This is a genomic window from Burkholderiales bacterium (assembly GCA_036262035.1).
GTDB lineage: Bacteria > Pseudomonadota > Gammaproteobacteria > Burkholderiales > SG8-41 > JAQGMV01.
On the sequence record DATAJS010000010.1, the window covers coordinates 228,360 to 284,452 of the forward strand.

The 56,093-nt window shown below is 67.8% G+C and carries 56 protein-coding genes and 1 tRNA gene (2 of these 57 cut by a window edge); 39 read left to right on the forward strand and 18 right to left on the reverse strand.

The genetic code is table 11. The features are described from left to right. The 11 genes from VHP37_09045 to VHP37_09095 form a co-directional block, all read right to left on the reverse strand. Positions 1-705: the 5' portion of a class I SAM-dependent methyltransferase gene (locus VHP37_09045; protein ID HEX2826477.1), read on the reverse strand. It extends 141 nt beyond the left edge of the window; only the first 705 of its 846 coding nucleotides appear in the window; it begins with the start codon at positions 703-705; its stop codon lies off the left edge, out of view. 92 nt (positions 706-797) lie between these two features. Further along, on the reverse strand, positions 798-1,766 hold the full coding sequence (locus VHP37_09050; GenBank protein HEX2826478.1) for a tripartite tricarboxylate transporter substrate binding protein: 969 nt from the start codon (positions 1,764-1,766) through the stop codon (positions 798-800). A gap of 10 nt (positions 1,767-1,776) precedes the next feature. Continuing rightward, entirely contained in the window at positions 1,777-2,988 is a 1,212-nt protein-coding gene (locus VHP37_09055; protein ID HEX2826479.1) for a CoA transferase, read from the reverse strand. 58 nt (positions 2,989-3,046) lie between these two features. Next, positions 3,047-3,898: a MaoC family dehydratase N-terminal domain-containing protein gene (locus tag VHP37_09060; protein HEX2826480.1), complete on the reverse strand. Its 852-nt coding sequence runs from the start codon at positions 3,896-3,898 to the stop codon at positions 3,047-3,049. Positions 3,899-4,086: 188 nt separating this feature from the next. Beyond that, a complete protein-coding gene (locus VHP37_09065; protein ID HEX2826481.1) occupies positions 4,087-5,055 on the reverse strand; it encodes a tripartite tricarboxylate transporter substrate binding protein in 969 nt (322 codons plus the stop codon). A gap of 268 nt (positions 5,056-5,323) precedes the next feature. Further along, on the reverse strand, positions 5,324-6,253 hold the full coding sequence (locus VHP37_09070) for a tripartite tricarboxylate transporter substrate binding protein (protein HEX2826482.1): 930 nt from the start codon (positions 6,251-6,253) through the stop codon (positions 5,324-5,326). Between the two features lie 109 nt (positions 6,254-6,362). Continuing rightward, positions 6,363-7,664, reverse strand: coding sequence for a hypothetical protein (locus VHP37_09075; GenBank protein ID HEX2826483.1), 1,302 nt, complete (start codon positions 7,662-7,664; stop codon positions 6,363-6,365). 47 nt (positions 7,665-7,711) lie between these two features. Next, positions 7,712-9,064, reverse strand: coding sequence for an MmgE/PrpD family protein (locus VHP37_09080; protein HEX2826484.1), 1,353 nt, complete (start codon positions 9,062-9,064; stop codon positions 7,712-7,714). A gap of 219 nt (positions 9,065-9,283) precedes the next feature. Continuing rightward, complete coding sequence (locus VHP37_09085; GenBank protein ID HEX2826485.1) at positions 9,284-10,195, reverse strand: CoA ester lyase; 912 nt, start codon at positions 10,193-10,195, stop codon at positions 9,284-9,286. 60 nt (positions 10,196-10,255) lie between these two features. Beyond that, positions 10,256-11,215, reverse strand: coding sequence for a tripartite tricarboxylate transporter substrate binding protein (locus VHP37_09090; GenBank protein HEX2826486.1), 960 nt, complete (start codon positions 11,213-11,215; stop codon positions 10,256-10,258). Beyond that, entirely contained in the window at positions 11,202-11,999 is a 798-nt protein-coding gene (locus tag VHP37_09095) for an IclR family transcriptional regulator (protein HEX2826487.1), read from the reverse strand. Before VHP37_09095 ends, VHP37_09090 begins: the two co-directional genes overlap by 14 nt. Before the next feature lie 140 nt (positions 12,000-12,139). Here VHP37_09095 and prpB point away from each other — a divergent pair, with 140 nt between their 5' ends. The 6 genes from prpB to grxD all read left to right on the forward strand — a co-directional run bounded on the left by prpB (position 12,140) and on the right by grxD (position 17,800). Then, entirely contained in the window at positions 12,140-13,048 is a 909-nt protein-coding gene (gene prpB, locus VHP37_09100; protein ID HEX2826488.1) for a methylisocitrate lyase, read from the forward strand. 135 nt (positions 13,049-13,183) lie between these two features. After that, complete coding sequence (locus tag VHP37_09105; GenBank protein ID HEX2826489.1) at positions 13,184-14,179, forward strand: D-2-hydroxyacid dehydrogenase; 996 nt, start codon at positions 13,184-13,186, stop codon at positions 14,177-14,179. Between the two features lie 93 nt (positions 14,180-14,272). Beyond that, a complete protein-coding gene (hemA, locus tag VHP37_09110; protein HEX2826490.1) occupies positions 14,273-15,523 on the forward strand; it encodes a glutamyl-tRNA reductase in 1,251 nt (416 codons plus the stop codon). Continuing rightward, entirely contained in the window at positions 15,520-16,611 is a 1,092-nt protein-coding gene (gene prfA, locus VHP37_09115; GenBank protein HEX2826491.1) for a peptide chain release factor 1, read from the forward strand. Before hemA ends, prfA begins: the two co-directional genes overlap by 4 nt. Continuing rightward, the gene (gene prmC / locus VHP37_09120; protein HEX2826492.1) at positions 16,608-17,435 is read left to right on the forward strand and encodes a peptide chain release factor N(5)-glutamine methyltransferase; all 828 of its coding nucleotides are present in this window, start codon (positions 16,608-16,610) and stop codon (positions 17,433-17,435) included. The genes prfA and prmC overlap by 4 nt, the downstream gene beginning before the upstream one ends. Positions 17,436-17,491: 56 nt before the next feature. Then, the gene (gene grxD / locus VHP37_09125; protein ID HEX2826493.1) at positions 17,492-17,800 is read left to right on the forward strand and encodes a Grx4 family monothiol glutaredoxin; all 309 of its coding nucleotides are present in this window, start codon (positions 17,492-17,494) and stop codon (positions 17,798-17,800) included. 87 nt (positions 17,801-17,887) lie between these two features. On the opposite strand, the gene VHP37_09130 is transcribed toward grxD, so the two are convergent. Continuing rightward, positions 17,888-18,652, reverse strand: a complete 765-nt coding sequence (locus VHP37_09130; protein ID HEX2826494.1) for a sulfite exporter TauE/SafE family protein — start codon at positions 18,650-18,652, stop codon at positions 17,888-17,890. 85 nt (positions 18,653-18,737) lie between these two features. Between VHP37_09130 and VHP37_09135 the strand changes: the two genes are divergently transcribed. The 8 genes from VHP37_09135 to xsc all read left to right on the forward strand — a co-directional run bounded on the left by VHP37_09135 (position 18,738) and on the right by xsc (position 28,039). After that, the gene (locus tag VHP37_09135; protein HEX2826495.1) at positions 18,738-19,523 is read left to right on the forward strand and encodes a BPSS1780 family membrane protein; all 786 of its coding nucleotides are present in this window, start codon (positions 18,738-18,740) and stop codon (positions 19,521-19,523) included. Between the two features lie 27 nt (positions 19,524-19,550). After that, entirely contained in the window at positions 19,551-20,243 is a 693-nt protein-coding gene (locus VHP37_09140; GenBank protein HEX2826496.1) for an RDD family protein, read from the forward strand. Next, positions 20,240-21,214 (forward strand): stage II sporulation protein M, encoded by a 975-nt coding sequence (locus tag VHP37_09145; GenBank protein ID HEX2826497.1) that lies wholly within the window; start codon positions 20,240-20,242, stop codon positions 21,212-21,214. The genes VHP37_09140 and VHP37_09145 overlap by 4 nt, the downstream gene beginning before the upstream one ends. Beyond that, positions 21,204-22,658: a DUF4129 domain-containing protein gene (locus VHP37_09150; protein HEX2826498.1), complete on the forward strand. Its 1,455-nt coding sequence runs from the start codon at positions 21,204-21,206 to the stop codon at positions 22,656-22,658. The genes VHP37_09145 and VHP37_09150 overlap by 11 nt, the downstream gene beginning before the upstream one ends. Next, positions 22,655-23,782, forward strand: a complete 1,128-nt coding sequence (locus tag VHP37_09155; protein HEX2826499.1) for a DUF4350 domain-containing protein — start codon at positions 22,655-22,657, stop codon at positions 23,780-23,782. The genes VHP37_09150 and VHP37_09155 overlap by 4 nt, the downstream gene beginning before the upstream one ends. 11 nt (positions 23,783-23,793) lie before the next feature. Beyond that, complete coding sequence (locus VHP37_09160) at positions 23,794-24,795, forward strand: MoxR family ATPase (GenBank protein ID HEX2826500.1); 1,002 nt, start codon at positions 23,794-23,796, stop codon at positions 24,793-24,795. Continuing rightward, positions 24,792-26,111 carry a DUF58 domain-containing protein gene (locus VHP37_09165; protein HEX2826501.1) on the forward strand — a complete coding sequence of 440 codons (1,320 nt, stop codon included), beginning with the start codon at positions 24,792-24,794 and terminating at the stop codon, positions 26,109-26,111. Before VHP37_09160 ends, VHP37_09165 begins: the two co-directional genes overlap by 4 nt. A gap of 164 nt (positions 26,112-26,275) precedes the next feature. Continuing rightward, complete coding sequence (gene xsc, locus VHP37_09170; protein HEX2826502.1) at positions 26,276-28,039, forward strand: sulfoacetaldehyde acetyltransferase; 1,764 nt, start codon at positions 26,276-26,278, stop codon at positions 28,037-28,039. Positions 28,040-28,435: 396 nt separating this feature from the next. Here the strand turns inward: xsc and argH are convergent, their stop codons facing one another. Then, on the reverse strand, positions 28,436-29,833 hold the full coding sequence (argH, locus tag VHP37_09175) for an argininosuccinate lyase (protein HEX2826503.1): 1,398 nt from the start codon (positions 29,831-29,833) through the stop codon (positions 28,436-28,438). Between the two features lie 131 nt (positions 29,834-29,964). Here argH and VHP37_09180 point away from each other — a divergent pair, with 131 nt between their 5' ends. The 6 genes from VHP37_09180 (at position 29,965) to VHP37_09205 (ending at position 36,121) form a co-directional block, all read left to right on the forward strand. Beyond that, entirely contained in the window at positions 29,965-30,945 is a 981-nt protein-coding gene (locus tag VHP37_09180) for a histidine kinase (GenBank protein HEX2826504.1), read from the forward strand. Next, entirely contained in the window at positions 30,942-31,700 is a 759-nt protein-coding gene (locus VHP37_09185) for a LytTR family DNA-binding domain-containing protein (protein HEX2826505.1), read from the forward strand. Before VHP37_09180 ends, VHP37_09185 begins: the two co-directional genes overlap by 4 nt. A gap of 265 nt (positions 31,701-31,965) precedes the next feature. Next, positions 31,966-32,913, forward strand: a complete 948-nt coding sequence (hemC, locus tag VHP37_09190; GenBank protein ID HEX2826506.1) for a hydroxymethylbilane synthase — start codon at positions 31,966-31,968, stop codon at positions 32,911-32,913. Positions 32,914-32,918: 5 nt separating this feature from the next. Beyond that, complete coding sequence (locus VHP37_09195) at positions 32,919-33,701, forward strand: uroporphyrinogen-III synthase (GenBank protein HEX2826507.1); 783 nt, start codon at positions 32,919-32,921, stop codon at positions 33,699-33,701. Positions 33,702-33,745: 44 nt separating this feature from the next. Continuing rightward, positions 33,746-34,846, forward strand: coding sequence for a uroporphyrinogen-III C-methyltransferase (locus VHP37_09200; protein ID HEX2826508.1), 1,101 nt, complete (start codon positions 33,746-33,748; stop codon positions 34,844-34,846). A gap of 96 nt (positions 34,847-34,942) precedes the next feature. Beyond that, entirely contained in the window at positions 34,943-36,121 is a 1,179-nt protein-coding gene (locus VHP37_09205) for a heme biosynthesis HemY N-terminal domain-containing protein (protein ID HEX2826509.1), read from the forward strand. A gap of 236 nt (positions 36,122-36,357) precedes the next feature. Here the strand turns inward: VHP37_09205 and VHP37_09210 are convergent, their stop codons facing one another. Then, positions 36,358-37,377: a CDP-6-deoxy-delta-3,4-glucoseen reductase gene (locus VHP37_09210; GenBank protein HEX2826510.1), complete on the reverse strand. Its 1,020-nt coding sequence runs from the start codon at positions 37,375-37,377 to the stop codon at positions 36,358-36,360. A 71-nt stretch (positions 37,378-37,448) separates the two neighbouring features. On the opposite strand from VHP37_09210, the gene VHP37_09215 reads away from it, so the two are divergent. From VHP37_09215 to VHP37_09290, 16 genes are all read left to right on the forward strand, one after another. Further along, positions 37,449-38,324 carry an SDR family oxidoreductase gene (locus tag VHP37_09215; GenBank protein HEX2826511.1) on the forward strand — a complete coding sequence of 292 codons (876 nt, stop codon included), beginning with the start codon at positions 37,449-37,451 and terminating at the stop codon, positions 38,322-38,324. Next, positions 38,325-38,663, forward strand: a complete 339-nt coding sequence (gene cutA / locus VHP37_09220; protein HEX2826512.1) for a divalent-cation tolerance protein CutA — start codon at positions 38,325-38,327, stop codon at positions 38,661-38,663. An 8-nt stretch (positions 38,664-38,671) separates the two neighbouring features. Further along, positions 38,672-40,504, forward strand: a complete 1,833-nt coding sequence (gene dsbD / locus VHP37_09225; GenBank protein ID HEX2826513.1) for a protein-disulfide reductase DsbD — start codon at positions 38,672-38,674, stop codon at positions 40,502-40,504. Then, positions 40,501-41,031 carry a TlpA disulfide reductase family protein gene (locus VHP37_09230; protein HEX2826514.1) on the forward strand — a complete coding sequence of 177 codons (531 nt, stop codon included), beginning with the start codon at positions 40,501-40,503 and terminating at the stop codon, positions 41,029-41,031. Before dsbD ends, VHP37_09230 begins: the two co-directional genes overlap by 4 nt. 86 nt (positions 41,032-41,117) lie before the next feature. Further along, positions 41,118-41,564, forward strand: a complete 447-nt coding sequence (gene aroQ, locus VHP37_09235) for a type II 3-dehydroquinate dehydratase (GenBank protein ID HEX2826515.1) — start codon at positions 41,118-41,120, stop codon at positions 41,562-41,564. Between the two features lies 1 nt (position 41,565). Further along, entirely contained in the window at positions 41,566-42,036 is a 471-nt protein-coding gene (gene accB, locus VHP37_09240) for an acetyl-CoA carboxylase biotin carboxyl carrier protein (GenBank protein ID HEX2826516.1), read from the forward strand. Positions 42,037-42,043: 7 nt separating this feature from the next. After that, the gene (gene accC, locus VHP37_09245; GenBank protein ID HEX2826517.1) at positions 42,044-43,399 is read left to right on the forward strand and encodes an acetyl-CoA carboxylase biotin carboxylase subunit; all 1,356 of its coding nucleotides are present in this window, start codon (positions 42,044-42,046) and stop codon (positions 43,397-43,399) included. A 92-nt stretch (positions 43,400-43,491) separates the two neighbouring features. Next, positions 43,492-44,379 carry a 50S ribosomal protein L11 methyltransferase gene (gene prmA / locus VHP37_09250; GenBank protein ID HEX2826518.1) on the forward strand — a complete coding sequence of 296 codons (888 nt, stop codon included), beginning with the start codon at positions 43,492-43,494 and terminating at the stop codon, positions 44,377-44,379. Between the two features lie 49 nt (positions 44,380-44,428). Further along, positions 44,429-45,397: a zinc-ribbon and DUF3426 domain-containing protein gene (locus tag VHP37_09255; protein HEX2826519.1), complete on the forward strand. Its 969-nt coding sequence runs from the start codon at positions 44,429-44,431 to the stop codon at positions 45,395-45,397. A 4-nt stretch (positions 45,398-45,401) separates the two neighbouring features. Beyond that, entirely contained in the window at positions 45,402-45,791 is a 390-nt protein-coding gene (gene gcvH / locus VHP37_09260; GenBank protein HEX2826520.1) for a glycine cleavage system protein GcvH, read from the forward strand. Positions 45,792-45,821: 30 nt separating this feature from the next. After that, entirely contained in the window at positions 45,822-46,325 is a 504-nt protein-coding gene (gene tpx, locus VHP37_09265) for a thiol peroxidase (GenBank protein HEX2826521.1), read from the forward strand. Positions 46,326-46,455: 130 nt separating this feature from the next. Then, a complete protein-coding gene (locus tag VHP37_09270; GenBank protein ID HEX2826522.1) occupies positions 46,456-46,824 on the forward strand; it encodes a diacylglycerol kinase in 369 nt (122 codons plus the stop codon). Position 46,825: 1 nt separating this feature from the next. Continuing rightward, positions 46,826-47,371 carry a phosphonate metabolism protein/1,5-bisphosphokinase (PRPP-forming) PhnN gene (gene phnN, locus VHP37_09275; GenBank protein HEX2826523.1) on the forward strand — a complete coding sequence of 182 codons (546 nt, stop codon included), beginning with the start codon at positions 46,826-46,828 and terminating at the stop codon, positions 47,369-47,371. Positions 47,372-47,504: 133 nt separating this feature from the next. Then, complete coding sequence (locus tag VHP37_09280) at positions 47,505-48,440, forward strand: carbohydrate kinase family protein (protein HEX2826524.1); 936 nt, start codon at positions 47,505-47,507, stop codon at positions 48,438-48,440. Between the two features lie 15 nt (positions 48,441-48,455). Continuing rightward, on the forward strand, positions 48,456-48,911 hold the full coding sequence (locus VHP37_09285; GenBank protein ID HEX2826525.1) for a hypothetical protein: 456 nt from the start codon (positions 48,456-48,458) through the stop codon (positions 48,909-48,911). A 98-nt stretch (positions 48,912-49,009) separates the two neighbouring features. After that, entirely contained in the window at positions 49,010-49,744 is a 735-nt protein-coding gene (locus VHP37_09290) for a lysophospholipid acyltransferase family protein (protein HEX2826526.1), read from the forward strand. A gap of 239 nt (positions 49,745-49,983) precedes the next feature. Here the strand turns inward: VHP37_09290 and VHP37_09295 are convergent, their stop codons facing one another. Beyond that, positions 49,984-50,799: a symmetrical bis(5'-nucleosyl)-tetraphosphatase gene (locus VHP37_09295; protein HEX2826527.1), complete on the reverse strand. Its 816-nt coding sequence runs from the start codon at positions 50,797-50,799 to the stop codon at positions 49,984-49,986. 94 nt (positions 50,800-50,893) lie between these two features. Beyond that, positions 50,894-51,742, reverse strand: coding sequence for a c-type cytochrome (locus VHP37_09300; GenBank protein HEX2826528.1), 849 nt, complete (start codon positions 51,740-51,742; stop codon positions 50,894-50,896). Between the two features lie 101 nt (positions 51,743-51,843). Here VHP37_09300 and VHP37_09305 point away from each other — a divergent pair. Beyond that, positions 51,844-51,920: transfer RNA gene (locus VHP37_09305), tRNA-Arg, on the forward strand. Positions 51,921-52,086: 166 nt separating this feature from the next. On the opposite strand, the gene VHP37_09310 is transcribed toward VHP37_09305, so the two are convergent. Next, positions 52,087-52,710 (reverse strand): response regulator, encoded by a 624-nt coding sequence (locus tag VHP37_09310; protein ID HEX2826529.1) that lies wholly within the window; start codon positions 52,708-52,710, stop codon positions 52,087-52,089. 94 nt (positions 52,711-52,804) lie between these two features. Next, complete coding sequence (locus VHP37_09315; protein ID HEX2826530.1) at positions 52,805-53,833, reverse strand: chemotaxis protein CheB; 1,029 nt, start codon at positions 53,831-53,833, stop codon at positions 52,805-52,807. Positions 53,834-54,026: 193 nt separating this feature from the next. Between VHP37_09315 and VHP37_09320 the strand changes: the two genes are divergently transcribed. Further along, entirely contained in the window at positions 54,027-55,040 is a 1,014-nt protein-coding gene (locus VHP37_09320) for a chemotaxis protein CheB (protein HEX2826531.1), read from the forward strand. Between the two features lie 87 nt (positions 55,041-55,127). Beyond that, positions 55,128-56,093 carry the 5' end (the start) of a CheR family methyltransferase gene (locus VHP37_09325; GenBank protein ID HEX2826532.1) on the forward strand. The gene runs 3,087 nt beyond the window's last position, so 966 of the gene's 4,053 nt are visible here — the first part of the coding sequence; it begins with the start codon at positions 55,128-55,130; its stop codon lies beyond the right edge, outside the window.

Sequence of the window (56,093 nt, forward strand, 5' to 3'; positions counted from 1 at the left end):
GACCTTGCCGTCGACTTTCGCGCCGCCGCCGACTTTCTGGTACTGCTGGGTCAGGGTGATCTCGCCTTTCGCGGCGCCGTCGAGCTTCCATGTTCCCGCGACTTTCGCCGGGACGATCCACAGGTAGGCGGTGCGGCCTTCCGACGAATCGACCTGATCGGGTTCCCAGTCGTCCATCGTGAACGCGTGCGACACGACGCGCGTGCCGGGCTTCATGTTGAGGAGGGTCGGGCGCAGCTTCACGTTCAGCGACGGCAGGAGGTACATCGTGATGACCGTCGCCTTGCTGAAGTCGGTCGCGAAGATGTCGGCCTTCATGAAGTGCGCCTTGCCGCTCACGCCTTCCTTGTCGGCGTTGCGCTTGGCGAGCTCGACCATGTCGGGGTTGTACTCGATGCCGAGCGCGTTGGCGCCGAACTTCTTCGCCGCGGTGATGACCGTGCGGCCGTCGCCCGAGCCCAGGTCGATGACGTAATCGGTCGACTTCACCTGCGCCATCGTCAGCATGCGGTCGACGAGGCTCTGCGGCGTCGGCACCCAGATGACGTCCTTGCCTTCCTGGCCGACCTGGGGCGTGAACTCCTGCTTGGCGGCTTCCCCCTTGGCGGCGGGCTTCGCGGTCTGCGCGAGCGCGACGTTCGTCGCTACGCCTAAGGACAGCAACGTGATTGCGACGACCGAGGCCGCGCGCGAGAGCGTTTGCATACCCCTTCTCCTGTACGTTTTTAGGTGCGCCGCGAGCGCGGCGTGCGAGGCGATTATGCCTCAACGCCGCGCGCGGCGACCCGGTGTACAGGTCAGTCCGGCTTCGCCCCCGACTGCTTCACCACCGGCGCCCAGCGAGCGATCTCGCTGCGGATGAACCTGCCGAACTCGTCCGGCGAGTTGCCGACGGGCTCGGCGGCTTCGCTGGAGAGCTGTTGCTTCGCCTCGGGGCTGTGCAGCGCCTTGACGACCGCGGCGTTGAGCCGGGTGACGTAGGCCTTGGGCACCGCGGCGGGCGCGAGGATGCCGTACCACTGCGTCGCCTCGTAGCCTTTGACCGTCTCGCCGATGGTCGGCAGATCGGGGAACATCGGCAGGCGCTTCGCTGTGGCGACCGCGATCGGGCGCAGCCGTCCGGCCTTCACCTGTCCCAGCTGCGGCGGCACGCCGGTGATCATCATCGAGATGTTGCCGGCGATGAGGTCGGTGACCGCGGGGGCGGTGCCCTTGTACGGGATGTGCACGATGTCGGTCTTGCTCATCAGCTTGAAGTACTCGGTCGCGAGGTGCGCGGCCGAGCCGTTGCCGCCCGAGCCGTAGTTGAGCGCGCCCGGCTTCGCCTGCGCCAGCGCGATGACTTCCTTGACGGTCTTCGCCGGCACCTTGGGGTTCACGGTCATCATGTTCGGGATCATCGCGACCAGCGTGATCGGCTGGAAATCCTTCAGCGGGTCGTACGGGAGCCTGGAATACAGCGCCGGGTTCACCGCGAGGGTGCCGATGTGCCCCATCACCAGCGTGTAGCCGTCCGGCGCCGAGCGCGCGGCGATCTCCATGCCGATCGTCCCGCCCGCACCCGGACGGTTGTCGATGATGCACTGCTGCCCGAACACGTCGGTGATCTGCTTCGCCACCAGCCGCGCGAGGATGTCGGTGCTGCCGCCCGGCGTGAAGGGCACGACGAGACGGATCGGCTTGCTGGGATAGTTGTCCTGCGTTGCCGCGTGCGCGGCGCCGGCCGCCGCGAGCGCGACGGCGAGAGAGACTGCTTTGACCTTCATACCTCGACCTCTACTTCATGATGCGGCCGTCCTTCGTGACACCGTCGGCGACCATGGATTGAATGGCCTCCTCCGTCAGACCCGCTTCGCGCAGGATCTCGACGCTGTGCTGCCCGATCTTCGGTGCCGGGCTGAAATCGCTGCGCGCGCCGCGCGACAGCTTGTTGGGCAGGGCCATGTTGACGATGGTCCCTTCGGTGGGATGCTCCACCTTCTGATAGAAGCCGACCTCCGCGAGGTGCGGATCCTCGAGCAGCGTATCGAGCGTGTGATACGGCATCGCCGGCACGTCGCACTCGTCGAAGATCGCGAGCCATTCGGCCGTCGTCTTCGTCCTGAGCGCTTCGCCGCGGATGCGGAAATACTCGCCGACGTTCGAAAAGCGCGACGCGATGCTGTCGAAGCGCGGATCGGTCTTGAGCTCCGGGCGCCCGATCGCGTCGAAGAACGCGAACGCCTGCGCGTTGGTGTTGGCGGAGATGCAGATGAACCCGTCGCTGGTCTGCATCGGCTTCGCCTGCGGATCGAGCAGGCGCGGATCGCCGGTGTTGCCGGCCGGCGGATCGAAGGTCTTCATGTACATGTGCTCGGACATGACGAACGCCGCCATGTTCTCGAACATCGGGATCTCGATCGACTGGCCTTCGCCGGTGCGCTCGCGGTGGAACAGCGCCATCAGCATCATCTGCACCGCGATGAGACCCACGGTCTTGTCGGCCATCACCATCGGCAGGTAACGCGGCTCGCCCGCCGCGCGGTGATACAGCGCCGCCACGCCCGCGGAACCCTGGATGATCGAATCGTACGCGGGCTTTTTGCGATAGCGCCCGCCCTGCCCGAAGCCGAACATGCCGCAGTAGATGATCTTCGGGTTCACCGCTTTCACGTCGTCGTACGAGAGCTTCATGCGCGCCATCGAATCGGGGCGCACGTTCCAGACCAGCACGTCGGCGAGTCTGACGAGCTTCATCAGCGCGTCGTAACCCGCGGGCTTCTTCAGATCGAGCACCACCGAGCGCTTGTTGCGGTTGAGGTGCAGGAACTTCGGGCCCATGCCGGGCGTCTTGCCGAGGCCGCCGATGGTGCGGCCGAGATCGCCCGACGGGCTCTCGACCTTGATCACGTCGGCGCCGTGATCGGCGAGGATTTGCGTGGCGAGCGGACCGACGACCACCGAGGTGAGATCGACGATGCGCACGCCTGCTAAAGGACCACCAGCCATCTAAAACCTCAAAGTCAAAATGGATCCCGGCTGCTCCGGGATGACGCGCCGCTGCGCGTCACGCGAACTCCGCTTCCGCGGTCAGCGCGACCGCGTCGGCGTCGTCGACCACCCACAGCTTCGCGGTCTTACCGTCCGCGCTCGGCTCGCCGCACACGGTGAACTGGCGATTGACGAACAGCGGACGCACGTTGCGCGAGGCGATGTGCTTGAGCGGGCTCTTCGCGTTCGCGCGTATGAGCTCGTAGACGAGGAGCGTGGTGAGGCCGCCGTTCATCACCAGATCGGGATAGCCCTCGGTCTTGGTGACGTACGGGTGGTCGTAGTGAATGCGGTGGCCGTTGAACGTCAGCGCCGAGTAGCGGAACAGCAGCACCGGATCGGGCGTGACCTTCTGCTGCCACACCGCCTTGCCTTCGGCGCGCTGCGGCGCGGGCCTGGGCGCGTTGGGATCGGGCTCTTCGCGATAGACGATGTCCTGCTCTTCGGTGATCGCGAGGCCGCGCGAGGTGATCATGTCGGTCTTCACCGTCACGAACACCATCCGGCCGCTGCGCCCGGTCTTGGGCGTGACGCTCGCGATCGTCGACTCGCGTTTCACTTCGTCGCCGATGAGCAGCGGCGCGTGCATCGTCGTGCGCTTGCCGGCGAACATGCGGCGCGGCAGCGGCACCGGCGGCAGGAAATCGCCGCGCTCGGGATGCCCGTCGGCGCCGATCTGCGACTGGCGCACGACGCGCGGGAACAGGATCGACTGCCAGCCGTTCGGCAGCGGGTCGCCGGCCTTCGGCATCGGGTAATCGAGGTCGAGCGTCGCGGCGAGGCGGTGCACCGTCGGAATCGTCACGTAGTCGACGTCGGTCTCTTTCTGGCCGACCCAGGTCTTGAGCTTTTCCAAATCAGCGGTCATGGCGGTATGGGGAGCGGTGGGGTTTCGAACGTGCGCGCCGCGGGTAGAGCAGCGTGCGGCGCGCAGGGAGAGGGCGAATTCTAGCAAAAGCGCGCTTTGCGTCGTCCTGGCGAACGCCAGGACCCATTTTGACGTTGAGGCTGATGAGGTCCCGGATAGCTCCCGCTATCGCGGTTCCGGGACGACGATCAGTCGGCCTTGGCGCCCGACTCGCGCACCGCCTTGCCCCACTTGGCGATCTCGGATTTGATGAACGCGCCGAACTCCGCGCGCGTGCCGGGCACCGGCGTGAAGGCGAGCGCGTTCAGGCGCTCGGTGACGTCGGGCTGCTTCACCACGCGCACGATCTCGGCGTTGAGCTTGTCGAGGATTCCCGGCGGCGTTTTGGCGGGCGCGACGATCCCGATCCAGCCGACGGCCTCGAAGCCGGGATAGCCCGCTTCGGCGATCGTCGGCACCTCGGGCATGAGCGGCGAGCGCTTGAGCGTCGCGATGCCGAGGCCGCGCAGGCGGTTCGACTTCACCAGCGGCAGCGTCGCCGGAATCGCGTCGAACATGATGCCGACCTGCCCGGTCATCACGTCGCCGTGCGCGGCGGGGCTGCCTTTGTAGGGAATGTGGTTCAACTGGATGCCCGCGGCCGAGCGGAACATCTCCATCGTGAGATGGCTGGTCGAGCCGCTGCCGAGCGACGCGAAGGCGACCGCGCCCGGTTTCGCTTTCGCGGCGGCGACGAGCTCCCGGGTGGTCTTCCAGGGAGTGTTCGGCCCGGTGACCAGCGTCTGCGGCGTCAGCGCGATGTTGGTGATCGGCGCGAAGTCGCGCAGCGCGTCGTACGGAAGTTTGGAATACAGCGTCGGATTGATGCCGAAAGCGCTGGAGACGCCCATCGTCAGGGTGTAGCCGTCGGGCGGGGCTTTGGCGCCGATCTCGGTGCCGACGATCGCGCCCGCGCCGGGGCGATTGTCGACGACGACCTGCTGGCCCCAGCTCTCGGTGAGCTTCTGCGCCACCACGCGCGCGAGGATGTCGGTCGAGGTGCCGGGCTGGAACTGCGCGATGATGCGGATGGGACGGGAGGGATAGCTTTGCGCTGCAGCCGCCGAGGTGACGAGCGCTGCGGTCAGTGCGACGAGTCGTGCTGCGTGACGTGCCATCGGTCGCCTCCTTTAAAGGCGTGTTTTACCGCAGAGGACGCAGAGGCGCGCGGAGGAAAAGCAATGAGGCAGTCGGGTAGTCCGTCATTCCCGCGAAGGCGGGAATCCATTTTGATTTTCCAGAGGCGTTTGCAAAATGGATTTCCGATCACATCCGCTGCCGCGGATCGGGAATGACGACGCTTACGCCTTTCCTCTGCGCGCCTCCGTGCGCCTCCGTGCGCGTCTGCGCGCCTCTGCGTCTAAAAGCGCCCTCGGTCCTTTGTCGCTATTCCACCTTCGCGCCCGACTCTTTCACCGCCTTCGCCCACTTCTGCATCTCGCCCCTGATGAAGGTGCCGAACTCGGCGGGCGTGTTGCCGACGACGTCGACGCCTTCGCGCGCGAGGCGGTCGCGTAACGTGGCGCCGCGCAGCACCTTCACCGTCTCGGCGTTGAGGCGCGACACGACCGTGGCGGGCGTATGCGCGGGCGCGAGGATGCCGAACCACGGCGCGACGTCGAATCCGGTCACGCCCGACTCGGCGATCGTCGGCACGTCGGGCAGCGTGCTGCTGCGCTTCGCGGTGGTGACGCCGACCGCGCGCAGCGTGCCCGACTTGATGTCTCCGATGACGGGCGGGATGCCCGTGAAGAACATCTGCACGCGGCCCGCGACGAGATCGATCTTCGCCGGAGAGCTGCCTTTGTAAGGCACGTGCAGCACCCTGATGCCGGCGCGGGTCCTGAACATCTCGCCGATGAGGTGGGGCGCGCTGCCGCTGCCGCCGGACGCATAGGTGAGCTTGCCGGGCTGCGATTTCGCGAGCGCGATGAGCTCGCGCGTGTTCGCGGCCGGCACTGACGGATGAATCACGAGCACGTACGGCGTGGTCGCGAGCAGCGTGATCGGCGCGAAGTCCTTGAGCGGGTCGTAGCCGAGCTTGCGGTCGAGGCCGGGGCTGATCGCGAGCGTGCCGGTGCCGCCCATCACCATCGTGTAGCCGTCCGCAGGCGATCTCGCCGCGGTCTCGGTGCCGATCGTCCCGCCGGCGCCGGTGCGGTTGTCGACGACCACCTGCTGCCCGAACGCGTCGCCGAGCTCCTTCGCCACGAGCCGCCCCGACATGTCGATCGTGCCGCCGACGGGGTAGGGCATGATGAAGCGGATGGGGCGTTGGGGATACGCGGCGTCCGCGGCATGTGTCGAAGGTGTCATTGCGAGGAGCGCCAGCGACGAAGCAATCGCGTGACGCACGCTAACGCGGTCGCCGGACGCTCCGGGATTGCTTCGGCGCACTGCGCCGCGCAATGACGGTGTCGGTCGATCAACGACTTTCGTAACCACTCAGCATCACCCCTTCGCAAATCGATTTGAACTCTTCGAACGTCAGGTAGTGCCGTCCGTAATTCGTCGCCACCGCCGCACGCGCCCGGAAGAGCACGGTCTGGAACTGCTCTTCGGTCGGGCTGAAATTCCAGTCGCGCATGAGGTTGCGCAGGAGCACCGGATCGTCGGTGTGCGCGCTGCTGCGCTCGCGGCCGAAGAGGATCTTGCCGCCGATCACCGTCTCCAGCTCGCGGCCGACGACGCGCGGCGCGATGCCGATCGTCGCTTCGGCGTTGTCGCTGCCTTCGAGGTGGCCCGCGCCTTCTTCCTTGTTCCAATTCGAGCCGACGATCGGTTTCCACGGCGGAAGCTGGATGCCGTACGCGTCGCGCACGTAGCAGCAGAGGTCGTACAGCTTGTCGAGCTTCATCCCGGTGTCGACGCCGTACATCTCGAACAGCGCCGCCGCTTCCTCGAGCGCGACGCAGCCGCCGCGGTCGCCGATGCCGATCACCGATGCGTCGATCCAGTTCGCGCCCGCTTCGGCCGCCGCGATCGCGTTCGCCGTGGCGATGCCCATGTCGTTGTGGTGCTGCACGTAGACGTCGCACTTCGGCCCTACCGCTTCGCGGATGCGCTTGATGTAGACCCGCGTCGCCAGCGGCGTCGAGTTGCCGCGGCTGTCGACGGTGTAGACGCCGTCGGCGCCCGCGTCGGCCATCGCCTTGTAGAACAGGCATGCGGTCGCGGTGTTCGCTCGCATGCTGTCTTCCATCCACGGCACGACGCGCACGTTCTGGCGCTTCATGTACCGGATGCTCTCGGCGATCGCATCGACGATGCGCTCCTTGGAGAGCTCGCCGGTGAAATCGCCGATCGTGTCTTCGTACGACCACTTGAAGATGGGGCTGATCACTTCGGTGCCGAGGTCGATGTGGCGGTCGATCACGCCTTTCCAGTCGCCCTTCAGCGGCGGGCGCACCCCGGGGCCTTTCGCGACCAGCCGGCTCTTGATCCCGATGCGGCGGCACGCGCGGATGAGATCGCGCTCTTCGGCGAAGGTGACGTGGCTCGGCATGGTGATCTCGCCGACGCCGACCGCGTCGAGGCGCTCGAGCATGCCGAGCCGCGTGTTCCAGTTGAGCTGGTGGCCGACGCAGTCGTCGCCTTCGCTCAAGGTGCAGTCGATGAAGTGAATCCGCGCAGGCATGCCCGCCCTCGCGGCTTTCGCTTCGTCGTCCCAATAGGCCGGATTGACCAGCCACTTGCCCGGTTTATGCCAGGGTCGTTGATTGTCCATAGCTGTATGCCCTCCCCCTCAGGGGAGGGTCAGGGTGGGGGTGGGTTCTACGTGCGTACGATCTCCATGATCTCGCGCACGTCCGCGAGCTCGTCCAGCTTTTCGACCAGCTCGACCACGCGATCCGCCGCTTTGGGCTCGATCACCCGGCGCACGCACGAGTAGTACTTCTTCAACCGCTGCTCGCGCGTGAGCGGCGCGCCGATCCAGCCCGAAAGGCGATCGACGCGCTTGCTGTGACGCGCGCCGTCCTTGAGCGTGACGCTCACGATGACGTGCATGCGGTCGAAATCGTTGGGGATCGCGTCGTCCACTTTCAGCGCGACGCGCGGCAGCAGCGCCTGCACGTCGGCCGCGAAGCGGCGCTCGTTGGTGAACGAGTCGACCGTGACCTCGCCGTCGAGCAGCGCGACCGCGGTCGTGTACTGCACGCTGAACTTGCCGTCGAGGCCGGTCTCGGGGGCGGGCCGGTTGACGTAGTCGAAGCGCGGGAAGATCACCTCGACGCTGTCGATCGCTCGCGGGTCGATGCCGTCTTCCTCGCGCAGCGCGAGCGCGGCGTCGATTCCACGGTGCGTGAAGTAGTTGCTCGGGTGCTTCTTGAAGCCGACGCCGGGATCGACCATGCGCAGCGGGCTCGCGAAGCCCTCGACCAGAAGCGGCGGCTCGGCGCGGCCGCCGAGGAAGGTGTCGAAGAACCCTTTGGGCCCGAACACGTCGGCGCTGGCGGTCCAGCCCATCTTCGCGAGGACGGCGCACTCGACGCCCATGCGCGCCGCGTGGCCCGAGTGCGACGACTTGGTCATCGTGCCGGTGTTGATCGAGATCGAGCCGGCTCGCGAGCCGGCGAGGCCGAGCGCCATCAGCGTCCGGCGCTTGTCGAGATCGAGCGCGCGCGCGACACCCGCGGTCGCCCCGAAGGTGCCGGTCATTCCGGGCTTGTGGAATCCAGAGCCGGTCTCCATGCCCGTCGCCGCGAGCCGTAGCCGTCCCTGCATCTCGAAGGCGACGGCGATCGCCTCGATCACCTTGCGCCCGGACAGCCCTTCGTTCTCGGCCACCGCGAGGATCGCCGGCAGCGTCGGCGACGTCGGATGGTTGAGCGGATACCAAGTGTTGTCGTAATCGAGCGCATGCGCCATCGTGCCGTTCGCGTACGCCGCTTCCTGCATGGACGTCTTGAAACCGCCCGCGATCACGCTCGCCTGCGGCGCGCCGCCCATCGCCTTCACGTACTCGATCGAGATGCGTCCCACGCCCAGCGGCTCGGTCGAGCCCGCGAGCGTGACCGCGAGCCCGTCGAGCGTGACGGCCTTCGCCATGTCGATCGCTTCCTTGGGCAGCGTCTCGTAACGCACGCCCAGGATGGCGTCGACAAGTTGTTCAGTGAGGGTTGTCATGAGTTGCTTAAAAAAATTACCGCAGAGGACGCAGAGGACGCAGAGTAAAACCACGGGTGGTCGGTCCGTCATTCCCGCGCAGGCGGGAATCCATTTTCATCGTTGACGTCAAAATGGATTCCCGATCACTCCCGCTATCGCGGGTCGGGAATGACGTTCTTGCTTTTCCTCCGCGTCCTCTGCGTCCTCTGCGGTTAAATACGCCCTTCTCTAGCCCTTCTAGCCTTTCATGGCCGCCAGCGTCTTCGCCTCGCGCTTCTTGATGGCCTCGTGACGAGCGAGCAGCTTCTGCGCACGCACGATGATCGGGATGTCGATCATCTTGCCGTCGAGCGCGAACGAGCCGCGGCCGCTCGCCGCGGCTTCCTTGTCCAGGTCGATGATCTTCTTCGCGTAGGCGACTTCCTCGGCGTTCGGCGAGTATTCGTCGTTGACGATCGTCACCTGGCCCGGGTGGATGCAGCCGGCGCCGTCGAAGCCGAAGCGTCGCGACTTGCGCACCATCTGACGGAACTTGTCCCAGTCGCCGAAGCCGGCGATCGTCGCGATGAAGCCGAGCGGCATCACGCCGGCGGCGCGCGCGCTGATGACCATGCGCTGCTTGGAATGCAGCAGCACGTCGTCGTCGGGCTGCATCTCGCATTCGAGCGCGAAGTCCTCGCCGCCGATGTTCATGGCGACCACGCGGTTCGACGCGCGCGGGATCTCGTCCATGCGCCCGAACGCGTCGGGCGTCTCGATCATCGTGATGAACCTGGTGTGGCCGACGGTCATGCCGCGCTTCTCTTCGAGCTCCGAGACGAGCTCGTCGAGCAGCTTCACGTGCGACGCGCTGTCGACCTTGGTCACCGCGATGCCGTTGACGTCGGGGCAGATCGAATGCTCGAGGTCGCGCACCGTCATCGAAAGCGGGCGGTTGATGCGCACGATGACGTCGGCGCCGCCGCGCTTGACGCGCGCCGCCGCTTTCTCGACGAGCGTGCGCGCGCGCTCCTTCTCGCCCGCGGGCACGCTGTCCTCGAGGTCGAGCTGGATCGCGTCGGCGCCGCGCGTGTGGGCCTTGTCGACGTATTTCTCGACGTTGACCGGCACGTACATGAGCGAGCGCCAGACGGGAAGATCGGGTTTCATCCTGGGTACTCCTGAAAACATCCCCTACCCTCAGGGGGAGGGTTGGGGTGGGGGTGGTTCCTACTCCAGCTGCAGCCCGGCGTCCTTGACCACCTGCCTCCAGCGATTCACTTCTGCAAAGACGTATTTCTGGAATTCCTGCGGCGTCATCGGCATCGGCTCGCCGCCTTCGGTCGCGTATTGCTGCTTCAGCTGCGGCGTCTGCATCGCCTTGCGCAGCGCGTCGGAGAGCTTGTTCACGATCTCGGGCGAGGTCTTGCCGGGCGCGGCGAGGCCCCACCACAGCTCGGCGACGTACGGCACGCCGCTTTCGACGACCGTCGGTACGGCCGGCGCGAACGCCGAGCGCTTGTCCGCCGCGACGGCAAGCGCCTTCAGCCTGCCCGCTTTCACCTGCACCAGCGCCGAAGGCAGGCTCGTGATGACGAGCTGCGTGTTACCGCCGAGGAGATCGGTGATCGCGAGACCGATGCTCTTGTAGGGCACGTGCACGATCCTGATGCCCGCCGCCCTGGCGAAGAGCTCGGTCGCGAGGTGGTTGCTGCCGCCGGTGCCCGAGGAGCCGTAGTTGAGCTCGCCGGGACGCTTCTTCGCGAGCGCGACGAGCTCCTTCACGTTCTTCACCGGCAGCGACGGATGCACCACGACGATCATCGGGCTCTTGGTCATCATCCCGATGTACGCGAAGTCCTTGAACACGTCGTACGGCATCTTCGCGCGGATCGCCGCGTTGGTCGCGAACGACGCCTGCACGTTGAGGATCGAGTAGCCGTCGGGCTCGGAGCGCGCCACGTTCTCCGCGCCGATCATCCCGCCCGCGCCCGGACGGTTGTCGATGACGATCTGCTGTCCGAGGATCGGCGACATTGCCGCCGCGGTCGCACGCGACAGCGTGTCGTTGCTCGCGCCGGGGGTGTAGGGAACGACCAGCCGGATCGGTTTCGAGGGATAAGGCGCTTGCGCGAAGACACCTGCGCTTGCGAGTACGAGTGCGGCTGCGAGCGCCTTATCGTGGACCATTAGCCAACTGCTTTTCGACCATTCGCGCTTCCTGCTTCAACAGCGTCGCGAGCTCGCTCACGCGCTTCTCGTTCATGCGGCTCGAGATCGCCGACACCGACAGCGCGGCGAACGCGACGCCGCTCTGGTTGTGCAGCGCCTGGCCGACCGATTTGACCCCGGCGAGCGAGGGCATCTCGCGCACCGCGAAGCCGAGCCTCTGCGCGCGCTTCACCTGCGCGAGCAGGCTCGTCGGCGACAGGCCGTACTCGGCCAGCCGCGGGCTGATGCTCGACAGCACGTGCCTGATCTCTTCCTCGGACAGCGCCGACAGGATCGCGAGGCTGCCGGTGCCGACGCCCAGAGGTCGGCGCATGCCGATCTCGAGCGTGAAGGTCTTGATCGGGAAAGTGCCTTCCTGGCGGTCGACGCACACCGAGTCGAGCCCGCTGCGCTGGGTGAGGAACACCGTATCGCCGGTCGCTTCCGCGATGCGCGTCATCGCCGGATGGCAGATCTCGCGCAGGTTGAAGCGCGGCGCCGCGGTGAGCCCGAGCTCGAACACCATGGGCCCGAGGAAGTAGCGGTGCGTCTCAGGGTCCTGCTGCACCATGTCCTCGAGCGTGAGGCACTTGAGCATCCGGTGCACCGTAGGTCGCTGCAATCCGGTGCGGCTCGCGAGGTCGAGCAGGCGCGAGCCGGTGCGGTTGTGCGCGGCGATCTCGCGGATGAGCGTCAACGCGCGTTCTATACTCTGGGTGCCCGAAAGGCGGCCGTTTTCGTCGCTGCTGGTTTTCTTCGCCATCGTCCTTGGTATGAAGTCCGGATAGTGAGACCTGCGTGCGGGATTATGCCACTCTCCCGCGCGATGGCGTGACGGGTGTTCAGCGTGCTACCCTCCGCGGCGCTTTTTTCAACCCCTCTACACGAGCACCAGTCCATACTATGACCGATCTTTCCTCGACCGCCGGCGCGACGCTGGCTTCGCCGGGCGCGCGCTTCCGTGAGGCGCTCGCCCAGGAAAAACCCCTGCAGATCGCGGGGACGATCAACGCGTACGCCGCGCGGCTGGCCGAGCGCACCGGCTTCAAGGCGATCTACCTCTCCGGCGGCGGGGTCGCCGCGGGCTCGCTGGGCATCCCCGACCTCGGCATCAGCTCGCTCGACGACGTCCTGGTGGACATCCGCCGCATCACCGACACCTGCAGCCTGCCGCTGCTGGTCGACGTCGACACCGGCTGGGGCGGCGCTTTCAACATCGCGCGCACGGTCAAGTCGCTGATCAAGTTCGGCGCGGCCGCGATGCACATCGAGGATCAGGTGCAGCAGAAGCGCTGCGGCCACCGACCCAACAAGGAGATCGTCAGCAAGGACGAGATGGTCGACCGCATCAAGGCCGCGGCCGACGCCAAGACCGATTCCAGCTTCGTCATCATGGCGCGCACCGACGCGCTGGCGGTGGAAGGCCTGGACGCCGCCGTCGAGCGCGCGATCGCGTGCGTCGAAGCGGGCGCCGACATGATCTTCCCCGAGGCGATCACCGATCTGCCGATGTACAAGAAGTTCGCCGACGCGGTGAAGGTGCCCATCCTCGCCAACATCACCGAGTTCGGCAAGACGCCGCTCTTCTCGACGCAGGAGCTGGCGAGCGCGAACGTCGCGATGGCGCTCTATCCGCTCTCGGCGTGGCGCGCGGGCAACGCGGCGATGCTCAAGGTGTACGAGGCGCTGCGCAAGGACGGTCATCAGAAGAACGTCGTCGACCTCATGCAGAGCCGCGACGACCTGTACGACTATCTCGACTACCACAGCTACGAGCAGAAGCTCGACGCGCTGTTCAAGAGCAAAAAATAAGAGCGTGAACGAGTGAACGGGTAAAGCCCGCCCCCCACCCCGTCCCGATTTTCGTAGGGTGCGCGCGAGCGCACCGCGCCTTTAGCGGTGCGTTACCACGCACCCTACGATTCGTTCACCCTTCAGTATCACCGCATGACCGGCTTCCTCGTTTCGAAGCGCTTCATCGAGAACTTCGGCGACCGCTTCGCCGCGGCCGCCCAATCCGCCGGCATCGAGCCGCGTCTCATCCACATCCCGCCGGGCGCCGACTCGCGGCTGACGCAGCCCGAGCTCGAAGCGATCGGGGTCGCGTATCTCTCGCGCGACTTGCGTTTCTCCGATCACTTCCCCGCGTTCGGCGATTCGGTGAGCGCCGCGCCCAACCTGAAATGGGTGCACTTCGCGAGCACCGGCATCAGTCAATATGCGTGGCTGCAGGGTTTGATCGACCGCGGCGTCAAAGTGACGACCTCGGTCGGCGCGAACGGCGAGCCGGTCGGCGAGATCGCGATCTGCGCCATGCTCATGCTCGCGCGGCGCTTTCCGCGCTGGCTCGATTCGCAGCGGCGGCACGCGTGGGAGCCGATGCGCGGCGCCGAGGTGCCGCGCGATCTCAAAGGCCAGACGATCGTCATCGTCGGCGTCGGCACCATCGGCGCGACGCTCGCGCGGTTTTGCCGCGCGATCGGGATGCACGTGATCGGGGTGCGCAGGTCGCCTAAGCGCGACGACGACCCGGTCGACGAGATGCACCCGCTCTCCGAATTCCCGAAGCTCCTGCCGCGCGCTCACTGGGTCGTGCTCGCGTGCCCGCATACCAGCGAAACGCAGCATCTTCTCAACGCGCGAACGCTGGCGATGCTGCCCGACGGCGCGTACGTCATGAACGTGGCGCGCGGCGAGATCGCCGATGAGCCCGCGCTGATCGGCGCGCTGCAAAGCGGGCGGCTGGGCGGCGCTTACCTCGACGTCTTCGATCGGGAGCCGCTGCCGCCGGACTCCCCGCTGTGGGGAATTCCCAACGTCATCGTCACCCCGCACAACGCGCAGGCTTCGGCGGGCAACGAGACGCGTGCTTTCGACATCTTCGCGGAGAACCTGGAAAGGCTCGAGCGGGGTGACGAGCTACGCGGCGAGCGGCACGCCTGACGAACCGTAAGTCCTTAAAGTAACGGGATTTCCCGATTCCGCCCCGCACCGCCGCGCTATAATGTGAGGCCTTCGCCTTGCCGGCACGCCCGCATGCAGCTTTTCACCTTCGGCCTGAACCACCAGACCGCGCCGCTCGACGTGCGCGAGCGGGTGGTATTCAACGCCGAGACGGTCGAGTCGGCGCTGCGCGACCTCGTCGACCGCCAGCGGGCGAAGGAAGCCGCGATCATCTCCACGTGCAACCGCACCGAGGTGTATTGCAGCACCGACGACGCGCGCGCCGCGGTGAGCTGGCTCGCGGACTACCACCACATGAAGCCGCAGCAGCTCGACGCCTATCTCTACCGCTACCCGCAGGACCAGGCGGTGAAGCACGCGTTCCGCGTCGCGAGCGGGCTCGACTCGCTGGTGCTCGGCGAGCCGCAGATCCTCGGGCAGTTCAAGGACGCGGTGAGGAGCGCGGAGCACGCCGGCACGCTGGGGCTGGTGCTGAACAAGCTCTTCCAGCGCACGTTCTCGGTCGCGAAGACGGTGCGCTCGGAGACCGAGATCGGCGCATCGACCGTGTCGATGGCGTCGGCCGCGGTGAAGCTCGCCGAGCGCATCTATCCGAGCATCGCCGAAGCCAACGTGATGTTCGTCGGCGCCGGAGAGATGATCGAGCTGTGCGCCGCGCACTTCGCCGCGCAGCGTCCGCGCCGCCTCACCTACGCCAACCGCACCGAATCCCGCGCGCAAGGCTTGGCCGAGCGCTTCACCGGGCGCGTGATCTCGCTCGAGGACCTGCCCGGCGAGATCCCGATGCACGACATTATCGTGTGCTCCACCGCGGCGCCCCTGCCGCTCATCGGCAAGGGTCTGGTCGAGAGCGCGCTCAAGGCGCGCAAGCACCGCCCGATGCTGATGTTCGACCTCGCGGTGCCGCGCGACATCGAGGCCGAGGTCGCGTCGCTCGCCGACGTCTTTCTCTACACCGTCGACGACCTGGGCAAGATGGCCCGCGAAGGCCTGGACGTCCGCCAGCAGGCGGTCAAGCAGGCCGAAGTCATCATCGACAACCACGTGACCGAGTTCATGCACTGGCTCGCCGGCCGCAACGCGGTGCCGGTGATCCGGGCGCTGCGCGACAGCGCCGAGCGCGCGCGTCGCAACGAGCTCGAGCGCGCTCAGCGCAGGCTCGCCGCGGGCGAGGATCCGCAGCGCGTGCTCGACGAGCTTTCGCGCGGTCTCACCAACAAGCTGATGCACGCGCCGACGCAAGCGCTGAATCAGGCGACGAACGACGAGCGCGAGGCGCTGACGGCCACCCTGTCGCGCCTGTACCATCTGAACCCTGAATGAAGCCCAGCATCGCAAACAAACTGACGCAGCTCACGCATCGCCTCGACGAGCTCAACGCGCTCCTCGCGTCGAGCGACGTCGCAGCCGACATGGACAACTTTCGCAAGCTCTCGCGCGAGCACGCCGAGATCGGCCCGGTCGTCGACCTCTACCGCTCGTACACGAGCGCCGAGGACGACCTGAAGACCGCGCAGGAGATGGCGCAGGACCCCGCCAGCCGCGAGTTCGCCGAAAGCGAGATCAAGGACACGCGCGAGCGCCTCGTCGCGCTCGAGCTCGAGCTCCAGAAGCAGCTCCTGCCCAAGGACCCGAACGACGAGCGCAACATCTTTCTCGAGATCCGCGCCGGCACCGGCGGCGAGGAATCGGCGCTGTTCGCCGCGGACTTGTTCCGCATGTACACGCGTTTCGCCGAGCGCAACCGCTGGCAGGTCGAGGTGATATCGCAAAGTGCCTCGGACATGGGCGGTTTTCGCGAGATCATTGCGCGCATCGCCGGCGCGGGCGCGTACTCGCGGCTGAAGTTCGAGTCGGGCGCGCATCGGGTCCAGCGGGTTCCGGATACCGAAACACAGGGGCGCATCCACACTTCAGCGTGTACGGTCGCCGTGCTGCCGGAAGCGGGCGAAGTGCAGGACGTGGTATTGAATCCCGCAGAGATTAAGATCGATACTTTCCGCGCTTCGGGCGCGGGCGGGCAGCACGTCAACAAGACAGATTCGGCGGTGCGCATCACGCACCTGCCGACGGGGACGGTCGTCGAATGCCAGGACGACCGATCGCAACACAAGAACAAGGCGCGGGCGATGGCGGTGCTCGCAGCCCGCATCAAGGACAAGCAGGTCAGGGAGCAGCAGAATCAGCTCGCCGCGACCCGCAAGTCGCTGGTGGGCAGCGGCGACCGCTCGGAGCGTATCCGCACCTACAACTTTCCGCAGGGCCGCGTGACCGACCATCGTATCAACCTCACCCTATACCGAATCGCCGCGATCATGGACGGCGACCTCGACGAACTGACCGACGCGCTGCAGGCCGAGCACCAGGCCGAGCAGCTCGCACAGCTTTCCGAAGAAGCGGCGGCGGCATGAGTCCTTACACCTCAGGCGAGATGCTCAGAGAAGCGACCGACCGTATCGGCGCGCTCGATGCACGCGTGCTGCTCGCTCACGTCACCGGGCGCAGCGCGGCGGAGCTCGCGGCGCACCCCGAGATCCAGATGCGCGAGCAGCAGGAAACGACCTATCGCGAGCTCGTCGAGCGCCGTGCCGCCGGCGAGCCGGTGGCCTACCTCACCGGCAACCGCGAGTTCTACGGCCGCCAGTTCAAGGTGAGCCCGGCGGTGCTGATCCCGCGACCCGAGACCGAGCTCCTCGTCGACTGCGCGCTGGAGCGACTCCCGCGGGACGCGGCTGCGCGCGTGCTCGACGTGGGCACCGGCAGCGGCTGCGTGGCGATCTCGATTGCGAGCGAGCGCTCACGTGCAAAAGTGCTGGCTCTCGACAAATCGCAGGAAGCGCTCGCGATGGCGCGTCGCAACGCCTACGAGCTGCACGTCGGCAACGTCGGATTCCTCGGCAGCGAAGGCCTGAGCGGGCTGCGCGACGAGCACTTCGACATGATCGTCTCCAATCCGCCGTACGTCGCGTCCAACGACGCCCATCTCGGCGAAGGCGATCTGCGCTTCGAGCCGCGCGTGGCGCTCGACGGCGGGGTCGACGGCCTCGCCCTGATGCGCCGGCTGGTGACCGAGGCCCCCAAATACCTCGTTCCGGGCGGCTGGCTGCTCGTCGAGCACGGCCACGACCAGGGCCGCGCCGTGCGCGCGCTGTTCGAGGCGGCCGGCTACCGCGACATCTTCACCGAGCCGGATCTCGCGGACATCGAGCGCGTCACCGGCGGCCGCTACCAGTAGCGCGGGCCCCCCGGCCTGCGCTACAATATCCGACAAACTTACTCGGGTAATCGGACATGAGCATCCAGGACACCATCAAAGACCAGGTCACGAAGAACAAGGTCGTGCTGTACATGAAGGGCACCGCGGATTTCCCTCAGTGCGGCTTCTCGGCCAACGCCTGCAACATCCTGCGCGCGTGCGGCGTCGAAGACTTCTACACGGTCAACGTGCTGGAAGATCCGGAGATCCGCCAGGGCATCAAGGAATACGCGAACTGGCCGACGATCCCCCAACTCTACGTCAAGGGCGAGTTCGTCGGCGGCTCCGACATCATGATGGAGATGTACCGCAACGGAGAGCTGCAGAAGGTGCTGCAGGAGTAGTTGTAGCGCAGGCGCCCTCGCCTGCATCCGGCTTGCGGCCTTTCAAGCAGGCGAGGCGCCCTTCGACAGGCTCAGGACAGGCCTGCGCTACGCAAGCGCGTACTGCGCGCACAGCAGCACCGCGATCGCGGCGAGCGCGCGCTTGAGCCACTTGCGATACGTCGTCGCGTCGAGCTTCTCCCGTACCGTCGTCCCGTACCACGCCCCCGCCGTCGACAACACCATCAGCGGCACCGTCGCGAGCCACTGCGCGGCGGGCACGCCGCCGTGCGTCGCGAGCGTCGCGAACTGCATCGACTTGCCTGCGATGAAGCAGATGTTGAGCGCCTGCACCAGCATCGCCGGCGTGAGCCCGAGCGCGAGGTAGTAGATCACCAGCGGCGGCGCCGCGACGTTGGCGGTGCCTTCCGACAGGCCCGCCGCCAGCCCGAACACCAGCCCGAATGCGCGCGGGTTGCGTTTCACCAGCGGCCATTCGGCGCGGCCCAGCCTTTCGAGGTTGAGGTAGACCACGATCATCGCGGCGAGCAGCAGCGCGTACGGGAAGCCGGGAAACGCGACGAAGAGCCGCGTGCCGACCGCGGATCCGCAGAGCGCGAGCAGCGGCATCGGCCAGAACCGCGCGATCGCATCCTTCAGGTGCGGCGCGCGCGCCAGGACCAGCACGATCGTGGCGGCGCACGGCAACAGCACGACGATCACCGCGGTCCGGATGTCGGTCGCCATCGCGATGAGCGGCGTCGCGACGATCGGAAAGCCCAGGCCGAGCGCGCCCTGCATGAAGCCCGCGACGAGCATCACGAGCGCGATCCAGCAGAGCACGAGGGGGGTGAGGTTTTCGAATCCGGCCATCGTCGTTGGCGTTGTGCGGCGGCGCTCGCGCGCGAGCGGAGGTTATACACTACGGGTCGACGCCGAGAACCAAAAAGGGGAGACCATGGCCGAGATGGAAAATCCGTATCAGACACCGGCCGCGCACGTCGCCGACGTGCTCGATGACGCGGCGCCCGACAGCGCCTACATCGAAGGCGGTCGCGCGGTCGCCGCCGGCCGCGGTTTCGCCTGGATACGCGAAGGCTGGGACATCTTCCGCCGGCAATGGGGCATGTGGCTCGTGCTGGTCGTCATCTTCGTGCTGATCTTCGTCGGCATCGGCTTCATCCCGGTCCTCAACCTGCTGATCACGTTCTTCCTGCCGGTGTTCGTCGCGGGCCTCATGACGGGCTGCCAGCACGTCGCGCGCGGCGGCGAGCTCGAGCTCGCGCACCTCTTCGCGGGTTTCCGCCGCAACACCGGGCAGCTCGTGCTCGTCGGCATCATCGGCTTCGTGCTCGCGTTCGTCGCGGCCATCCCGATCAGCCTGGTCGTCGGCCTGACCGCGTGGGGCGCCGCCGCCAGCAGCGCCAATCCGCTGGCCGCGTTCGGCGTGGGCACCCTCATCGCCGGCCTCGTCACGCTCGCGCTGCTCATCCCGATCAACATGGCGATGTGGTTCGCGCCTTCGCTGGTGATGCTGCAGGACCAGAGCGCGCCGCGCGCCATCGGCCAGAGCTTCAGGGGCTGCATCAAGAACATCGTCCCTTTTCTGCTGTACGGCGTGATCGCGTTCCTCATGGGGATCGTCGCGACGCTGACCTTCGGCCTCGCGTGGTTCGTGTTCGGCCCCGTGCTGCTCTGCTCGGTCTACGCCGGCTACCGCGACATCTTCTTCGCGCCGCGATGAGCGGCGGCGCGACGTCGTGATCCACCCGTGGCGCCCGCGCTCGACACCGTCCGCTCCATCACCACGCCCGAAGGCATAGAGCTCGAGCTCAAGCTCGCCGGGCCGGTGCCGCGCGCATGCGCCTGGGCCATCGATCTCGCGGTGCGCGCGGGCATCCTCATCGCGATCTCGGTGGTCCTCGGCCAGCTCGGCAAACTCGGCATGGGCCTCATGCTGATCTGCATCTTTCTCGTCGAATGGCTGTATCCGGCGGTGTGCGAGCTTAAGTTCGACGGCGCGACGCCGGGCAAGAAGCTCATGCGCCTGCGCGTGGTGAACGACGACGGCACGCCGGTGACGCTCGCGGCCGCGGTCGTTCGCAATCTCCTGCGCACGGTCGATTTCCTCCCTTTCATGTACGGCGTGGGGCTCGCGTCGATGCTGATCAACCGCGAGTTCAGGCGCCTGGGCGATCTCGTCGCGCAGACCGTCGTCGTCTACCGTCAGGAGCCGCGGCACGCCGCGGCGATCCCCGACGCGCCGCCGCTGGCGCCGCCGCGCCCGCTCACGGTGGAAGAGGCGCACGCCATCGTCGAGTTCGCCGAGCGCTCGCGCGAGCTCACGCCGGAGCGCGCCGCGGAGCTCGCGAGCATCGTCCGGAATCTCACCGGCGCGAGCGGTCCGGCCGCGCGCGAGCGCCTGCTGCGCATGGCCAACCATCTGGTGGGGCGCTCGCCGTGAAGCAGCACGTGTTCGAAGCGCGCTACGGCGCCGAGTGGGACGCGTTCGAGGCGTGGCTCGCGCGCCGCGAAAGCGGCACTAAGGAAGGCCCGCCGCCGATTCCCGACGTCGAGATTCCGCAGCGCTATCGGCGCCTCTGCCATCAGCTCGCGATCGCACGCGATCGCCGCTACGCCACCGACATCGTCGACCGGCTGCACGACATCGCGATCGAAGTGCACCAGGTGCTCTACGGCGGCCGCACGCGGCACGACCATGCGTGGCTGGGCTACATCCTCGGCGGCTTCGCGCGCTGCGTGCGCTCGCAGCGACGGCTCGCGCTCGCGGCGATCCTGCTGTTCTTCGTGCCGTTCGCGCTGATGGTCGCCCTCGCGCAGGTCTATCCCGACGCGGTGTACTACGTGATGCCCGGCCACAACCTCGCGGAGTTCGAGCAGATGTACGGCCCCGGCGCGAGCCGGCTCGGCCGGCGCGGCGCCGAGTCCGATTTCTACATGTTCGGCTACTACATCTTCAACAACGTGAGCATCGCGTTCCAGACCTTCGCCGGCGGGCTCGTGTTCGCGCTCGGCACGGTCGTCGTGCTCGTCATCAACGGCGTGATGATCGGCGCGGTCGCCGGACATGTCACCGCGATCGGTTACGGCCCGGCATTCTGGTCTTTCGTCGCCGGCCACAGCGCGTTCGAGCTCGGCGGCATCGTGCTCTCGGGCGCGGCGGGGCTGCGCCTGGGATCGGCGCTGGTCTCGCCGGGGCAGCTCACCCGCAAGGAAGCGCTCGCGGTGGCGGGGCGCGACGCGGCGGGCATCATGTACGGCGTCGCGGGCATGATCGTCGCGGCCGCGTTCATCGAGGCCTTCTGGTCGGCGAACACCGACATCGCGCACGCGATCAAGTACGGCGTCGGCATCGCGCTCGTCGCGATCACGATCGGCTATTTCATTTCCGCGGGGCGCGCGCGTGCAGCTTGACCGACTGGCGTTGCGCCTGCGCCGCCGGCGTCCGTGGGAGGCGGGCGACCTCGGCTGCCGCATGGTGCAGACCTGGTGGCGCCCGCTCATGGCGGCGTGGCTGACGGCCTACGTGCCGGTCGCGGTCGCGGTGTACGTCGCGCTGCGCGAGCATCCGGCGGTCGCGATCGCCATCGTGTGGTGGCTGAAGCCGCTCTTCGACCGCGTCGCGCTCGAAGTGCTGTCGCGCGCGGTGTTCGGCGAGGTGCTCAGCCCCCTCGCCGCCCTGCGCGCACTGCGCGATACGCCGGGTATCGTCGCGAGCCTCACCATCTATCGCTTCGATCCGGCGCGCGCCTTCAACCTGCCGGTGCCGCACCTCGAGCGCCTGCGCGGCCGTGCCGCGCGCGAGCGCTCGCGCTCGCTCGGGCGGCGCGGGCGCGGTGCGGCGGTGTGGTCGACGCTCGTCTACTTCAACTTCGAGCTGGTCGTCACGCTCTCGTTCTTCGGCGCCATCGATCTCTTCACGCCCAGCGGCTTCGACCGCGACTTCGGCCTGAAGAGCATTTTCCTCGCGGGCGAGGAAACGCCGTGGCGGCAGGCGCTCGCGATGGCGATGCAGATCGCGACGGTCTCGCTGATCGAGCCGTTCTACGTCGCCAGCGGCTTCGCGCAGTATCTGAACCGCCGCACCCAGCTCGAAGCGTGGGACCTCGAGCTCACGCTGCGCAACATCGCGAAGGGCGATGCGGACGGGTCGCGGCCGCGCGCGATCGCGGCCGCGCTCCTCGCGGCGCTCGTGCTCGCATTCGCCGCGCCGCGCGAGGCGCCCGCTGCCGCGGCCGATCCCGAGACCGCGATCAAGCAGGTGATGACCGAGCCGGAGCTCCAGCAGTACAAAGAGGTCAAGCGCTATCGCTGGAAAGCCGATCGCGATGCCCGGGAGCGCGACACCGGGGAGCGCGACGCGAGCGGGCTCGGCGAGCTGATCGCGGGCTTCGCGCGCGTGCTGATGTGGATAGCGGCCTTCGTGCTCGTCGCGCTGCTGCTCTACTACGCGTGGCGCTACGTCGGCGCATGGGCGCCGGAGCCCGGGCGCCGCAGGCAAGCGCCGAAAGTGCTCTTCGGTCTCGACGTCGCGCCCGAGTCGCTGCCGCCGGACATCGCCGCGGCGGCGCTCGCCGCCATCGAGGCGGGCCGCGCCCGCGAAGCGCTCGGCCTGCTGTATCGCGGCGCGCTGTCCGCGCTCGTCAACCGCGACGGCCTCGAAGTCGAGGCGGGCGACACCGAAGGCGATTGCGTGCGGCGCACCGCCGCGCTCGTCGACGCCGACAAGGCGCATGCGTTCGCCGACCTCGTCAAAGCGTGGCAGGCGACCGCCTATGCGCGGCGCGAGCCGAGCGCGCCCGCGCTGCGCGACCTGCTCGCGTCGTGGCGCGCACATTTCGAGGCGGCGGCGCCGTGACGCGCTACATCTGGGCGGTCGTCCTCGGCGCTCTCGCGATCGCGGGCGGCGCATGGTGGTATTACAACTTCGAAGAAGTCACCGTGCGCGAGTTCGTCGGCTTCAGCGGGGAGGCGGCGCGCAATCCGCTCTACGCGCTCGAGCGCCTCGCGCAGCAGATGGGCGCGCAGGCGACCACGGTCCGCCGCGCGGGCGATCTCGACTCGATCGAAGGCGGCGCGACGCTCGTGCTCGCGGCGCGCCGCGACGGCATGACGCCGGCGCGCGTCGCGCGGATCATGAGCTGGGTCGGTAACGGCGGACGCCTCGTCGTCGAAGCCGAGCCGGTGAAGACGCGCGATGCGCTGCTCGACGCGTTTCGCGTCGGCCGGCGCGAGGCTGCGTCCACGGCGGAGTTCGCGCGCGTGAAGCTGCCGGGCGACGAACGCGAGTTCAGGGTGGTCTTAAGGCCGATGGGTCTGTTCGGCGGCACGCGTGACGGATACAGCGCCCGCTGGTCGGACACCGCGACGGCGCTGCTGCAGTTCGACCACGGCGCGGGCAGCGTCACGGTGCTGCCTTCGCTGGGATTCATGGGGAACACGGCCATCGGCCAGCCCGACCACGCGGCGTTCGCATGGGCGCTGCTGGGCCTCGGCGCGGGTGCCGCGCCTCGCGTCACGCGCGTGTTCGTCGCGCCGCGCTTCGAGCGGCCTTCGCTCCTCGCGTGGCTCTTCGACGAAGCGTTGGGCGCGGTGATCGCCGCCGCGGCGCTGCTCGCGCTGTGGCTCGCGCGCGCGATACCGCGCTTCGGCCCGATCGTGAGCGCGCACGAAGGCGCGCGGCGCCGGCTGCTCGATCACCTGCGCGCGACCGGACGCTTCCAGTGGTCGGCGCGCGCCGCGCCGCGGCTGCTCGCCGCCGCGCGCGAGGAGTGCCTCGCCAACATCGCGAGAGCGCGTCCGGCGCTCGCGTATCTCGACGCAGCCGAGCGCAGCGCGCGCTTCGCCGAGCTGGCGGGCTTGCCGCGCGCGGACGTGGAGCTCGCGCTGACCGGCGACGCGGCGACGCCCCGCCACTTCGTCACGGCGATCGCGACGCTGCAGGCCATCGAAGAAAAGCTCGCGCGCCGCGCGGCTGTCTGAAGGGAAAAGGAATGGATACGCATGCACAGAACACCGGCACGGGGCTCGATCCCGAGCACCTCGCGCGCGCCGCGGCCGACGCCGACGCGATGCGCCGCGAGATCGGCAAGGCCGTCGTCGGACAGGAAGACGTGGTGCGGCAGGTGCTCGCCGGGCTCATCGCAGGCGGCCACGTGCTCATCGAAGGCGTGCCCGGGCTCGGCAAGACGCTGATCGTTCGCGCGCTCGCCAAGACGTTCAACGGCAGCTTCCGGCGCATCCAGTTCACCCCGGACCTGATGCCCGCCGACGTCTCCGGCCACACGCTCTACGACCCGTCGACGGGACAGTTCACGACCCGGCGCGGTCCGGTGTTCACGCACCTGCTGCTCGCCGACGAGATCAACCGCGCCCCGGCGAAGACGCAGGCCGCCTTGCTGGAAGTCATGCAGGAAGGGCAGGTCACGATCGAAGGCGAGTCGCTGAAGCTCGAGCCCCCGTTCATGGTGCTGGCGACCGAGAACCCGATCGAGCACGAAGGCACGTACGCGCTGCCCGAAGCGCAGCTCGACCGCTTCCTCCTGAAGATCCGCATCGACTACCCGTCGCTCGAAGAAGAGAAGCGGCTCGCGAAGCAGGTCACCCTTTCGAACGTCGGCGAGCAGCTCAACGTCGACGCGGTGGAGACGATCGTCACGCCCGAGGCGGTGGTCGACCTCCAGCGCGTCGCCGCGGCGCTCGCGCTCGACGACGCGGTCGTCGATTACGCGGTGCGCATCGTGCGCGCGACGCGCACCTGGAACGGCGTGTCCGCGGGTGCGGGCCCGCGCGGCTGCATCGCGCTCGTGCGCGCCGCTCGCGCGTCCGCGCTCATCGACGGTCGCGATCACGTCACACCCGACGACGTGAAGCATATGGCGCTGGCGTGCCTGCGCCATCGCGTGCGTCCTTCGCCCGAGCTCGAGATCGAAGGCCACGGCGCCGACACGATCCTCGCAGCGCTGCTGGACCGCGTCGACGCGCCGCGCGCTTGAAGCTGTCCGGCCTGATCCCCTCGCGCAGGCTGCTGGCGCTCGCCGCGCTCGCGCTCGGCGTCGCGATCGCAGAGCTCTTCCTGCCCGCGCTCGAATCGGCGTGGATCGCCGCGGCGGTCGTCGCGACCGCCGTCGCCGCGGTGGACGCGTGGATCGCGCTGGAGACGCAGCCGCTGACGGCGGAGCGCGCTACACCGGCGTCGCTCGCGCTCGGCGTCTGGCGCAGCGTGTCGTTGCGGGTGTGGAACCGCGCCGGCGCGGCGCGGCGGGTCGACGTCTTCGACCACCACCCGCCCGAGTGCGAGGTGCGCGGCATGCCGCAGTCGCTGACGATCGCCGCCCGCGGCTGGGCGCAGATCGATTACGAGGTGAAACCGGTGCGCCGCGGCGACGTCGTCTTCGGTCCGATCGAGATGCGCGTCGCGTCGCCCCTCGGCCTGTGGAGCTGCACGGTGCGCGAGCCCGCCGGCGCCACCGCACGCGTCTATCCGAACTTCTCCGCGCTGACGGGTTATGCGCTGCTCGCGACCGACCAGCGGCTGTCGCACATGGGGGTGCTGCAGCGCCAGCGGCGCGGCGAAGGCCTGGAGTTCCACCAGCTTCGCGAGTACCGCGAAGGCGACACCCAGCGCCAGGTCGACTGGAAAGCGACCTCGCGCGCGGGCAAGCTCATCTCGCGCGAGTATCAGGACGAGCGCGACCAGAACATCGTGTTCCTCATCGACTGCGGCCGCCGCCTGTCCGCGCGCGACGACGAGCTCACGCACTTCGATCACGTGCTGAACGCGGTGCTGCTGCTCGCGTACGTGAGCCTGCGCCAGGGCGACGCGGCGGGCTTCCTCACCATGAGCGGTCCGACGCGCTACATGGCCCCGCGCAAATCGGCGGCGACGGTCAACGCGATGCTGAACCAGCTCTACGATCTGCAGCCGACGCTGAAGACCTCGGACTATTACGCGGCGGCGGTGGACCTCATGCTGCGCGTGAGAAAGCGCGCGCTCGTGGTCGTCGTCTCCAATCTGCGCGACGAGGACGAGGACACGCTCGGCCCGGCGCTGAGGCTGCTCGGCAAGCGCCACCTCGTGCTCTTCGCGTCCTTGCGCGAAGCGATCCTGTCGCGGGCGATGAAGAGCCGCGTCGACACCTTCGACCGCGCGCTGACCTACGCCGCGACCGCCGAATACCTGCGGGCGCGCGAGCTCACCGCCGCGCGGCTGGAGCGCTACGGCGCGCAGTTCCTCGACGTCGAGCCCACCGAGCTGCCGCTGGCGCTGGTCAACCGCTACCTCGACATCAAGCGCGCGGGCCTGCTGTAGGCCCGGGGTCACTGCGGTTAGCGTGCCCGATCAGGCACTTGCAGCGGTTCACGGGCGGGCGTCATAATGACCCGCTACCCGAGCGAGCGCCGCCCCCGAATACTTCGGCGCCGCCTCGAAACCCAATAATCCTGCGCTACCAGAGGAGCCCCTCCATGAACATCATGGTCGAGAGCAAGAGCATCGCCAAAGCCGCCATCGCCGGCGGGAAGATCAAGATGACGCCGTCCGAGGCGTTCGTCGAGACGCTGGTCGCGCAGGGGGTGAAGGACACTTTCGGGATCGTGGGCTCGGCGTACATGGACGCGCACGACCTCTTTCCCCTCGCCGGCATCCGCTTCGTGTCGGTCGCCCACGAGCAGAACGCGGCGCACATGGCCGACGGCTATTCCCGGGTGACCGGCAAGCACGGCGTGTGCATCGCGCAGAACGGGCCCGGCATCACCAACTTCGTCACCGCGATCGCGGCCGCGTACTGGGCGCACTCGCCGGTCGTGGCGATCACGCCCGAGTCGGGCAGCATGAGCATGGGCCTCGGCGGCTTCCAGGAGACCGAGCAGCTCCCGATCTTCTCCAAGATCACCAAGTGGCAGGTGCAGGTCAACTCCCCGATGCGCATCGCGGAGCTGACCGGCCGTGCCTTCGACATCGCCATGAACGAGCGCGGCCCGGTGCAGGTGAACATCCCGCGCGATTACTTCTACGGCGAAGGCGATTTCCTGATCCCGCAGCCGCAGCGCGTCGAGCGCTCGGGCGGCGGTCCGGAGTCGCTCGATCAGGCGGCGCGCATGCTGGCGAAAGCGAAGTTTCCGGTGATCATCTCGGGCGGCGGCGTGGTGATGGCGGACGGCGTGGACGAGTGCATGGCGCTCGCGGAGTACCTCACCGCGCCGGTCGTGAATTCGTACCTGCACAACGATTCGTTCCCGGCGAAGCATGCGCTCGCCTGCGGGCCGCTCGGTTACCAGGGCTCGAAAGCGGCGATGAAGCTGATCAGCCGCGCGGACGTCGTGCTGGCGCTGGGCTCGCGCCTGGGACCTTTCGGTACGCTGCCGCAGCACGGCCTCGACTACTGGCCGGCCAACGCGAAGATCATCCAGGTCGATTCCGATCCGCGCATGCTGGGGCTGGTGAAGAAGATCTCGGTCGGCATCTGCGGCGATGCGAAGGCGGCGGCGGTCGAGTTGCTCAACCGCATCAAGGCGAACGGCAGGTTGACCCAGAACAAGACGCGCCTCGCCGACATCCAGAAAGAAAAAGCGGCGTGGAAGGAAGAGCTGGAGAACTGGCCGTCGCCCAACGAGAAAGGCCGCATCGGTCCGCGCCAGGCGCTCGCGGCGCTCGAGAAAGCGATGCCGAAGAACGCGATGGTGGCGACCGACATCGGCAACGTGTGCTCGGTGGCGAACAGCTATCTGAAGTTCGACACCTCGCCGTCGTTCCTCGCGGCGATGAGCTTCGGCAACTGCGGCTATTCGTATCCGGCGGCGATCGGCGCCAAAGTCGGCCGGCCGGACCGCCCGTCGATCGCCTACGTCGGCGACGGCGCGTGGGGCATGAGCATGAACGAAGTGATGACCTGCGTGCGCGAGAACATCCCCGCGATCGCGGTCGTGTTCAACAACGGCCAGTGGGGCGCGGAGAAGAAGAACCAGGTCGATTACTTCGAGAAGCGCTACCTCGGCACGAACCTCAAGAACCCCGACTTCGCCGAAGTCGCCGAAGCGATGGGCGCGCACGGCCTGACGGTCGAGCACGTCGACGAGATCGGCGACGCGCTGCGCGGCGCGGTCAAGTCGGGCAAGCCGACGGTCATCAACATGATGCTCACCCAGGAGCTCGGCGAGCCGTTCCGCCGCGACGCGTTCAAACAGCCGAAGCGGCTGCTGCCGAAGTACCGCAAGTTCTCGGCCAAGGAGTTTCGCTGATACGCAGGGTCTGACCCCGGGCTTTCGGGGTCAGACCCTGGTTTTCAAAGCAGATCAGGAACAAGGACGCTAAGGAAAAAGAAAGGGCGCCAAGCGGCATAGCGTGACGCTCGTGGTCGAGAAATTGACCGGGCGCGCCTGACGAATTCCTCTGCGTCCTCTGCGGTTAATACGCCCCTTTAGAAGGATTCTGGCGTACGCCAGGACGACCGCTATTCGTCATTCCCGACCGCGCGGCAGCGCGAAGCGATCGGGAATCCATTTTGACTTCGGGCCCTTAAAAATGGATTCCCGCCTGCGCGGGAATGACGATCGCGCGCACGCGTGCCGCTACGACGGATTTCGGTCATCCCGGATCGCGCGGCAGCACGATGTGATCCGGAATCCATTTTGACGCTACAGCGTCTTCTTCGCTTTAGCGATCGCCTGCTTCACGCGGCTGGGCGCGGTGCCGCCGATGTGGCTGCGCGCGCCCATGGAGCCTTCGAGCGTGAGGGCGTCGAACACGTCCTCGGCGATGAGCGGCGAGAACTGCTTCAGGTCGGGGAGCGCCAGCTCGGACAAATCCTTGCCGCGCGATTCGGCGTAGCGCACGGCTAACGCGACCGCTTCGTGCGCCTCGCGGAACGGCACGCCTTTCTTGACGAGGTAATCGGCGAGGTCGGTCGCGGTCGCGTAGCCCTGGCGCGCGGCTTCGCGCATCGCTTCGGGCTTCACCACGAGCCCGCCGAGCATCTCGGTGAAGACCGCGAGGCTCGTCGTCACCGTGTCGACGGTGTCGAAGAGCGGCTCCTTGTCTTCCTGGTTGTCCTTGTTGTACGCGAGCGGCTGGCCTTTCATCAGCGTGAGCAGCGCGACGAGGTGGCCGTTGACGCGGCCGGTCTTGCCGCGCACGAGCTCGGGCACGTCGGGGTTCTTCTTCTGCGGCATGATCGACGAGCCGGTGCAGAAGCGGTCGGCGAGATCGATGAAACCGAAGCGCGGGCTCATCCACAGGATGAGCTCCTCGCAGAAGCGCGAGAGGTGCGTCATCAGGATAGCCGAGCACGCGCAGAACTCGATCGCGAAGTCGCGATCGGAGACCGCGTCGAGTGAGTTCTCCGCGACGCCGTCGAAGCCGAGTGCCTTGGCGACCATCTGTCGATCGATCGGGAACGACGTGCCCGCGAGCGCCGCGGCGCCGAGCGGCAGCTTGTTGAGGCGCTTGCGTGCGTCGGTGAAGCGCTGTGAATCGCGCGCGAGCATCTCGAAATACGCGAGCAGGTGATGCGCGAACGACACCGGCTGCGCGACCTGCAGGTGCGTGAAGCCCGGCATGACGGTCTCGGTGTGCTTCTCGGCTACGCCGAGGATCGCGCGCTGCAAACCCTTGATCAGCGCGATGACGTCGTCGGTCGCGGCGCGCAGGAAGAGGCGCACGTCGGTCGCGACCTGGTCGTTGCGCGAGCGCGCGGTGTGCAGGCGCTTGCCCGCGTCGCCGACGAGCTCGGTGAGCCTGCGCTCGATGTTGAAGTGCACGTCCTCGAGATCGACCGACCACTCGAAAGCGCCGCTCTCGATGCTCGACCAGATCTGGGCGAGCCCCGCTTCGATCGCCGAGAGGTCTTCCGCCGACAGTATGCCCACCGCATGCAGCATGCGCGCGTGCGCCATCGAGCCTTCGATGTCGTAGCGGGCGAGACGCCGATCGAACTGAACCGAGGCGGTGAAGTGCTTGACCAGATCGGTGACGGGCTCGTCGAAGCGGCCCGACCACAGCTTCACGTTACGACCCGGCTTGGTGCGTTCTGCCATGTGTAGAGGAGGCCCTGCTAGAATCGGGTGACGCGGTGCGGCGGCACCGGCACTTTACGCGTGGAGAGCGACACGTTCGGCCGAACATGCGCGTTGCGCCTAGTATAAATCAAAACGCCTACACGAGCGCTTTGCCCAACTTCCGCAACCTGGGCATCCTGCTGCGCATACTCCTCGTCGTAAACATGTGCGGCATCGGCGCCGCCATCGTCGGCGCGCCGACGCTCGCCGAATCGTGGCAGCAGCTCCTCGCCATCTCCGCGGTATTGCAGCCGCTGCTCATCGTCGTGCTGCTCGCGCTCGTCTCGCTCGATCCGCTGCTGCGCCGGCTGCCGTATTACCTCGGCGCCATCGGCGTCGGCGCGATCGTCCTCGCCGCCGTGGCCGTCATCGACATGGTCGCGTACGGCCGCACGAACGAGGCCGCGATCGCCTTCGAGCGTCACGCGGTGCTCGCGCTGATCACCGTCGCGATGCTGCTGTCCTACTTCAACCTGCGCGGCCGCGCGCTGTCGCCGGCGCTCTCCGAGGCGCGCCTGCAGGCGCTGCAGGCGCGGATACGCCCGCACTTCCTCTACAACAGCATCAACGCGGTGCTCTCGCTGATCCGCCAGGAGCCGCGGCGCGCCGAGACCGCGCTCGAAGACCTCGCCGACCTCTTCCGCGTGGTCATGGGCGACAACCGCGAGCTCGCGCCGATCTCGCGCGAGGTCGAGCTCTGCCGGCAGTATCTCGGCCTCGAGCAGCTGCGCCTCGGCGATCGGCTGCGCGTGGTGTGGCGCGTCGACAAGATGCCGTCCGATGCGCTGATGCCGCCGCTCGTGCTGCAGCCGCTGCTCGAGAACGCGGTCTATCACGGCATCGAGCCGCGCGTGGAGCCCGGCGAGATCAGCATCGATATTTACAGCGCGCGCAACCAGGTTCACGCTGTCCTCAAGAACCCGTATGCGCACGAAGGCAACCATCACGGGGGCAACAAGATGGCGCTCAACAACATCCGCGAGCGATTGCAGCTGCACTTCGACGCCGAGGCGACGCTCGAGACGCGGGTCGGGGAGGACACCTACCAGGTGCACATCACCATGCCGTACCTGAAGTCGAAGCCCGCGTGAGCAGCGAGCCGCTGCGCCTCATCATCGTCGACGACGAAGCGCCGGCGCGGGCGCGGCTGCGCGACCTGCTCGCCGACTGCGCTTCGGAGATCGCGCTCGAAGTCGTGGGTGAAGCCGGCACCGCCCGCACCGCGCTCGACGTGCTCGCGGCGACCGGCGCCGACCTCATGCTGCTCGACATCCGCATGCCCGAGATCGACGGCATCGAGCTCGCGCAGCACCTGTCGAAGCTGCCCGAGCCGCCGGCGATCGTCTTCACGACAGCCTACGACGCCTATGCGATCCGCGCGTTCGAGGTGCACGCGGTCGATTACCTGCTGAAGCCGATACGCACCGCGCGCCTGCTCGAAGCGCTGAAGCGCGTCTCCTCCGCGCGCAGGCCGAGCACCGAGACCCTGCGCGAGATGAGCGAGAAGGCGCCGGCGTTCCTGTCGGCGCAGGAGCGCGGCCGCATCCACCTCATACCGGTCGACGAAGTGATCTATCTCAAGGCCGAGCTCAAGTACGTCACGGTGCGTACGAAAGAGCGCGAATACCTGATCGAGGACTCGCTCGCCCGGCTCGAGACCGAGTACCCAGAGCGCTTCGTGCGCGTGCACCGCAACTGCCTCATCGCGCGCGCCGCGATCCGCGGCTTCGAGCGCGGCGGCGGCGACGGCGAAGCGCAGTGGCTCGCGGTGCTGGACGGCATCGACGAGAAGCTCGCGGTGTCCCGACGTCAGCACCACATCGTGCGCGAGTTCAGCAAGCTTTAAAGCCAAAAGCAAAGCGTCAACACAGAGGGCACGGAGGAACACGGGGGACACGGAGGAAAACCACAAACGTCAAAATGTGCGTCGTCATTCCCGCGCCGGCGGGAAACCATCTTGATGTTCGAATCTCAAAAATGGATTCCCGACAGCTCCGCTACCGCGGTTCGGGAATGACGTTGATTGTTCCTCCGCGGCCCCGTGTCCTCCGTGTTGAGGCTGTGCTGCAGGGCGGTGGTAAAATTCAGTGACGTTTTCCCCGCAAATTTCAATGACCTCCACATCTTCCGCCCCGCTGCCGCGGCGCATCGTCATCGCGACGCGCGCGTCGGCGCTTGCAATGTGGCAGGCGCGCTACGTCGAGACGCGGATCAGGGCGCTCTATCCGGATATCGAGCTCGTGCTCGACGGCATGACGACCGAAGGCGACCGGCGGCTCGATACCTCGCTCGCGCGCATCGGCGGCAAGGGACTCTTCGTCAAGGAGCTCGAGGACGCGCTCGCGCGCGGCGACGCGGACCTCGCGGTGCACTCGATGAAGGACGTGCCGATGGCGCTGCAGCCCGGGCACGTGCTCGCGGCGATCGCCGAGCGGGCGGACCCGCGTGACGCGTTCGTCTCGATCCATTACGCCGACGTCGCCGCGCTCCCCCAAGGTGCGTGCGTCGGCACGTCCAGCCTGCGGCGCGAGAGCCAGCTTCGCGCGCGCCGGCCCGACCTCGTCGTCAAGCCGCTGCGCGGCAATGTGCCGACGCGGCTCCGCAAGCTCGACGAAGGCCAGTACGACGCGATCATCCTCGCTTGCGCAGGCCTGAAACGCCTCGGCCTCGCCGACCGCATCCGCTCGCTGATGCCGACCGACGAAAGCCTGCCCGCGGCGGGACAGGGCGCGGTAGGTATCGAGTGCCGCGCCGATCGCGAAGACCTGCGGCGGTTGCTCGCGCCGATCGACCACGAGGCGACCTCACTGTGCGTGCGCGCCGAGCGCGCGGTCGCACGCACCCTCGCGGGCTCGTGCACGGTGCCGCTCGCCGCCTATGGTGAGATCGCCGGCGGCACGATGCGCCTGCGCGGCTACGTCGGCGCGCCCGACGGCACACGCACCGCGCGCGCCGAGATCGAAGGCCCGGCGCACGAGGCCGAAGCGCTGGGTGTCGAGCTCGCCGGGAAGCTCGGGGCGGTCGGCGCGGGCGAGATCCTCGCCGCGCTCGAGCCTTGATCGACATGACCGCCCCCACCGACGTTCGGCGGGGCCTCGCCGGCCGCGGCGTGATCGTGACCCGCCCCGCCGGGCAGAGCGACGGCCTCGCGAAGTGCGTCGAGCGCGAAGGCGGCAAGGCGATCGTTTTCCCGGTGATCGCGATCGAGGACGTCGCGGACCGCGAGCGGCTCATGCGCATCGTCGATCGTCTCGACGATTTCGACCTCGCCATCTTCGTCAGTCCCAGCGCGGTCGCCAAAGCCATGGCGGCGATTACCGGGCGCCGCGCATTCCCTTCGAGCCTCACCGCCGCCGCGGTCGGTCCCGGCGGCGCGCGCGAGCTCAAGCGGCGGGGCATCGAGCGCGTGCTCGTGCCGCCCGCGCGCTTCGACAGCGAAGGCCTGCTCGACCTGCCGGAGCTCAGGCACGTGGCGGGCCGGCACGTCGTCATCTTCCGCGGCGAAGGCGGGCGCGCGCTCCTCGCCGAGACGCTCGCGCTGCGCGGCGCGCGCGTGACGTTTGCCGAATGTTACCGGCGCGTGAAACCGCAGGCGGACGTCGCGCCCCTCGTCGACGCGTGGGATCGCGGCGAGGTGCACGCGGTGATCGCGACGAGCAGCGAGGGCTTGCGCAACTTCCACGACATGCTCGGCGAAGCGGGGCGCGCGGCGCTCCGGCGCACGCCGGTGTTCGTCCCCCACCCGCGCATCAAGGACGCGGCGCACGCGCTCGGGATCGCGGAGGCCTTCGTCACCGCCGCCGGTGACGAGGCGATGGTCGCCGGCATCGTGAGCCACTTCGCGTGAGGTTGCCGCCGCTCGCGCCGTAGCCGCATACTGTCGGCCTGCACATGAACGACACACCAGTGAACGAGCCGTCGCCCGCGGTCCCTGCGGCGGTGCCCGTTCCCCAACCTCCGCCGGCCGCAGCGACTCCGCCCGCGCCGAGTCACGGCGCCGACCGCTTCATCGCCGCGACCGCTTTCGTCCTCTCGCTGCTCGCGCTGCTGCTGCTGGCCTGGCAGTGGTACGACAGCCGCAACACCGTCGAAGGGCTGCGCCAGGAGCTGGCGAAGAAGATCGCCGAAGCCGACGCGGTGAACAAGACGAGCAAGATGCTCGCGGACCAGGCGCGCGAGGCGAGCGCCGAGGCGCAGGTGAAGCTCGGGGTGCTCGAAGCGAAGCTCGCCGAGTCGCAGAGCCAGCAGATCGCGCTCGAGGCGCTGTATCAGGAGCTCTCGCGCAACCGCGACGAAGCGGCGCTCGCCGAGATCGAGCAGTCGCTGCTGCTCGCGAGCCAGCAGCTCCAGCTCGCGGGCAACGTCAAGTCCGCGCTGATCGCGCTCCAGAACGCGGACTCGCGCCTCCAGCGCCTGGAGCGGCCGCAGCTCACGCCGGTGCGTAAAGCTTTGAATCGCGACATCGAGCGCCTGAAGGCGCTGCCGTTCGTCGACACCGTCGGCATCGCGGTGCGCCTCGACAACGTCATCGCGGTGGTGGACGCCCTGCCGCTGTCCATGGAGATGAGGCCGCCCGATACCGCCGCCGCCGAAGCGCCGAAAGCGCCGCCCGCGAACGCGTGGCAGCGCTTCACGCGCGAGGCGTGGAACGAGCTGAAGCAGCTCGTGCGCGTGCAGAACATGGACCGGCCCGACGTGCCGCTGCTGCTGCCGTCGCAGAGCTATTACCTGCGCGAGAACCTGAAGCTGCGCCTCCTCGGCGCGCGGCTCGCGCTGCTCTCGCGCGACCAGACGAGCTTCAAGGCGGACCTCAACGCGTCGCGCGAATGGGTGACCAAGTACTACGACACGCGCGAGAAAGCGGTGTCGAACACGCTCTCGACGCTGCGCAACCTCTCGGAGAGCGACATCAACATCGAGATGCCCGACATCTCATCGACGCTCGACGCGGTGCGCCAGCTGCGGCTCGCGCGCGAGCGGCCGCTGAAATGACGCCGATCGCAATGCGATCGGCGTCATTGCGAGCCGCGCCGCGGCGAAGCAATCCCGGCGCGGCCGTAACCCGCGTAAGGGCTTCGTGACGCGCGCATGAAAACGCTCTTCACCATCATCGCCCTCTTCGCGATCGCCGTGGGGCTCGTCCTCGCGGCGCGCTACAACGACGGCTACGTGCTCGTCATGCTGCCGCCGTACCGGGTCGAGTTCTCGCTGAACTTCCTGCTCGTCCTGCTCGCGATCGCGTTCGTCCTGCTCTACAGCTTCGCCCGCCTCGTCACGACCGCGGTGCAGACGCCGGCGCGGGTGCGGCAGTACCGACTCGCGCGCCGCCGGGCGAGCGCTCAGGCGGCGCTGCTGACGGCGCTCGAAGCGTATTTCGAAGGCCGCTATGCGAAGGCCGAGCGCGCGGCGGCGCATTCGGCGGAGCTCGGCCAGAACAAGCGCCTGTCGCTGGTGGTCGCGGCGCGCGCGGCGCACGAGCTGCGCTCGTTCGACCGCCGCGACGCTTACCTGCGCGAGGCCGCGATCGAGGCGCCGGACGAAGACGCTTTGCGCATCGTCACCGAAGCCGAGCTGCTGCTCGAAGAACGGCGTGCACAGGAAGCGCTGGACGTGCTGAAGGGGCTGCCGCGCAAGCACACCGCGGCGCTCAAGCTCGAGCTCAAGGCGCAGCAGCAGACGCGGCGCTGGGAGGAAGTCGCGGCGCTCGCGAGCGAGCTCGAAAAGCGCAACGTCTTCGACGCCGACCAGGGCGCGAAGCTGCGCGTCACGGCGGTTGCGGAGAGCCTGAAGCGCAAGGCCCACGACGCGATCGCGCTCGACGAAGCCTGGAAGAAAGTGCCCGACGTGCAGAAGCGCGATGCGACGATCGCCGCGGCGGTCGCGCGGTGCTATATCGATCTAGGACGCGGTACGGATGCGCTGGCGGTGGTCGAGCAAAGCCTCGGTACCGCGTGGGACAGCCGGCTCGCCGCGCTCTACGCCGAGGCGATCGGCCGCGACCCGGTGCGGCAGCTCGAGCGCGCGGAGAAATGGCTCGAGGAGCACCGCAACGATTCACAGCTCCTGCTCGCGCTCGGCAAGCTTTGCGCACGCCAGTCGCTGTGGGGGAAAGCGGAGAGCTATCTCGAAGCGAGCGTCGCGGTCGAGCCGACCGTCGCGGGACACCTCGAGCTCGCGCGGCTGCAGGACAGACTCGGCAACGCCGACGCCGCGCGGCGGCATTATCGCGAAAGCCTCGAGCTCGCTCTGAAAGCGCTCAATCCGTAGGGTGCGCGCAAGCGCGCCGCGCCTTTAAAAGCAAAGCATTAACACGGAGGACACGGAGGAGAACAGACGCGACGGACGAACCGGCGTCATTCCCGCGAAGGCGGGAATCCATTTTGACGTGCAGGTTTGAAGATGGATTCCCGATCACTTCCGCTAGCGCGGGTCGGGAATGACGTTGTTTGTTTTCCCTCCGTGTCCTCCGTGTTCCTCCGTGTCGACGCTTTTGACGTTGACGTTTAAGGCTTCGGAGCGGCGGCGGGCGTGAACGCGTCGGAGAAGAACTCCGAATCCGGCAGCTTGCACGTCGCGGTGAATTCCTTGTGCGCCGACTCGACGACGATCGGCGCGCCGCACGCGTAGACCTGGTAGCCGGTCATGTCGGGGAAGTCTTCCATCACCGCGCGATGGACGAAGCCGCCGCGGCCGGTCCAGTTGTCTTCGGGCAGCGCGTCGGAGATCACCGGGATGTAGTTGATGCCGTGGTCGCGGACCCAGCTTTCGGCCAGCGCGTTCAGGTAGAGGTCCTGCGGCCGGCGCCCGCCCCAGTACAGCGTCATCGGACGGGTGACGCCTTTGTAGACCGCGTGCTGGATCATCGCCTTGATCGGTGCGAAGCCGGTGCCGCTCGCGACGAAGATGATCGGCTTGGCGCTCTCGTCGCGCAGGAAGAACGTCCCCAGCGGACCTTCGAAGCGCAGGATCTCCTTCTCCTTCATCGTGCCGAACACGTACTGGCTGAAAGGCCCGCCGTAGTTGCGCAGATGCAGCTCGAGGAAGCCGTCGTCCTCGGGCGAGTTGGCGAGCGACAGGCTGCGCCGCATGCCGCCGCGCATGAGGATGTCGATGTACTGTCCGGCGAGGAACTGCAGCCGCTCGTTCGCGGGCAGCTTCAACTGAAGCCGCATCACGTCGGGCGCGAGCTTCTCCAGCGCCTGCACGCGGCACGGCATCATGCGCACCTGGATGTCTTTCACCGCGCTGATCTCGCGGCATTCGATCACGAGGTCCGACAGCGGCTTCGCCTGGCAGAACAGCGCGTAGCCCTGCGCCTTCTCGCTGTCGGGCAGCGTGTCTTCCTGGTAGAGGCCGTAATCGACCGTGCCTTCGAGCACCTTGCCTTTGCACGTGCCGCACGCGCCGTTACGGCAGCTGTAGGCGAGCACGTAGCCTTCGCGCAGCGCCACTTCGAGGACGGTGTCGTCCGCGGGCATGTCGAAGGAATGGTTGCTGGGCTTGATCGTGACGCGGTAGGTCATGGCGGTTAAGACGCTGGAATGTCGATTGGATGCGGCCCGGCTGTCTTGCGTTTCCGGCGTAAAATCAACGCATGCACAGGCTCTTGATCATCGGCTGCGGGGACGTCGCGATGCGCATGATCCCGCTCGTGCGCGCGCGTTACGCGCTCTACGCCCTGGTGCGCGAGCGTGAACGTTTCGCGGAGCTGCGCGCGCTGGGATTGAAGCCCGTCTGGGGAGATCTCGACCGGCCGGATACTCTAGTCGCGCTTCCGGGTCTCGCGCACGACGTCGTACACTTCGCGCCGCCGCCGCAAACCGGCGTTCGCGACACGCGTACCGCGCATCTGATCGCCGCGCTTGCAAAGGGAAAAAGTCTACCACAGCAGCTCGTGTACATAAGCACGAGCGGCGTGTACGGCGATTGCGGCGGCGAGCTCGTGGACGAGACGCGCCCGCTCAGGCCGCAGACTGCCCGCGCTCAGCGCCGCGCCGACGCCGAGCGCCGTCTTCGCGCCTTCGGCGCGCGCAGCGGCGTGCGCGTGACGATCCTGCGCGTGCCGGGCATCTATGCCGCCGATCGCCTGCCGCTGTCTCGTCTTACGAAAGGCACGCCCGCGCTGCGCGAAGAGGACGACACCTACGTGAACCACGTGCATGCCGAGGACCTCGCGCGCATCGTGGTCGCGGCCCTGCACCGCGGGCACCCCAACCGCAGCTACAACGCCGCGGACGACGTGCCGCAGCGCATGGGCGATTACTTCGATCTCGTCGCCGACCGCTTCGGTCTGCCGCGGCCGCCGCGCATACCGCGCGAGGAAGCGCGCCGCACGATACCGCCGCAGCTCTATTCGTTCATGAGCGAATCGCGCCGTCTGTCGAACCATCGCCTGAAGCGCGAGCTGAAAGTGTCGCTGCGTTACCCGTCGGTGCACGAAGGCATCGCCGACGCACCAGGGAGCCGGTAGATGGAAGAGATCCACGACGTGCTGCTGGTCTTCACCAACGCGCCCGACCGCGACGTCGCCTCGCGCATCGCGCAGACGCTGGTCGAGAAACGCCTCGCCGCCTGCGTGAACCTCCTCGCGGGCTGCACCTCGGTGTACCGCTGGCAGGGCGAGATCGAGCGCGCGGAAGAGGTGCCGATGCTGATCAAGACCCGCGGCGCGCGCTTCCCCGAGGTCGAGGCGGCGATCCGCCACCTCCACCCTTACGAACTCCCGGAGATCATCGCGGTCCCAGTGACGCAAGGTCTCCCCGAGTACCTCGACTGGGTCACGAGCGAGACCGCCATCCCCATCGGCTGACCACTGACATGCTGCGCTTACTCGCTTTTCTCCTGGCCTTCGCCGCCGGCCACGCCGCCGCCGCGGTGTCGCCGCAGGATCTCCTCGAGCCCGACCAGGCGTTCCGCTTCTCGGCGCGCGCCGTGGCGAAGGACGCGATCGAGGTGCAGTGGCAGGTGGCCCCGGGCTATTACATGTACCGCGAGCGCATCAAGTTCGCGGCGCAGCCCGAGAACGTCGTGCTCGGCAGCCCCGACCTGCCGCCGGGCAAGCTCAAGAAGGACGAGTTCTTCGGCGAGACCCAGACCTACCGCGGCGAGGTGCGCGTGCGCGTGCCGGTGAAGGACGCGGCCGGGATCGACTCGATCACGCTGGTCGCGAACTCGCAGGGCTGCGCGGACTCGGGCGTGTGCTACGTCCCGCACGAGCAGAAAGCGCAGATCAATCTCGCGTCGCTGTCGTCTGCACCGCCGACGGGCGCGACCGGCGGCGGCTTCCCCGCCGGCGTGTTTTCGGGGCCCGCGACCACCGACAGCGGCGACGACACCGTCATCGCCCGGCTGTTCGAAGGCAGCGTCGCCGTGCTGCTGCTCGCGTTCTTCGCCGCGGGTCTCGGGCTGTCGTTCACGCCGTGCGTGCTGCCGATGATCCCCATCCTCTCGGGCATCATCGCGGGCGGCGCGCACGCGCACCCGACGCGGATCCACAGCTTCCTGCTGTCGGCGGCGTACGTGCTGGGCATGGCGATCACCTACGCGATCGCCGGCGTGCTCGCGGGCCTGTCGGGGGCGATGCTCTCGGCGGCGCTGCAGAACGCGTGGGTGCTCGGCGCCTTCGCGCTCGTCTTCGTGCTGCTCGCCGGATCGATGTTCGGTTTCTACGAGCTCCAGCTTCCCACGGCGATGCAGTCGAGCCTCTCCGGCGTCACCAACCGCCTGCCGGGCGGCCGTTTCCTCGGCGTCTTCGGCATGGGCGTGCTGTCCGCGCTCATCGTCGGGCCGTGCGTCGCGGCGCCGCTCGCGGCGGCGCTGCTCTACATCAGCCGGACCGGCGACGTCGTGCTCGGCGGCTCGGCGCTGTTCGTGATGGCGCTCGGCATGGGGGTTCCGCTCCTCGCCGTCGGGGCTTCCGCGGGTGCGCTGCTGCCGAAGGCCGGGGCGTGGATGGAAGCGGTGAAGAAGTTCTTCGGCGTCCTGCTCCTCGGACTGGCGATCTATCTGGTCTCCCCGGTGATCCCGGTCGCGGTGCAGATGCTGCTGTGGGCGGCGCTGCTCGCCATCACCGGCATTTACCTCAGGGCGCTCGATGCGCTGCCGACCACCGCGCGGCCGTTCGACCGCTTCGCCAAAGGGGTCGGGCTGCTCGTGCTCGTGACCGGTATCGCGTTCCTGATCGGCGCGCTGTCCGGCAGCCGCGACATTCTCCAGCCGCTGTCGGGCCTGCGCGGCGGCGGCGGACCGGCGGCGCAGGAAGCGCCGGTCGCGTTCCAGCGCATCGCTTCGACCGCCGACCTCGATCGCGTGGTGGCGGAGGCGGGCGGCAAGCCGGTGATGCTCGATTTCTATGCGGACTGGTGCGTGTCGTGCAAGGAGATGGAGCGCTATACCTTCACCGACCCGGCGGTGAAGCAGCGCCTGGACGGCATGATCACGGTGCAGGCGGACGTCACCGCGAACTCAGGCGATCACCAGAAGCTCCTCCAGCGCTTCAAGCTCTTCGGCCCGCCCGGCATCATCTTCTTCGGCCCCGACGGCCGCGAGCTGACCGGCGTGCGCGTCGTCGGCTTCCTGCCGGCGCCGAAGTTCACCGCGGTGCTCGATCGCGTGGTGAAGCAGGAACCGCAGGCCCGCCTGACGCCGTGATCGCCCGCAGAGAATGGCTCATCACGGCGGCGGTCGCCGTGGCCGCCGGCGCGGGCGGCTTCGCCGTCAACGCCTGGCGCACGACCCCGGTGCCGGCCGGCGACGCCGACAACGACGCGCTCCTCAAGCTCCAGCTTCCCGATCTCGATCAGCGTCCGCAGACCATCGGCGACTTCCGCGGCAAGGTCGTCGTCGTCAACTTCTGGGCGACGTGGTGCGCGCCATGCCGGGAGGAGATTCCGCTGTTCGTGAAGCTCCAGCGCCAGTACGCCGACCGCGGCCTGCAGTTCATCGGCATCGCCATCGATACGCCTGCGAAAGTGAAGCCTTTCGCCGCCGAATTCGCCATGAACTTCCCCGTTCTCATCGGCGGCGTCGATGTCATCGACCTCTCGCGCAAGCTCGGCAACCGGGCCGGCGTCCTGCCGTTCACCGTCGTGCTCGGGCGCGACGGGCGCATCAAGGCGTCCTCGGTGGGCGCCGCCAAAGCGGAGGAGTTCGAACCGCTGCTGACTTCGCTCTTGTAAGTCAATCCCTGCGAATTCCGGCAAATCGCTGGACAATTGCGGTCTATTTCTCCAAACTTCGCCCCCTGAAGCGACCCGGAGGGCCGATGGCGAAGAACATACTCGTGGTGAACGGCCCCAACCTGAACCTGCTGGGGACCCGGGAGCCCGACAAGTACGGCAGCACCACCCTTCCCGAGATCGAGCGCGAGCTGACCGACGCGGCGAAGGCCGCCGGGGCCAGGCTGGCGTTCTTCCAGAGCAACACCGAAGGCGAGATCGTCGACCGCATCCAGCGCGCCGCCGCGGAGGCCGTCGACTTCATCCTGATCAACCCGGCGGCGTACACCCATACCAGCGTCGCCATCCGCGACGCGCTGGCCGCCGTCCGGATTCCCTTCGTCGAGATACACCTGTCCAACGTGCACGCCCGCGAACCGTTCCGCCGGCACTCGTACTTCAGCGACCTGGCGGTCGGCGTGATCAGCGGGCTCGGCGCCCGCGGCTACGGCCTCGCGCTCGCGTACGCGCTGGATTACGCCCGCAAGGAGTGACATGGATTTACGCAAGCTCAAAACCCTGATCGACCTCGTGCAGCAGTCGGGCATCGCCGAGCTCGAGATCACCGAAGGCGAGGAGAAGGTGCGCATCAGCCGCGGCGTTCCCGGCGCAGCGCAGGCTGTCCCGCAGCCGGCCGCGGTCTACATGGCGCCGCCGCCCGCCGCGCCGCCCGCCGCCGGCGGCGAGCCTTCCGCGGCTGCGGCCCCGGCCGAGGCCCCGCGCGAGCCCGAAGGCCACGTCATCAAGTCGCCGATGGTCGGCACCTTCTACCGCCAGTCCGCGCCCGGCGCGAAGCCTTTCGTGGAGGTCGGCCAGGCGGTGAAGACCGGCGAGACCGTCTGCATCGTCGAAGCCATGAAGCTCCTGAACGAGATCGAAGCCGACCGCGACGGCGTCATCAAGGAGATCCTTGTCGAGAACGGCCAGCCGGTGGAGTACGGCCAGCCGCTCTTCGTCCTCGCCTGATCCGTCCATGTTCGAAAAGATCCTCATCGCCAACCGCGGCGAGATCGCGCTGCGCATCCAGCGCGCATGCCGCGAGCTCGGCATCAAGACCGTCGTCGTGCACTCCGAGGCCGACGCCGAAGCCAAGTACGTGAAGCTCGCCGACGAGTCGGTGTGCATCGGGCCGCCGGCCTCCTCCGCGAGCTATCTCAACGTTCCCGCGATCATCAGCGCGGCGGAGGTCACCGACGCCGAGGCGATCCATCCCGGCTACGGCTTCCTCTCCGAGAACGCCGACTTCGCCGAGCGCGTCGAGCAGAGCGGCTTCGTCTTCATCGGACCGCGCCCCGAGACGATCCGCATGATGGGCGACAAGGTCAGCGCCAAGAACGCCATGAAGAAAGCGGGCGTTCCGGTCGTCCCCGGCATCGACAACACGCTGCCCGAAGATCCCAAGGAAGTGATCCGGATCGCGCGCGAGATCGGCTACCCGGTGATCGTGAAAGCGGCGGGCGGCGGCGGCGGCCGCGGCATGCGCGTCGTGCACACCGAGGCGGCGCTGCTCAACGCGGTCGCGACGACGCGCGCCGAAGCGGGCGCGGCGTTCAACAATCCGAACGTCTATATCGAGAAATACCTCGAGAAGCCGCGCCACATCGAAGTGCAGGTGCTCGCCGACAAGCACAAGAACGCGCTCTATCTCGGCGACCGTGACTGCTCGATGCAGCGCCGCCACCAGAAGGTGATCGAGGAGGCGCCCGCGCCCCACGTCACGCCTCGCGCGCGCGTGAGGATCGGCGAGCGCTGCGCCGAAGCGTGCCGCAAGATCGGCTACGTCGGCGCGGGCACGTTCGAGTTCCTGTACGAGAACGGCGAGTTCTACTTCATCGAGATGAACACGCGCGTGCAGGTCGAGCACCCGGTGACCGAGATGATCACCGGCATCGACATCGTGCAGCAGCAGATCCGCATCGCGTGCGGCGAGAAGCTCCCGATCAAGCAGCGCGACGTGCTGTGCAAGGGCCACGCGATCGAGTGCCGCATCAACGCCGAAGACCCTTACAAGTTCATCCCGTCGCCCGGGCGGATCACGTCGCTGCACATGCCCGGCGGCCCCGGCGTCCGAGTCGACTCGCACGCCTACAACGGCTACTTCGTGCCGCCCAACTACGACTCGCTGATCGGCAAGATCATCGCCTACGGCGACACCCGCGAGCAGGCCCTCGCGCGCCTCAACATCGCGCTCTCCGAGACGGTCATCGAAGGCATCAAGACCAACATACCGCTGCACCTCGACCTCATACACGACGGGGCGTTCGTGCGCGGCGGCACGTCGATCCACTATCTCGAAGAGAAGCTGGCGAAGCTGGCTTCCAAAAAGTGAAAAGTGAAAAGTGAAACGTGAAACGTGAAACGTCGAACGGCAGCGCGGCTACCTAGCGTTTCACGTTTCACATTTCACTTTTCACCTCTCAAATGCCCTGGCTATCCGCGACCTTCGTCGTCGACTCAAACGCCGCCGAGCTTCTGTCCGACGCCCTGCTGGGCGTCGGTGCCCTGAGCGTCGACCTCGGTGACGCCGATGCGGGCACCGCATTCGAGCGGCCGATCTTCGACGAGCCCGACGGCGCGCCGGCGGGGCAGTGGCTGCACGCGCGGATGTCGGCGCTGTTCGACGTCGATGCCGACGTGCCGGCGCTGATGGCGCGAGCGTTCGAAGAAGCGCAGGTGCCGGCGACGACGGCGTACGAAGTCGCGCGCGTCGAGGACGAGGACTGGGTGAGGAAGACCCAGTCGCAGTTCACGCCGCAGCACGTGACCGACCGGCTGTGGATCGTGCCGACGTGGCACGAGCCGCCCGACCCGGCCGCGATCAACATCGTCCTCGATCCCGGCCTCGCGTTCGGCACCGGCACCCATCCCACCACGCGGCTCTGCCTGCGCTGGCTCGACGCGAAGATCGCCGGCGGGGAATCGGTGGTCGACTTCGGCTGCGGCTCGGGCATCCTGGCGATTGCCGCATTGAAGCTCGGGGCGGGCAGCGCCTCCGGCGTCGACATCGATCCGCAGGCGGTCACCGCCGCCGACCGCAACGCGCGGCAAAACCAGGTCGGCGCGACTTTCGTCACCGCCGCCGGGCAGCTGCAGGCCGGCCGCATCGTGGTCGCGAACATCCTCGCCAAGCCGTTGATCGTGCTGGCCCCTCTGATCGCCGATCTCACGCTGCCCGGCGGAGCGCTCGCGCTGTCGGGCATCCTCGCCGAGCAGGCGGACGAAGTGCGGGAGGCCTACCGCGCGTGGTACGATTTCGAGCCTGCCCAAGAGGAAGCCGGCTGGGTGCTGCTCACCGCGACCCGCCGCTGACCGTCCCGTCGATGCCCGAACGATCGAACCCGCACGCGCGGCGCAAGCCATGAGCCTCGTCACGCGCTGCCCGCGCTGCAGGACGCTGTTCCGCGTCACGCCCAACCAGCTCCAGGCCCGTTCCGGCCGGGTGCGGTGCGGGCGCTGCACGACGGCGTTCGACGCGTACGACGCGCTGGCGGCGGAGACGACCAATATCCTGCCGCCGCCGCGGGCGGAGGAGGCGGTCGCGGCCGAGGTCGACGCGACGGCGTTGAAAATGGATTCCCGCCTTCGCGGGAATGACGACGCCCGCCTTCGCGGGAATGACCGCGTACCGCAGATCGCAACCGCGGCGGCCGTGGCGCCCACCGCGCCGATCGTCGAACCCGAGCCGCCGAAGACCGCCGCGGCCGAGACCGCCTACGCGCCGCAACCCGTGCCCGCACCGGTGGCCGCTGCGGCCGCCCCGCAGCCGATAGCCGCGCCGGCGCCCGAGGAAGACGAAGCCGAGGAACGTTCGCGTTTCGGCGAGATCTTCACCCACCCCACGCCGCAGCAGCGCTGGCGCGCGGGCGCGGCGGTGCTGGCGGTGCTCCTCGTGCTGCAGCTCGCCTATGCCTATCGCAGCGAGATCGTCGCGCGCTCGCCGATGCTGCGCTCGGCGACGGCCGGCGTCTGCGAGCACCTCGGCTGCAGCGTGCCGCTGCCGCAGCGTCCGGAGCTCGTCAGGATCGAAGCGTCCGACGTGCACATGGTCGACGCCGCGCGGCCGCAGCTCATCCAGCTCACCGCGACCCTGCGCAGCTACGCGGGTTACGATCTCGCGTACCCCGCGCTCGATCTCGTGCTGACGAACGCGAACGAGCACGCGCTCGCGCGCCGCATCTTCACGCCCGACGAATACCTCGACGCCACGCGCGACCCCGACGCGGGCATACCCGCCAACGCCGAGATCACCGTCGCGCTCGATCTCGACACCGGCAATCTCAACGCCGCCGGTTTCCGTCTCGACCTGCTCGCGGCGCCGCCGCGCTGAACCCATGACCACACCGACAGAGCTCAAGTACACCGACCAGCATGCATGGCTGCGCACCGAAGCCGACGGCACGTATACCGTCGGCATCACCGATCACGCGCAGGAAGCGCTCGGGGACGTGGTGTTCGTGCAGAATCCCGCGGTCGGCCGCAAGGTGACCAAAGGCGAGGAGGTCGGCGTCATCGAGTCGGTCAAGGCCGCCGCCGATATCTACGCCCCGCTCTCGGGCGAGATCGTCGCGGTCAACGAGGCGCTCGACGATGCGCCCGAGAAGCTCAACGAGGATTCGTATGCGGCATGGATGTTCCGCATCCGCGCCGATGACGCATCGGAGCTCGCGACCCTCATCGACGCGGCGGCGTACCAGAAAATCGCCGACGCCGATCAGCCGTAAACTAGATCCCACTTCCCAAAGGAGAATGCGATGGCCAGCGTCACCCTCGGCGGCAATCCCGTCACCGTGAACGGCAACTTCCCGAAACCCGGAGACACCGTGCCCGACTTCACCCTGACCGGCGGCGATCTCAAGGACGTGAGCCTCAAGGACTACGCCGGCAAGCGCAAGGTGCTGAACATCGTGCCCAGCCTCGACACGCCGGTCTGCCAGACTTCGACGCGGCAGTTCAACCAGCGCGCTTCCGGTCTCGCCGACACCGTCGTGCTCGTCATCTCCGCGGACCTGCCGTTCGCGTCGAAGCGCTTCTGCACGACCGAAGGCCTGAACAACGTCGTGCCGCTCTCGACGTTCCGCAACCGCGACGTGCACGGCAAGCTCGGCGTCGACGTCGCCGACGGCCCGCTCAAAGGCGTGACCGCGCGCGGGGTGATCGTGCTCGACGAGAACAACAAGGTGCTGCACTCGGAGCTGGTGCCCGAGATCAAGGAAGAGCCCAAGTACGACGCGGCGCTGGCGGCGTTATCGAAGTGAAACGTGAAACGTGAAACGTGAAAAGTGAAAAGTGAAATGTGAAACGTCAACCCGTGTTCAAGCCGATTCGCTCAAGCTCCGACATGCCGCCACGTTTCACCTTTCGCGTTTCACGTTTCACGGCCTTCGAATGAAAAGCGCTCACAAGGGCAAGCGCGGCATCACGCGCATCTGGAACGCGCTGTTCTATTCACTCGACGGGCTGTCGGCCGCATTCAGGCACGAGGACGCCTTCCGCCAGGAAGTGCTGATGGCGCTCGTGCTCATCCCGATCGCCGTCCACATGCCGGTGGAGGGTTCGGGCAAGGCGCTGATGGTCGCGAGCGTGCTGCTCGTGCTCATCGTCGAGCTCCTCAACTCGGCGATCGAGGCGGTGACCGATCGCGTGTCGCTCGAAGACCACATCCTCGCCAAGCGCGCGAAGGACATGGGCAGCGCGGCGGTGATGCTCGCGCTCATCAACGTTCCCACGGTCTGGTTGATCGTGCTGCTGTCGTAGCGTGCGGCACCGCCTCTTCTACGTGGTCGGCGCGTCCGGCGTCGGCAAGGACAGCCTGATCGCGTACGCGCGCGAGCGCCTCGCGACGTCGCGCGCGATCGTCTTCGCGCACCGCTACATCACGCGGCCCGCGGAGTGCGGCCGCGAGAACCACATCGAGCTCTCGTGCGCCGAGTTCGCGCAGCGCGAGCGCCTCGGCCTGTTCGCGATGTCGTGGGAGAGTCACGGCTATCGCTACGGCATCGGCGTCGAGATCGACGCGTGGCTCGCGCAGGGCCTGAGCGTGGTGGTGAACGGCTCGCGGGATTACGTGCCCCAGGTGCGACGGCGCTATCCCGACATCGGCGTGGTGTGGGTGAGCGCCCCGCCCGAGGTCGTGGAGTCGCGGTTGCAGAGCCGCGGTCGCGAGTCGAGTCGCGAGATCGAGGCGCGCCTCGAGCGCAATTCCCGTCTCGGCGTCGAAGCGCCCGACGACGTGCTGCGCATCGACAACGACGGCACGCTGGAAACCGCGGGCGAACGGCTGATCGCGCTGCTGAGCAGTTGATCGTCGTTCCCGCGAAGGCGGGAACCGATTTTGACGTTGGATTCCACTTGAAATGGATTCCCGACAGCCCGCGCCAGCGCCGTTCGGGAATGACGATGGTTATAATCCGGGCGTCTTTCTTCCCGGCCTTCCCATGTCCACTCTCATCTGCGGCTCGATCGCGTACGACACCATCATGGTGTTCAGCGACCGCTTCAAGAATCACATCCTTCCCGACCAGCTCCACATCCTCAACGTCGCGTTTCTGGTGCCGGACATGCGGCGCGAGTTCGGCGGCTGCGCGGGCAACATCGCCTACTCGCTGAAGATGCTCGGCGGCGAGCCGCTGATCATGGCGACGGTCGGCGACGATTACGGGCCGTACGAAGAGCGTCTCGACGCGCTCGCCATACCGCAGACGTACATCCGCAAGGTCGAAGGCACGTACACCGCGCAGGCGTTCATCACGACCGATCTCGACGACAACCAGATCACCGCGTTCCATCCGGGCGCGATGAACGAGTCGCACCGGAACCACGTGGGCGACGCCCAGAGCGCGACGCTCGGCATCATCGCGCCCGACGGCCGGGAGGGGATGCTGCAGCACGCGCGCGAGTACGACGAGGCGGGCGTGCCTTTCGTCTTCGATCCCGGCCAGGGCCTGCCGATGTTCGACGGCGCGGAGCTGCTCGAATTCATCCGCATGGCCGAGTACGTGACGGTCAACGATTACGAAGCGCAGTTGATCCAGGAGCGCACCGGCAAGACGGTCGAGCAGCTCTCCAAGCTCGTGAAGGCTTTCATCGTGACGCTGGGCGCGAAAGGCTCGCTGATCTACAGCGGCGCCGAGCGGATTGAGATCCCGAGTGTGAAGCCGGAGGCCGTGGTCGATCCGACCGGCTGCGGCGACGCTTTCAGGGCCGGGCTCCTCTACGGCCTCGCCGCGGATTACGATTGGCAGACGACCGGCCGCCTCGCGTCGCTGCTGGGCTCGATCAAGATCGCGCAGCGCGGCGGACAGAATCACCGCTTCACGCCCGACGAGATCGCGCAGCGCTTCCGCGACGCGTTCGGCCGCGCGCTTGCCTGAACGAAAGGACCGGCCATGAGCAAATCCGCAATCATCCTCGCCGCCGCGGTGCTGGCGACCGCGCTGAGCGGCTGCGCGCCCGGGCTCGGCGGCAGCTCGTACAGCCGCGAGCAGGCGCGCCGCGAGCAGACCGTGCGCATGGGTTACGTCGAGAGCGTGCGCGAAGTGAAGATCGAAGGCACGCGCAGCGGCGTCGGCGCCGCGACCGGCGCGGTAGCCGGCGGCATCGGCGGCAGCACGATCGGGCACGGCCGCGGCTCCGCGGTCGCGGCGGTCGCCGGCGCGGTCGTCGGCGGCATCGCGGGCCAGGCGGCGGAGCAGGGACTCACCGCCAGGCGCGGCGTCGAGGTCACCGTCAAGCTCGATAACGGCACGATGCTCGCGATCACGCAGGAAGCCGACGAGACCTTCCGCCCCGGCGACCGCGTGAGAATCCTCTCCGACGGCGCGACATCGCGTGTCACTCGCTAAGCACGACTTCGCGACGACGCGGCAAGCGATGAAGTCGACCATGCCCGGGTCGCGTCGTCGCGTCGTTTCCGGCGCGCAGCGCATGTCGTCCTGACGACATGCGCTGGCTGCGCATCGCGCGGCTCGCGCTGCACCTCGCGCGCGGCCTTTTCACCGCCGCGTTCCTTTTTCCGTTCCAGTCGCAGGCGACGCGCGATCGCGAGATCGGCGAGTGGGCCGCCGGCGTGCTCGACATCCTCGCGCTGCGCCTGACGGTGCACGGCGAGCTCGTGAAGGCGCGCCCGCTGATGCTCGTCGCGAACCACGTCTCGTGGCTCGACATCTTCGCGATGCAGTCGGTGGCGCCGGTGCGCTTCGTCGCGAAATCGGAGGTGAGGCGCTGGCCGCTGGTCGGCTGGCTCTCCGCGCGCGCGGGCACGCTGTTCATCGAGCAATCGCGCCGTCACGATACGCTGCGCATCAACAAGCTCGTCGGCGAATCGCTTCGGAGCGGAGAGGTGTTCGCGGTGTTTCCCGAAGGCACGACGACCGACGGCTCGCGCCTGCTGAAATTCCACGCCTCGCTGCTCGCGCCCGCCTTGCAGGTCGGCGCGACCTTACAGCCCGCGGCGATACGTTTCACGCGGGAAGACGGGACGCTGTGCACCGAAGCCGCGTTCGACGGTGTGCGCTCGGTGTGGGACGTGGTGCTCGGCGTCACGCGGCACCGGACGGTGAACGTGTCTCTCACGTTCATGCCGCCGCTCGCGACCGACGGCTACCATCGCCGCGAGCTGGCGACCTACGCGCGCGAAGCTATCCGTCTGACGCTCGGCCTGGGACCCTCTGAATAAGTCCCGCGCGGGACGCGTTACGACCAAAACGCGATGGATGCTAGGAGCGACGCGAAGCCAATATGTCGATATTGGCGAGCGGCGCGACGACGCAGACGCGCGTTTTGGTCGTAACCCGAAGGGAGGGCGGCTTTGCGGGCGCATTTCGTCGTCGGGATCGCTTGCAATATCGACATATTGCCGCGCGCTCTCCTCCTAGAACTGCCTCCCGCAAAGACGCCCTCGCGCCCGCGCGGGACTTATTCAGAGGGTCCGTAAGCCGAGCAGTCGGTCTGAAACAGACGCCGATCTTCGAGCCGAAGCGCGCTGAGCTGGCGTCCCCATACGCAGCCGGTGTCGATGCTGAGGAGATCGGGCTCGAGCATGAGCCCGAGCGCGGCCCAGTGGCCGCACACGATCGGCGTTCCCGCGCTCCGGCGTCCGTGCACCTCGAACCACGGCATGTAGCCCTCGGGCGCGCCGTCGAGACCGGTCTTGTGGCTGAACTCCATGCGGCCGCTCGCGTCGACGAGGCGGATGCGCGTCATCGCGTTGATGATCGTGCGCAGGCGGTCGTAACCGGTCAGGGCGTCGTCCCACGCGTCGGGCGTGTTGCCGTACATGTGACGGAAGAGCCCGCCGTCGTTCGCCGCGAGCGCGCTCTCGACTTCGCGGGCGAGTGAGTGCGCTTCTGGAATCGTCCACTGCGGCAGCAGCCCCGCATGCACCATCGCGTAGCCGTTCTCGACGTGCATGAGCTTGCGCGTGCGCAGGAACTCGAGGAGCTCGTCACGATCGGGCGCGTTGAGGATGTCGTCGACGGTGTCGCCGCGGTGCGGCTTGGCGAACCCCGCCGCGACCACGAGCAGCGCGAGGTCGTGATTGCCGAGCACGCAGACCGCGCGGTCCCCGAGGCTCTTCACGAAGCGCAGCGTCTCGGCCGACTTCGGACCGCGGTTGACGAGGTCGCCCACGAGCCACAGTGCGTCCGCCGCCGGGTCGAACGCGACCGCGTCGAGCAGCGTGCGCAGCTCGTCGTAGCAGCCCTGCACGTCGCCGATGGCGTAAGTGGACATTTTGAGGGGTGAAATGCGAAACGTGAAACGAAAAGGGCGCAGCCCGCGCTACGCCCTGGTGTTCAACCCGCTATGACGTTTCACATTTCACGTTTCACTTGCCCTGCGACGCCAGGTAATCCACCGCCGCCATGACGTCGGCGTCGGAGAGCGACATGTTGCCGCCCTTGGGCGGCATCGCGCCCTTGCCCTTGAGCGCGTGCTCGTGGAGCGTGTCGAGCCCCTGCTTGAGACGCGGCGCCCATGCGGCCTTGTCGCCGAGCTTCGGCGCGCCGGCGACGCCGGTGCCGTGGCACGCGGCGCAGTTCGCGTCGAAGATCGCCTTGCCCTTGTCGGAGCCGCCGGCGGCGGCGCCCGCGGCAGGCGCCGAAGGCGGTGCGCCCGCAGCGGCAGGCGCCGGTGCGGCAGCGGCGGGTGCGGCCGCGGTTTGCGCCGGTGCCGTCTTGACGGCCGGCTCGGTGAACTTCGCGCCGGCCTGGTTCGCCATGTAGGCGACCGCGCGCGCCAACTCGTCGTCGGTCAGCGCCGGGTTGCCGCCGCGCGGGGGCATGGCGCGGATGCCTTTGATCGCCATCTCGGTCAGGTGCTCGTGGCCCTGCTTGATGAGCGGTCCCCACACGGCCGCGTCGCCGATCTTGGGTGCGTTCAACGCGCCGGTCGCGTGGCACGCGCTGCACACCGAATCGACGATCTGCTTGCCGGTCTTCTGCCCCGGCACGTCGCTGCCTTCGGCGACGACGACCTGCCCGACGGGCTTGAGCCGCTTCGCAATCGCTTCTTCCGAGAGCACCGTTGCGCCCGGCGATACGCTGCGAGTCGCGAGACCCGCGATGATCGAGATCAGCACGATCGGAATGACGAACGACAGGATGACGACCACGAGAAGTTGCTTCGGCGTCTTGATGAAAGTGGAATGCGCGTCGTGGGGATGATGCTCGCTCATGCAGGTTTCCCGCGTATAAGACAGACGAAAACCGCCGATTATAGCGGGGAGCCGGGTGCGGGTAAAACCTTGATTTGAGGCGTGTTACAATCGCCGGTCACGCGCTCGTAGCTCAGCTGGATAGAGTATCGGCCTCCGAAGCCGAGGGTCGTGGGTTCGAATCCCGCCGAGCGCGCCAGTCAGAAAGTCAAAATGGATTCCGGATCACTTCGCGCTGCCGCGCGGTCCGGAATGACGACCATGGCGTCATTCCCGCGAAGGCGGGAAGCCATTTTGACCCGTGACGTCCAAACAAAAACGCCGGCATCTGCCGGCGTGTTTTCATTCTGACCTCGCGCGCTGCTTCACGTCTTCACATCGTGGTTCGCGCGCGCGCTCTGGAACACCTGCGGCCACCAGCTCTCGAAATGCGCGCGCGTGCCGCGCGCGTCGATGAACGCCTTGTATGCCTTGGTGCGCGCGGTGCGCTCGACCGACGCAGCGGCGAGCGCTTTCCCGTGATCGCTTTGCGCGAGCGCGTATTCGAGGCGGCGCTCCAGCTCCTCCTGCACCGCGCGCTCTTCCTCGACTTTGGCGCGCAGGCTTTCGAGCTCGGCGAGCGAGAGGAACGCGCCGAGCTTCGCGCGCAGCGTCTTCGGATCGAGCGGCTTGCAGAGATACGCATTGGCGCCCGCGCGCAAGGCGCGTGCGCGATCCTGATCGCGCGCCGCAGCCGTGCAGAAGACGATCGGCGCGTTCGGATCGGTCTTGCGGATTTCGCGGCAAAGCGCCGCCCCCGACCAGTCGGGCAACCAGTAATCGAGGATGTAAGCGTGGAACGTCGTCGAGTTGACGTAACGGATCGCCTCGAAGGCGGTGGCCGCGAAGATCAGCGTGTGATCCGGCAGCACTTCCTGGAGCAGGTTGCAGAACTCCGGATCGTCGTCGACGACGAGGACGGTGCGGTGGGGCAGCGCGCGTTCGGACATTGGGAGGCTCCTCGGTGACTGCGTGATCAGACCCGCGGACATTGTTCCAGTATGGTCCTTTTCTGCGATATGCAAAACCGGGCGTACCCCGGGGTCAGCCGCTGCCGCTCAGCCGGCCGGCCTCCGAGGTTTCGCTGCTCGTGAGCGCCAGCTCACGCAGAACGCCGATGCGCTGGTGCACCCCGCGCGCTTGCGCCGAGACGACGGCGGCCCCTGTCGCGTCGCCGGTGTCCGCGAGACGCGCGGCGCACTCGTTCAGCAGGGCCGCACTTTCCTGAAGTGTCTTGAGGGCCTGCCATAGCGTCGCTTCGGTTTTGGCCGTCAGCCCGTCCGCCAGCGCCTGCGTGCTGAAGCCGTGGCCGGTGTGGCAGCGGAAGCGGTCGACCTTGCCTTCGCGTATGCGGAACAACACGCCATTGCATTCCGGGCACGTGTAAACGCTGGGGTCTCCGTATTCCATGATGCCCCTCTCGAAAGCGGAATCGGATGCCGACATGCCGATGTCGGTCTTGAGGCCCTCGCGATAGCCGGCCGAATCGGGTGGCTCCTTCGGCGGCGCCGTCATCACGAGCTCCGCGAGGATAGGCCCGATCTCGCGCGCCGGGAGCGAGTAATCGATGTCGGCGCGGCGCAGCGCCGACAGCGGCATCGAGCTCATCGCCGCCTCATGCGGATCCTGCACGATACCTATCCCGCCCACGCGCTTCAACGCGTACATGCCCGAGCTTCCGTCGGACAGCGATCCGGACAGGATTACGCCGATCGCGCGGGCACCGTACGAGCGGGCGGCCGACCGGAAAAGCACGTCGACCGATGGACGGTAGTGATTCTCCTTGGGCCCCCGCACCACGTGCACGCGGCCGTCCATCACGATGAGGTGGTGATCCGGCACCGCGACGTAGATGCGGCCGCCTGCGAGCGGCTCGCCGTGCGTCGCGGGCGCGGCCGGCAGCGGTCCCGCGCGATTCAGGATGAAGTCGAGGAGAGAGCGCTGGGTGGGCGCGGTATGCAGCACCACCAGGACTGCGGCGGGGAAATCGGCCGGGAGCCCTCCGGCGAATTCTTCGAGCGCACGTACGCCTCCCGCGGACGCACCGACTACGACCATACGTTCGGGCACCATCGCGAGCTCGTGCAGAATTTACGATGCGCGAATGTTGCAAGCCGTACGCCGTGCACGCGGAGGGGCTACCGGCATGCTCGCGGGAGAGTCCGGCCGTATCCCATTCGACCGCCTGCGCCGCACGCTGATTGCATAAGACGCTCACGCGCGATTTTGCAGCGCGGGCGCGGCAGCGATCCTGCACGGAGGCCCTGTGGTTCCACCTGAAACGAGCGACAAGAACGGCGCGCGCCGCGACATCGTCGTGATCGGCGCTTCGGCCGGCGGCGTCGAGGCGATCGTCGGGGTCATGCGCGATCTGCCGGCCGACATCGCAGCGTCGTTTTTCGTCGTGTCACACGTGCTGCCCGAAGCCGGTAGTCACCTGCTCGACGCGCTCAATACGATGGGTCCGCTGCCGGCCAGACACGCCGAAGACGGCGAAGAGTTCAAGCACGGCGTCATCTACGTGGCGCCGCCGGACCGGCATCTGCTCGTCAAGCGCGACCACGTGCGGGTCACCCGCGGGCCACGGGAAAACCGCTGGCGGCCGGCCATCGACCCGCTGTTTCGCTCGGCCGCGGTCGCTCACGGTCCGTGCGCTGTGGGCATCGTGCTCTCGGGCATGCTCGACGACGGAACGTCCGGCCTGGCGGCGATCAAGCGCTGCGGCGGTATCGCGATCGTCCAGGATCCCGACGATGCGGCTTTCCCCGAGATGCCGCGCACCGCGCTCGCCAACGTCGATGTCGACCACCGGCTGAGGGTGGCGGACATCGCGCCGGTGCTGTCGGGGCTGGTGTCCGAAAGCGTCGGCGAGCGCGCCGCGCCGCCGGCCGATATCGTGGCGGAGGCGCGCATCGCCGAAACCGGATACAGCGACGAAACCGTCACCGCCGGCCTTGGGGAGCTCACGGCGTTGTCGTGTCCCGAATGCGGCGGGCCACTCTGGCAGCGCGACGGCAAAGCGCATACGCGCTATCGCTGCCGCGTCGGTCACGCCTACGGCGACGCATCGCTGCTCTCGGCGCAGGACGAGGTGCTCGAAAGCGCGGTATGGGCCGCGATCCGGGTGTTCGACCAGCGTGCGAACGTGCTCGCCACCATGGCCGAAAAAGATCGCCACGCGCAGCGCGCGCGCTCCGCGGCGCACCACGAGTCGCTGGCGCGGGAGGCGCGCGGGCACGCCACGACCCTGCGGGGATTTCTCATGCGACGCAGCGAGTGAAAGGCCACGCGAAAACCCGCAGGGATAATCCCGCTTGAAATAAACTCGGGGCTGGCGCAGTCTCCAACCACGCCGAGAGCACGAGAGATGGCCCGCAGGAAAAGCGATGAGCCCGCCGAAGCAGCGGCTCGCGACACGCACGACGAACCGCCGCCGCCCGGCGCAGGCGCGTTTCCGATCGTCGGCATAGGCGCGTCCGCGGGCGGCCTCGACGCGTTCCGCGAGATGCTCGGCGCGCTGTCGCCGAAAGCGGGCATGGCGTACGTGCTCGTCACCCACATGCCGGCGAAGCACGAGAGCGCGCTTGCCGAGGTGCTCGCGCGATGCTCGGCGCTCCCGATCTCGCAGCTCACGGACGGCCTGCGCTTCGAGCCCAACCACGTGTACGTGCTGCCGGCCGGTCACGACGTGGCGCTCACCGACGGCATTGCGCACCTGACGCCGCGTACCGCCGGCGCCGGCCATCATCGCCCGGTCGATCATTTCTTCCACTCGCTGGCCGAGCATCACGGGCACAAGGCGATCGGCGTGGTGTTGTCGGGCAGCGCGTCCGACGGCGCGCTCGGCATACAGGAGATCAAGGCCGCGGGCGGCATCACGTTCGCGCAGGACGACACCGCCGAGCAGACGAGCATGCCGCGCACCGCGATCCAGACCGGCGCGGTCGATTTCGTGCTCAACCCCGTCGACATCGCGAAAGAGCTCGCGCGCATCGCGACGCACCCGATCGTCGCCGCGACCGAGGGGCCGGCGTCGGACGAAGTGCCCGACCTCGACCCGGTGCTCGAGGTGCTGCGCGAGGCGACCGGCGTCGACTTCACGCAGTACAAGCGCAACACGCTCTATCGCCGCATCATCCGGCGCATCGTGCTGCACAAGCTCGACGGCATCGCCGAGTACCTGAAGCTGCTCGCGTCGACGCCGTCCGAGGCGGAAGCGCTGTATCAGGACATCCTGATCAACGTCACGAGCTTCTTCCGCAACCCGGAAGCGTTCGACGCTCTGAAGGAAGACGTTTTCCCGCCCCTCACGCACAATCGTTCGCGCCACGAC

What these genes read in the sequence shown, in the direction of transcription:
- VHP37_09050 (HEX2826478.1), bottom strand. Translation starts at nt 1,766, where the DNA reads ATGAAGGTCAAAGCAGTCTCTCTCGCCGTCGCGCTCGCGGCGGCCGGC.
- VHP37_09055 (HEX2826479.1), bottom strand. Translation starts at nt 2,988, where the DNA reads ATGGCTGGTGGTCCTTTAGCAGGCGTGCGCATCGTCGATCTCACCTCG.
- VHP37_09060 (HEX2826480.1), bottom strand. Translation starts at nt 3,898, where the DNA reads ATGACCGCTGATTTGGAAAAGCTCAAGACCTGGGTCGGCCAGAAAGAG.
- VHP37_09065 (HEX2826481.1), bottom strand. Translation starts at nt 5,055, where the DNA reads ATGGCACGTCACGCAGCACGACTCGTCGCACTGACCGCAGCGCTCGTC.
- VHP37_09070 (HEX2826482.1), bottom strand. Translation starts at nt 6,253, where the DNA reads ATGACACCTTCGACACATGCCGCGGACGCCGCGTATCCCCAACGCCCC.
- VHP37_09075 (HEX2826483.1), bottom strand. Translation starts at nt 7,664, where the DNA reads ATGGACAATCAACGACCCTGGCATAAACCGGGCAAGTGGCTGGTCAAT.
- VHP37_09080 (HEX2826484.1), bottom strand. Translation starts at nt 9,064, where the DNA reads ATGACAACCCTCACTGAACAACTTGTCGACGCCATCCTGGGCGTGCGT.
- VHP37_09085 (HEX2826485.1), bottom strand. Translation starts at nt 10,195, where the DNA reads ATGAAACCCGATCTTCCCGTCTGGCGCTCGCTCATGTACGTGCCGGTC.
- VHP37_09090 (HEX2826486.1), bottom strand. Translation starts at nt 11,215, where the DNA reads ATGGTCCACGATAAGGCGCTCGCAGCCGCACTCGTACTCGCAAGCGCA.
- VHP37_09095 (HEX2826487.1), bottom strand. Translation starts at nt 11,999, where the DNA reads ATGGCGAAGAAAACCAGCAGCGACGAAAACGGCCGCCTTTCGGGCACC.
- prpB (HEX2826488.1), top strand. Translation starts at nt 12,140, where the DNA reads ATGACCGATCTTTCCTCGACCGCCGGCGCGACGCTGGCTTCGCCGGGC.
- VHP37_09105 (HEX2826489.1), top strand. Translation starts at nt 13,184, where the DNA reads ATGACCGGCTTCCTCGTTTCGAAGCGCTTCATCGAGAACTTCGGCGAC.
- hemA (HEX2826490.1), top strand. Translation starts at nt 14,273, where the DNA reads ATGCAGCTTTTCACCTTCGGCCTGAACCACCAGACCGCGCCGCTCGAC.
- prfA (HEX2826491.1), top strand. Translation starts at nt 15,520, where the DNA reads ATGAAGCCCAGCATCGCAAACAAACTGACGCAGCTCACGCATCGCCTC.
- prmC (HEX2826492.1), top strand. Translation starts at nt 16,608, where the DNA reads ATGAGTCCTTACACCTCAGGCGAGATGCTCAGAGAAGCGACCGACCGT.
- grxD (HEX2826493.1), top strand. Translation starts at nt 17,492, where the DNA reads ATGAGCATCCAGGACACCATCAAAGACCAGGTCACGAAGAACAAGGTC.
- VHP37_09130 (HEX2826494.1), bottom strand. Translation starts at nt 18,652, where the DNA reads ATGGCCGGATTCGAAAACCTCACCCCCCTCGTGCTCTGCTGGATCGCG.
- VHP37_09135 (HEX2826495.1), top strand. Translation starts at nt 18,738, where the DNA reads ATGGCCGAGATGGAAAATCCGTATCAGACACCGGCCGCGCACGTCGCC.
- VHP37_09160 (HEX2826500.1), top strand. Translation starts at nt 23,794, where the DNA reads ATGGATACGCATGCACAGAACACCGGCACGGGGCTCGATCCCGAGCAC.
- xsc (HEX2826502.1), top strand. Translation starts at nt 26,276, where the DNA reads ATGGTCGAGAGCAAGAGCATCGCCAAAGCCGCCATCGCCGGCGGGAAG.
- argH (HEX2826503.1), bottom strand. Translation starts at nt 29,833, where the DNA reads ATGGCAGAACGCACCAAGCCGGGTCGTAACGTGAAGCTGTGGTCGGGC.
- hemC (HEX2826506.1), top strand. Translation starts at nt 31,966, where the DNA reads ATGACCTCCACATCTTCCGCCCCGCTGCCGCGGCGCATCGTCATCGCG.
- VHP37_09195 (HEX2826507.1), top strand. Translation starts at nt 32,919, where the DNA reads ATGACCGCCCCCACCGACGTTCGGCGGGGCCTCGCCGGCCGCGGCGTG.
- VHP37_09200 (HEX2826508.1), top strand. Translation starts at nt 33,746, where the DNA reads ATGAACGACACACCAGTGAACGAGCCGTCGCCCGCGGTCCCTGCGGCG.
- VHP37_09205 (HEX2826509.1), top strand. Translation starts at nt 34,943, where the DNA reads ATGAAAACGCTCTTCACCATCATCGCCCTCTTCGCGATCGCCGTGGGG.
- VHP37_09210 (HEX2826510.1), bottom strand. Translation starts at nt 37,377, where the DNA reads ATGACCTACCGCGTCACGATCAAGCCCAGCAACCATTCCTTCGACATG.
- VHP37_09215 (HEX2826511.1), top strand. Translation starts at nt 37,449, where the DNA reads ATGCACAGGCTCTTGATCATCGGCTGCGGGGACGTCGCGATGCGCATG.
- cutA (HEX2826512.1), top strand. Translation starts at nt 38,325, where the DNA reads ATGGAAGAGATCCACGACGTGCTGCTGGTCTTCACCAACGCGCCCGAC.
- dsbD (HEX2826513.1), top strand. Translation starts at nt 38,672, where the DNA reads ATGCTGCGCTTACTCGCTTTTCTCCTGGCCTTCGCCGCCGGCCACGCC.
- aroQ (HEX2826515.1), top strand. Translation starts at nt 41,118, where the DNA reads ATGGCGAAGAACATACTCGTGGTGAACGGCCCCAACCTGAACCTGCTG.
- accB (HEX2826516.1), top strand. Translation starts at nt 41,566, where the DNA reads ATGGATTTACGCAAGCTCAAAACCCTGATCGACCTCGTGCAGCAGTCG.
- accC (HEX2826517.1), top strand. Translation starts at nt 42,044, where the DNA reads ATGTTCGAAAAGATCCTCATCGCCAACCGCGGCGAGATCGCGCTGCGC.
- prmA (HEX2826518.1), top strand. Translation starts at nt 43,492, where the DNA reads ATGCCCTGGCTATCCGCGACCTTCGTCGTCGACTCAAACGCCGCCGAG.
- VHP37_09255 (HEX2826519.1), top strand. Translation starts at nt 44,429, where the DNA reads ATGAGCCTCGTCACGCGCTGCCCGCGCTGCAGGACGCTGTTCCGCGTC.
- gcvH (HEX2826520.1), top strand. Translation starts at nt 45,402, where the DNA reads ATGACCACACCGACAGAGCTCAAGTACACCGACCAGCATGCATGGCTG.
- tpx (HEX2826521.1), top strand. Translation starts at nt 45,822, where the DNA reads ATGGCCAGCGTCACCCTCGGCGGCAATCCCGTCACCGTGAACGGCAAC.
- VHP37_09270 (HEX2826522.1), top strand. Translation starts at nt 46,456, where the DNA reads ATGAAAAGCGCTCACAAGGGCAAGCGCGGCATCACGCGCATCTGGAAC.
- VHP37_09280 (HEX2826524.1), top strand. Translation starts at nt 47,505, where the DNA reads ATGTCCACTCTCATCTGCGGCTCGATCGCGTACGACACCATCATGGTG.
- VHP37_09285 (HEX2826525.1), top strand. Translation starts at nt 48,456, where the DNA reads ATGAGCAAATCCGCAATCATCCTCGCCGCCGCGGTGCTGGCGACCGCG.
- VHP37_09290 (HEX2826526.1), top strand. Translation starts at nt 49,010, where the DNA reads ATGCGCTGGCTGCGCATCGCGCGGCTCGCGCTGCACCTCGCGCGCGGC.
- VHP37_09295 (HEX2826527.1), bottom strand. Translation starts at nt 50,799, where the DNA reads ATGTCCACTTACGCCATCGGCGACGTGCAGGGCTGCTACGACGAGCTG.
- VHP37_09300 (HEX2826528.1), bottom strand. Translation starts at nt 51,742, where the DNA reads ATGAGCGAGCATCATCCCCACGACGCGCATTCCACTTTCATCAAGACG.
- VHP37_09310 (HEX2826529.1), bottom strand. Translation starts at nt 52,710, where the DNA reads ATGTCCGAACGCGCGCTGCCCCACCGCACCGTCCTCGTCGTCGACGAC.
- VHP37_09315 (HEX2826530.1), bottom strand. Translation starts at nt 53,833, where the DNA reads ATGGTGCCCGAACGTATGGTCGTAGTCGGTGCGTCCGCGGGAGGCGTA.